Origin of the sequence: Corynebacterium pelargi (assembly GCF_014635485.1) — a bacterium.
In the GTDB taxonomy this organism is placed as follows: domain Bacteria; phylum Actinomycetota; class Actinomycetes; order Mycobacteriales; family Mycobacteriaceae; genus Corynebacterium; species Corynebacterium pelargi.
On sequence record NZ_BMCX01000003.1, the window covers coordinates 343,789 to 400,503 of the forward strand.

Annotated in this window: 54 protein-coding genes, 1 tRNA gene and 1 pseudogene (2 of these 56 cut by a window edge); 31 read left to right on the top strand and 25 right to left on the bottom strand. The window is 58.4% G+C overall.

Translation table 11 applies throughout. From position 1 onward, the window contains the following. The 3 genes from IEU99_RS08045 to IEU99_RS08055 all read right to left on the bottom strand — a co-directional run. A protein-coding gene (locus tag IEU99_RS08045; RefSeq protein WP_128890183.1) for a S1C family serine protease crosses the window boundary here: on the bottom strand, positions 1-1,393 show its 5' portion. Its footprint begins 50 nt before the window's first position; only the first 1,393 of its 1,443 coding nucleotides appear in the window; its start codon is at positions 1,391-1,393; the stop codon falls past the left edge of the window. Between the two features lie 188 nt (positions 1,394-1,581). After that, on the bottom strand, positions 1,582-1,755 hold the full coding sequence (gene rpmF, locus IEU99_RS08050) for a 50S ribosomal protein L32 (protein ID WP_013911085.1): 174 nt from the start codon (positions 1,753-1,755) through the stop codon (positions 1,582-1,584). A 15-nt stretch (positions 1,756-1,770) separates the two neighbouring features. Beyond that, on the bottom strand, positions 1,771-2,037 hold the full coding sequence (locus IEU99_RS08055) for a type B 50S ribosomal protein L31 (RefSeq protein WP_123960569.1): 267 nt from the start codon (positions 2,035-2,037) through the stop codon (positions 1,771-1,773). A 491-nt stretch (positions 2,038-2,528) separates the two neighbouring features. Here IEU99_RS08055 and rpmB point away from each other — a divergent pair, with 491 nt between their 5' ends. The 6 genes from rpmB to IEU99_RS08085 all read left to right on the top strand — a co-directional run bounded on the left by rpmB (position 2,529) and on the right by IEU99_RS08085 (position 5,448). Continuing rightward, complete coding sequence (rpmB, locus tag IEU99_RS08060; protein WP_123960570.1) at positions 2,529-2,765, top strand: 50S ribosomal protein L28; 237 nt, start codon at positions 2,529-2,531, stop codon at positions 2,763-2,765. A 3-nt stretch (positions 2,766-2,768) separates the two neighbouring features. Continuing rightward, a complete protein-coding gene (gene rpmG, locus IEU99_RS08065) occupies positions 2,769-2,933 on the top strand; it encodes a 50S ribosomal protein L33 (RefSeq protein ID WP_012359793.1) in 165 nt (54 codons plus the stop codon). 3 nt (positions 2,934-2,936) lie between these two features. After that, entirely contained in the window at positions 2,937-3,242 is a 306-nt protein-coding gene (gene rpsN, locus IEU99_RS08070) for a 30S ribosomal protein S14 (RefSeq protein ID WP_123933490.1), read from the top strand. A gap of 15 nt (positions 3,243-3,257) precedes the next feature. Then, a complete protein-coding gene (rpsR, locus tag IEU99_RS08075; protein WP_123933489.1) occupies positions 3,258-3,506 on the top strand; it encodes a 30S ribosomal protein S18 in 249 nt (82 codons plus the stop codon). A gap of 176 nt (positions 3,507-3,682) precedes the next feature. Continuing rightward, a complete protein-coding gene (locus IEU99_RS08080) occupies positions 3,683-4,645 on the top strand; it encodes a putative nucleotidyltransferase substrate binding domain-containing protein (protein WP_128890184.1) in 963 nt (320 codons plus the stop codon). A 122-nt stretch (positions 4,646-4,767) separates the two neighbouring features. Continuing rightward, positions 4,768-5,448, top strand: coding sequence for a TetR/AcrR family transcriptional regulator (locus IEU99_RS08085; protein ID WP_128890185.1), 681 nt, complete (start codon positions 4,768-4,770; stop codon positions 5,446-5,448). Here the strand turns inward: IEU99_RS08085 and IEU99_RS08090 are convergent. The 5 genes from IEU99_RS08090 to IEU99_RS08110 all read right to left on the bottom strand — a co-directional run bounded on the left by IEU99_RS08090 (position 5,445) and on the right by IEU99_RS08110 (position 10,749). Continuing rightward, positions 5,445-6,272 (bottom strand): HpcH/HpaI aldolase/citrate lyase family protein, encoded by an 828-nt coding sequence (locus tag IEU99_RS08090; RefSeq protein WP_128890186.1) that lies wholly within the window; start codon positions 6,270-6,272, stop codon positions 5,445-5,447. The genes IEU99_RS08085 and IEU99_RS08090 overlap by 4 nt on opposite strands. Positions 6,273-6,333: 61 nt before the next feature. Continuing rightward, a complete protein-coding gene (gene purH / locus IEU99_RS08095) occupies positions 6,334-7,905 on the bottom strand; it encodes a bifunctional phosphoribosylaminoimidazolecarboxamide formyltransferase/IMP cyclohydrolase (protein ID WP_128890187.1) in 1,572 nt (523 codons plus the stop codon). Beyond that, complete coding sequence (gene purN / locus IEU99_RS08100; RefSeq protein WP_128890188.1) at positions 7,902-8,501, bottom strand: phosphoribosylglycinamide formyltransferase; 600 nt, start codon at positions 8,499-8,501, stop codon at positions 7,902-7,904. The genes purH and purN overlap by 4 nt, the downstream gene beginning before the upstream one ends. 5 nt (positions 8,502-8,506) lie before the next feature. Next, on the bottom strand, positions 8,507-10,129 hold the full coding sequence (locus tag IEU99_RS08105; RefSeq protein WP_128890189.1) for a cell division protein PerM: 1,623 nt from the start codon (positions 10,127-10,129) through the stop codon (positions 8,507-8,509). Between the two features lie 137 nt (positions 10,130-10,266). Then, entirely contained in the window at positions 10,267-10,749 is a 483-nt protein-coding gene (locus tag IEU99_RS08110; RefSeq protein WP_128890190.1) for a DUF2798 domain-containing protein, read from the bottom strand. A gap of 722 nt (positions 10,750-11,471) precedes the next feature. Here IEU99_RS08110 and IEU99_RS08115 point away from each other — a divergent pair. The 4 genes from IEU99_RS08115 to IEU99_RS08130 all read left to right on the top strand — a co-directional run bounded on the left by IEU99_RS08115 (position 11,472) and on the right by IEU99_RS08130 (position 16,179). After that, positions 11,472-12,176, top strand: coding sequence for a M23 family metallopeptidase (locus IEU99_RS08115; RefSeq protein WP_128890191.1), 705 nt, complete (start codon positions 11,472-11,474; stop codon positions 12,174-12,176). 120 nt (positions 12,177-12,296) lie between these two features. Then, positions 12,297-12,830 (top strand): PadR family transcriptional regulator, encoded by a 534-nt coding sequence (locus IEU99_RS08120; protein ID WP_128890192.1) that lies wholly within the window; start codon positions 12,297-12,299, stop codon positions 12,828-12,830. After that, positions 12,827-13,510 carry an ABC transporter ATP-binding protein gene (locus tag IEU99_RS08125; protein WP_128890193.1) on the top strand — a complete coding sequence of 228 codons (684 nt, stop codon included), beginning with the start codon at positions 12,827-12,829 and terminating at the stop codon, positions 13,508-13,510. Before IEU99_RS08120 ends, IEU99_RS08125 begins: the two co-directional genes overlap by 4 nt. Then, positions 13,510-16,179, top strand: coding sequence for an ABC transporter permease (locus tag IEU99_RS08130; RefSeq protein WP_128890194.1), 2,670 nt, complete (start codon positions 13,510-13,512; stop codon positions 16,177-16,179). Before IEU99_RS08125 ends, IEU99_RS08130 begins: the two co-directional genes overlap by 1 nt. A gap of 45 nt (positions 16,180-16,224) precedes the next feature. On the opposite strand, the gene pcrA is transcribed toward IEU99_RS08130, so the two are convergent. Beyond that, positions 16,225-18,687, bottom strand: coding sequence for a DNA helicase PcrA (gene pcrA / locus IEU99_RS08135; protein ID WP_128890195.1), 2,463 nt, complete (start codon positions 18,685-18,687; stop codon positions 16,225-16,227). Between the two features lie 102 nt (positions 18,688-18,789). Here pcrA and IEU99_RS08140 point away from each other — a divergent pair, with 102 nt between their 5' ends. Next, positions 18,790-19,107 carry a chorismate mutase gene (locus IEU99_RS08140; RefSeq protein ID WP_128890196.1) on the top strand — a complete coding sequence of 106 codons (318 nt, stop codon included), beginning with the start codon at positions 18,790-18,792 and terminating at the stop codon, positions 19,105-19,107. A 148-nt stretch (positions 19,108-19,255) separates the two neighbouring features. Here IEU99_RS08140 and IEU99_RS08145 read toward each other — a convergent pair whose 3' ends face one another. After that, positions 19,256-20,728 (bottom strand): NAD-dependent succinate-semialdehyde dehydrogenase, encoded by a 1,473-nt coding sequence (locus IEU99_RS08145; RefSeq protein ID WP_128890197.1) that lies wholly within the window; start codon positions 20,726-20,728, stop codon positions 19,256-19,258. Positions 20,729-21,000: 272 nt separating this feature from the next. Here IEU99_RS08145 and pgi point away from each other — a divergent pair, with 272 nt between their 5' ends. Continuing rightward, positions 21,001-22,638, top strand: a complete 1,638-nt coding sequence (gene pgi / locus IEU99_RS08150) for a glucose-6-phosphate isomerase (RefSeq protein ID WP_128890198.1) — start codon at positions 21,001-21,003, stop codon at positions 22,636-22,638. A gap of 220 nt (positions 22,639-22,858) precedes the next feature. On the opposite strand, the gene IEU99_RS08155 is transcribed toward pgi, so the two are convergent. Then, a complete protein-coding gene (locus tag IEU99_RS08155; RefSeq protein WP_164931171.1) occupies positions 22,859-23,641 on the bottom strand; it encodes a DUF1648 domain-containing protein in 783 nt (260 codons plus the stop codon). Positions 23,642-23,737: 96 nt separating this feature from the next. Here IEU99_RS08155 and IEU99_RS08160 point away from each other — a divergent pair. Continuing rightward, positions 23,738-24,208 (top strand): annotated as a pseudogene (locus IEU99_RS08160) (GNAT family N-acetyltransferase); the annotation flags it as partial. Here IEU99_RS08160 and IEU99_RS08165 read toward each other — a convergent pair. Further along, the gene (locus tag IEU99_RS08165; protein WP_128890201.1) at positions 24,205-24,534 is read right to left on the bottom strand and encodes a hypothetical protein; all 330 of its coding nucleotides are present in this window, start codon (positions 24,532-24,534) and stop codon (positions 24,205-24,207) included. The pseudogene IEU99_RS08160 and the gene IEU99_RS08165 overlap by 4 nt on opposite strands. Before the next feature lie 217 nt (positions 24,535-24,751). Here IEU99_RS08165 and IEU99_RS08170 point away from each other — a divergent pair, with 217 nt between their 5' ends. The 3 genes from IEU99_RS08170 to IEU99_RS08180 all read left to right on the top strand — a co-directional run bounded on the left by IEU99_RS08170 (position 24,752) and on the right by IEU99_RS08180 (position 27,264). Beyond that, complete coding sequence (locus IEU99_RS08170) at positions 24,752-25,228, top strand: DUF4112 domain-containing protein (RefSeq protein WP_128890202.1); 477 nt, start codon at positions 24,752-24,754, stop codon at positions 25,226-25,228. A gap of 245 nt (positions 25,229-25,473) precedes the next feature. Next, positions 25,474-25,848 (top strand): hypothetical protein, encoded by a 375-nt coding sequence (locus IEU99_RS08175; RefSeq protein ID WP_128890203.1) that lies wholly within the window; start codon positions 25,474-25,476, stop codon positions 25,846-25,848. Between the two features lie 78 nt (positions 25,849-25,926). Next, positions 25,927-27,264 (top strand): cryptochrome/photolyase family protein, encoded by a 1,338-nt coding sequence (locus IEU99_RS08180; RefSeq protein WP_128890204.1) that lies wholly within the window; start codon positions 25,927-25,929, stop codon positions 27,262-27,264. Between the two features lie 18 nt (positions 27,265-27,282). On the opposite strand, the gene IEU99_RS08185 is transcribed toward IEU99_RS08180, so the two are convergent. Continuing rightward, on the bottom strand, positions 27,283-28,101 hold the full coding sequence (locus tag IEU99_RS08185) for a DNA-formamidopyrimidine glycosylase family protein (RefSeq protein WP_128890205.1): 819 nt from the start codon (positions 28,099-28,101) through the stop codon (positions 27,283-27,285). A 25-nt stretch (positions 28,102-28,126) separates the two neighbouring features. On the opposite strand from IEU99_RS08185, the gene IEU99_RS08190 reads away from it, so the two are divergent. Continuing rightward, a complete protein-coding gene (locus IEU99_RS08190) occupies positions 28,127-28,738 on the top strand; it encodes a mismatch-specific DNA-glycosylase (protein WP_128890206.1) in 612 nt (203 codons plus the stop codon). On the opposite strand, the gene IEU99_RS08195 is transcribed toward IEU99_RS08190, so the two are convergent. Further along, positions 28,735-33,672, bottom strand: a complete 4,938-nt coding sequence (locus IEU99_RS08195; protein ID WP_128890207.1) for an Lhr family helicase — start codon at positions 33,670-33,672, stop codon at positions 28,735-28,737. The two genes, IEU99_RS08190 and IEU99_RS08195, sit on opposite strands and share 4 nt — an antisense overlap. A 34-nt stretch (positions 33,673-33,706) precedes the next feature. Between IEU99_RS08195 and IEU99_RS08200 the strand changes: the two genes are divergently transcribed. The 4 genes from IEU99_RS08200 to IEU99_RS08215 are packed head-to-tail and all read left to right on the top strand — an operon-like array spanning position 33,707 to position 36,099. Beyond that, positions 33,707-34,465: a 3'(2'),5'-bisphosphate nucleotidase CysQ gene (locus tag IEU99_RS08200; protein WP_128890208.1), complete on the top strand. Its 759-nt coding sequence runs from the start codon at positions 33,707-33,709 to the stop codon at positions 34,463-34,465. A gap of 31 nt (positions 34,466-34,496) precedes the next feature. Continuing rightward, positions 34,497-35,300 (top strand): thymidylate synthase, encoded by an 804-nt coding sequence (locus tag IEU99_RS08205; protein ID WP_128890209.1) that lies wholly within the window; start codon positions 34,497-34,499, stop codon positions 35,298-35,300. Positions 35,301-35,312: 12 nt separating this feature from the next. Continuing rightward, a complete protein-coding gene (locus IEU99_RS08210) occupies positions 35,313-35,822 on the top strand; it encodes a dihydrofolate reductase (protein ID WP_128890210.1) in 510 nt (169 codons plus the stop codon). A 19-nt stretch (positions 35,823-35,841) separates the two neighbouring features. Beyond that, positions 35,842-36,099: a mycoredoxin gene (locus IEU99_RS08215; protein ID WP_123960596.1), complete on the top strand. Its 258-nt coding sequence runs from the start codon at positions 35,842-35,844 to the stop codon at positions 36,097-36,099. Between the two features lie 52 nt (positions 36,100-36,151). Here IEU99_RS08215 and cobF read toward each other — a convergent pair whose 3' ends face one another. Together cobF and IEU99_RS08225 are read right to left on the bottom strand one after the other, a co-directional pair. After that, positions 36,152-36,910, bottom strand: coding sequence for a precorrin-6A synthase (deacetylating) (cobF, locus tag IEU99_RS08220; RefSeq protein WP_128890858.1), 759 nt, complete (start codon positions 36,908-36,910; stop codon positions 36,152-36,154). Between the two features lie 4 nt (positions 36,911-36,914). Then, complete coding sequence (locus IEU99_RS08225) at positions 36,915-37,193, bottom strand: cg0963 family protein (RefSeq protein WP_123960597.1); 279 nt, start codon at positions 37,191-37,193, stop codon at positions 36,915-36,917. 182 nt (positions 37,194-37,375) lie between these two features. On the opposite strand from IEU99_RS08225, the gene IEU99_RS08230 reads away from it, so the two are divergent. From IEU99_RS08230 to IEU99_RS08255, 6 genes are all read left to right on the top strand, one after another. Next, positions 37,376-37,448 (top strand) — tRNA-Arg (locus IEU99_RS08230). Between the two features lie 363 nt (positions 37,449-37,811). After that, a complete protein-coding gene (locus IEU99_RS08235; protein ID WP_128890211.1) occupies positions 37,812-38,561 on the top strand; it encodes a hypothetical protein in 750 nt (249 codons plus the stop codon). A gap of 10 nt (positions 38,562-38,571) precedes the next feature. Continuing rightward, entirely contained in the window at positions 38,572-39,348 is a 777-nt protein-coding gene (locus IEU99_RS08240; protein WP_128890212.1) for a hypothetical protein, read from the top strand. After that, the gene (locus IEU99_RS08245; protein ID WP_128890213.1) at positions 39,348-40,586 is read left to right on the top strand and encodes an Ig-like domain-containing protein; all 1,239 of its coding nucleotides are present in this window, start codon (positions 39,348-39,350) and stop codon (positions 40,584-40,586) included. The genes IEU99_RS08240 and IEU99_RS08245 overlap by 1 nt, the downstream gene beginning before the upstream one ends. A 105-nt stretch (positions 40,587-40,691) precedes the next feature. After that, complete coding sequence (locus IEU99_RS08250) at positions 40,692-42,350, top strand: hypothetical protein (protein WP_229718435.1); 1,659 nt, start codon at positions 40,692-40,694, stop codon at positions 42,348-42,350. 24 nt (positions 42,351-42,374) lie between these two features. Then, positions 42,375-43,649 (top strand): cation:proton antiporter, encoded by a 1,275-nt coding sequence (locus IEU99_RS08255; protein WP_128890215.1) that lies wholly within the window; start codon positions 42,375-42,377, stop codon positions 43,647-43,649. Here IEU99_RS08255 and IEU99_RS08260 read toward each other — a convergent pair. The 5 genes from IEU99_RS08260 to IEU99_RS08280 all read right to left on the bottom strand — a co-directional run bounded on the left by IEU99_RS08260 (position 43,646) and on the right by IEU99_RS08280 (position 48,460). Further along, a complete protein-coding gene (locus IEU99_RS08260) occupies positions 43,646-44,455 on the bottom strand; it encodes a serine hydrolase family protein (protein ID WP_229718436.1) in 810 nt (269 codons plus the stop codon). The two genes, IEU99_RS08255 and IEU99_RS08260, sit on opposite strands and share 4 nt — an antisense overlap. 82 nt (positions 44,456-44,537) lie before the next feature. Beyond that, the gene (locus tag IEU99_RS08265; RefSeq protein ID WP_128890217.1) at positions 44,538-46,184 is read right to left on the bottom strand and encodes a monocarboxylic acid transporter; all 1,647 of its coding nucleotides are present in this window, start codon (positions 46,182-46,184) and stop codon (positions 44,538-44,540) included. A 9-nt stretch (positions 46,185-46,193) separates the two neighbouring features. Next, positions 46,194-46,532, bottom strand: coding sequence for a DUF485 domain-containing protein (locus IEU99_RS08270; RefSeq protein WP_128890218.1), 339 nt, complete (start codon positions 46,530-46,532; stop codon positions 46,194-46,196). Between the two features lie 303 nt (positions 46,533-46,835). After that, positions 46,836-47,597, bottom strand: coding sequence for an enoyl-CoA hydratase (locus IEU99_RS08275; RefSeq protein ID WP_128890219.1), 762 nt, complete (start codon positions 47,595-47,597; stop codon positions 46,836-46,838). Then, positions 47,594-48,460, bottom strand: coding sequence for an aldo/keto reductase (locus IEU99_RS08280; RefSeq protein ID WP_128890220.1), 867 nt, complete (start codon positions 48,458-48,460; stop codon positions 47,594-47,596). Before IEU99_RS08280 ends, IEU99_RS08275 begins: the two co-directional genes overlap by 4 nt. 194 nt (positions 48,461-48,654) lie before the next feature. On the opposite strand from IEU99_RS08280, the gene IEU99_RS08285 reads away from it, so the two are divergent. Further along, a complete protein-coding gene (locus IEU99_RS08285; RefSeq protein WP_128890221.1) occupies positions 48,655-50,139 on the top strand; it encodes a carboxyl transferase domain-containing protein in 1,485 nt (494 codons plus the stop codon). Between the two features lie 177 nt (positions 50,140-50,316). On the opposite strand, the gene fkpA is transcribed toward IEU99_RS08285, so the two are convergent. After that, positions 50,317-50,676: an FKBP-type peptidyl-prolyl cis-trans isomerase FkpA gene (gene fkpA / locus IEU99_RS08290; protein WP_128890859.1), complete on the bottom strand. Its 360-nt coding sequence runs from the start codon at positions 50,674-50,676 to the stop codon at positions 50,317-50,319. A gap of 279 nt (positions 50,677-50,955) precedes the next feature. Beyond that, a complete protein-coding gene (locus IEU99_RS08295) occupies positions 50,956-52,245 on the bottom strand; it encodes a citrate synthase (RefSeq protein ID WP_164470399.1) in 1,290 nt (429 codons plus the stop codon). A 468-nt stretch (positions 52,246-52,713) separates the two neighbouring features. Between IEU99_RS08295 and serC the strand changes: the two genes are divergently transcribed. The 3 genes from serC to IEU99_RS08310 all read left to right on the top strand — a co-directional run bounded on the left by serC (position 52,714) and on the right by IEU99_RS08310 (position 55,688). Next, positions 52,714-53,835 (top strand): phosphoserine transaminase, encoded by a 1,122-nt coding sequence (gene serC, locus IEU99_RS08300; RefSeq protein WP_128890222.1) that lies wholly within the window; start codon positions 52,714-52,716, stop codon positions 53,833-53,835. 125 nt (positions 53,836-53,960) lie between these two features. Further along, complete coding sequence (sepH, locus tag IEU99_RS08305; RefSeq protein ID WP_128890223.1) at positions 53,961-54,824, top strand: septation protein SepH; 864 nt, start codon at positions 53,961-53,963, stop codon at positions 54,822-54,824. A gap of 6 nt (positions 54,825-54,830) precedes the next feature. Further along, positions 54,831-55,688 carry a DUF6928 family protein gene (locus tag IEU99_RS08310; RefSeq protein WP_128890224.1) on the top strand — a complete coding sequence of 286 codons (858 nt, stop codon included), beginning with the start codon at positions 54,831-54,833 and terminating at the stop codon, positions 55,686-55,688. On the opposite strand, the gene IEU99_RS08315 is transcribed toward IEU99_RS08310, so the two are convergent. Together IEU99_RS08315 and IEU99_RS08320 are read right to left on the bottom strand one after the other, a co-directional pair. Further along, entirely contained in the window at positions 55,654-56,523 is an 870-nt protein-coding gene (locus IEU99_RS08315; RefSeq protein ID WP_128890225.1) for a TrmH family RNA methyltransferase, read from the bottom strand. The genes IEU99_RS08310 and IEU99_RS08315 overlap by 35 nt on opposite strands. Before the next feature lie 24 nt (positions 56,524-56,547). After that, positions 56,548-56,715, bottom strand: partial view of an NCS2 family permease gene (locus IEU99_RS08320; RefSeq protein ID WP_128890226.1) — the 3' end only. 1,287 nt of this gene lie beyond the right edge of the window; the window shows 168 of its 1,455 coding nt (coding positions 1,288-1,455); the start codon falls outside the window, past its right edge; its stop codon occupies positions 56,548-56,550.

A 56,715-nucleotide genomic window follows, 5' to 3' on the forward strand; every position in this document is an offset into this window, starting at 1 on the left:
CATCCACAATCTGCACCTTGACCGTCTCGCCAAAACCACTGGAACGCACCGCGGCAACCAAGGCATCGGCACTATCAATCGTGCGATCACCAACGCGAATGATGACGTCTCCACGCTTAATACCTGCGCGATCACCAGGACCACCCGGCTGCACCTGGGCAACTAAGGCGCCACGCAGATTCGCATTGGCAGCTACCTCCACACCAATCATGGGCTGGGAGGCTTCGCCATTATCAATGAGCTGCTGCGCCACACGGCGGGCAAAGTTGGATGGGATGGCAAAACCCAAACCGATCGAACCAGCGAGGTTTTCTTGAGTATTACTCAAGGAGGCAATCATGGAGTTCATACCGATTAAATTGCCCTGCATATCCACCAAAGGGCCACCGGAGTTACCAGGGTTAATGGCGGCATCGGTCTGGATCGCATCGATAAGCGAAGACTGACCCGTGGCCGCGCCCGAAGCACGCACCGGACGATTGACTGCAGAGATAATGCCGGTAGTCACCGTGGCAGACAAGCCCAGCGGCGAACCAACAGCCACAACCTCCTGCCCCACCGTCAAATTGGAAGAATCACCAAAGTTGATGGTGGGCAGGCCCTCGGCACCGCGCAACTTAATCACAGCCACGTCCGTATTGGGATCACCTGCTACAAAATCTGCCTCAAATTGACGGCCATCATTTAACACCACCGCCATACGAGCTGAGCCATCCGCAGCGGCAGCGACCACGTGGTTATTGGTCAAGATATAGCCATCAGAGGAAATAATTGAGCCCGAGCCCTCATCGCCACCACTGCGCCCAACCACCTGAATGGACACCACAGAAGGCAAAACCTTCGCAGCAACAGCCTCCACCGAACCCGCTGCCGGAGGATTAGCGGTGGTGTCTTTCACCGGCTGATTAAAGGACTCAATGGCCGAGGACGCAGTCTCTGGCTGCTGAGAACGATAGGCATAGACGCCAGTGACCGAACCAGCGGCAATCGCACCCACCAGCGTCATCGCGATCGCCGTACCAAGCGAGACGCGCCGACGTTGCCTTGGTTGAACTGCCACCGGCTGAGCAGCCCACTGCTGCGCATCATAAGGGCCGCCAGGCTCCTCTGATGTGGCGGTTGCCCTTTGCTGCCCGTGCTCGGCACCAACGGGCGCCTGCTGGGCTGCATTATTCTGCTGCGCAGTGCTGTTGGGCTGCGCCGTGTTGTTCGGCTGTGCAGTCTGCTCTGGCTGCCAGCCGCGATCCTGCTGGTGCTGCGGGGTCTGAGTGTGCTGGCCATAAGGGCTTTGCACGCGCTCTAATTTGGAAGTTTCCTCAGTGGGGCGCTGCCGAAAAGAATCGCCCGTAGAGGCGTTCATCGGATCGTTGGTGGGCTCATTGGGATCAGTCATGGTGGATACTATGCAACCACAGACTGCCTCACTACTGGAACCAGACTTAGCAATTCATTGCCAGATCCTGTGAGCTTGCTTAGAACCATCAGCCGGCAAGACTTGGAGCTCTGCACTGGATCATGCCTGGGCAGATATGACAAAAACCGCCACCTCAAAGGTAGGTGGCGGTGATTGCGTGAGGGAGCTTAGAACTGCTCAACCTCTACAAGACCAAGCTGAGCGGCCTTGACCAAACGGCGCGGAATGCGCACGGTCTGGCCGTCAATCTTGACTTCCTGGAGGGCGACGTTGTCGGCCTTCCACTGGGAACGACGGGAGCGCGTGTTAGCACGCGACATGCGACGCTTCGGTACTGCCATGGTATTTCCCTCCTCTTAAGCCTTCTTCTTGCGGCGGGCCATGCCACCGAAACGACGCTGGAACTTCTCAACACGGCCAGCGGTGTCCATAACACGCTGTGCACCGGTCCAGAAGGGGTGAGACTCGCTGGTCACGTCAACGACGATCAGCGGGTACTCATTGCCGTCTTCCCATTCAACGGTGCGCTGGCTGGTTGCGGTGGAGCGGGTGAGGAACTTCGTTCCGGTACCCGCATCCTGGAAGACTACCGGGTGGTAGTCCGGGTGGATGTCTTTCTTCATATGTCGATTCCCTCAGGATTGATACTTCAGGTCGCTTCTACGCCATCCGCGTAGATCGTGCCTGAGTTGGGTTCGCTTACTTGAAGCTCCGCGATCAGCACGGAGGCAACTTTGCGTATCTTACACCTTGACGCCACTTCTAGCTAATCGACGCCCCACGCCCGCCAACTTAAGCGTCAAGGTTGGATACCTCTATATATACAGCCCCAGTACTCAAGCCTTCCGTCAGCTACTCCAGCAAGAGCCGTTCAAGCCCCGTGAGCTTTCACCTCATCGAGGCTCAGAAACCACCATGGGTCACATTCGCAACATTTTGGCAGGCGATTAGGTCTTAGCACGCCTTTAGAGTATGGTTGTCTCTTGCTGTTGTCGAAATTGTTCGTATATCGCCCTCGTCAACTTCCTCTCCGCATCATCTACCTGCGTTAATGCAGTGAACTGTTGCGGAATTTTGCAGGTATTGAGCGTGGGCGGCTAGGAGAAAGAAACCCATGTCGGCTATTTGCCAGGTCACGGGACGCAAGCCGTCGTTCGGCAAGTCCGTCTCGCACTCGCACCGACGCACGTCTCGCCGTTGGAACCCCAACGTGCAGCGTCGTAAGTTCTACCTGCCCTCCGAGGGCCGTACCATCACCCTGAATGTTTCCACCAAGGGTCTGAAGATTATCGACCGCGACGGCATCGAGTCCGTTGTGGCAAAGCTTCGAGCACGTGGGGAGAAGATCTAAAAGATGGCACGTAATGACATTCGTCCGATCATCAAGCTGAAGTCTACGGCTGGCACCGGTTACACCTACGTCACCCGTAAGAACAAGCGCAATAACCCCGACCGCATCACGCTGAAGAAGTACGATCCGGTAGCCCGCAAGCACGTCGAATTCCGCGAGGAGCGATAATCTATGGCTAAGAAGTCCAAGATCGCCAAGAACGAGCAGCGCAAGGAAATCGTCGCCCGCTACGCGGAGCGCCGTAACGAGCTCAAGGCAATCATCAAGAACCCGAATTCCACCGACGAAGAGCGCCTGGACGCACAGTTCGAGCTGAACCGTCAGCCCCGCGACGCCTCTCCGGTACGCGTACGCAACCGCGACTCCCGCGATGGTCGCCCCCGTGGCTACCTGCGCAAGTTCGGTGTTTCCCGTGTCCGTATGCGCGAGATGGCTCACCGCGGTGAGCTGCCTGGTGTTCGTAAGTCCAGCTGGTAATCAGGGAGTTTTCAAATGAAGCGCAATAACATGAAGAAGGCGCGGATGGAGCAGTCCCGCCGCCCCAAGAAGAATCCGCTCAAGGCTAAAGGCGTTGAGAAGGTGGACTACAAGGACATCGAAACCTTGCGTCTGTTCATCTCCGATCGCCACAAGATCCGTTCCCGTCGCGTGACCGGCCTGACCCCTCAGCAGCAGCGTCAGGTTGCCACCGCCGTGAAGAACGCCCGCGAAATGGCTCTCCTGCCGTTCACCAGCCGCTAAATCCGGCTAGGGCAATTTACGCCCGCTGATAGCGGGCAACGACAGCACTAAGCGCCCCCAGAGTTTCGACTCTGGCGGGCGCGTTGTCGTATCTACAGCATGGCCACAAAGGCGAACTGCTACATTTTAGGGGCGCGGTGAATGCCAACCCAGGGCATTTCACCTAGACCCCAACCGTGCACAAAAGGAGTCTCACCGTGTTGCATGAGTCGCTCGAAGACCTCTCGGAGGTTGCCCAACATTGCGATCATTTGGCTACCGTCCGCGGCGTCATCGCCGAAAGCCAAGATCTCATGCGCAATGCCGTAGACCATGCAGCCAAGCCCCAGGAACTTGTGGCTTGGTACTCACGCCTGCTCAGCGATGCACTCCATAGCGAAGGCGTGCTCGATGCCACCGGAGGGGTACGGCTGGTGCTCTCGGGAGCCGTGGGGCGCGGCGATGCCCTGCCATCTTCGACGATTACCTGGCTTGCCCTGTCTCCTGCCCAGGCTGAAGAAGACGTCGCCGATGCCACCGATGTTGTAGCTGGCATGTTGCGCGATCTCGGCTTAACGGTTGCCCAGGCCTCGCTTCGTTCAGCTCCCGCAAGCAGGCAGCAGTGGCTTCAACGCATTGAGGCCGCCACGGGCCAAACCTTGGCCTTTTATGCCGACGCCGGTACGTGGTCGCTTCGTCGCGTCAATGAGCTCTCCCCCACCGATGAGTTATTGCGACAGGCTTTAGCCTTGCAGCCGCCTTTGGTGCATAGCCAGCAGGGCATGCCGAGCACCGCTTCCGTGGTCTCTGTTCGTGATCAACTGCTGGCACCCATTGTTGGGCTTGCACGCTGGGCGGGTGTGGCCGCCGAATGCCCCAGTGCCGCCACGCCTGATCGTTTGCGCTATGCCCAACATGCCCATCTGCTCAGCGAAACTGAAGTGACCTCCCTATTGCAGGCTTTCGACGCAGCCCAAGACCTTGAGCTCCAGCGTTGGCGCCAGCGAGTCCAGGCAGCTCACACCACCCCCACGAGCTTGACGGCCATTCAACGCAGTGTCTTTGGTGCAAGCGCACGGTTGGTTGCCGACGTCATGCGAGCGGTGCAGGCGCGCCACAGGATCAATGATGTATCCGGATCAGGCGCTAGCGTAGAATAGGCTGATATTTTCTAAGCCAAAGTGGTGAGCGCCCACAAGCTGCTTCACGCTGAGGTATCTGTTGTAGGTTTCATATGCTGGCTTGTTCCAGCTTGGTAGTTTTTTACGAAAGTGGTGACACCATGGCAGGAGCCGTTGGACGCCCGCGCAAGCATAGTCCGCGACGACGCGGTAATACTGCTCGCGAGGAGATCTTAGACGCCTCCGCAGAACTGTTCACTACCCGCGGCTTTGCCACCACCTCCACCCACCAGATCGCCGATTCCGTGGGCATCCGCCAGGCATCCTTGTACTATCACTTCCCGTCGAAGACGGAGATCTTCCTCACCCTGCTCAATTCCACGGTGGAGCCTTCCACCCGCTTAGCGGCAAGCCTGCACGATGTTGATGCCGAACCCACGTTGCGCCTCTGGGCGCTGACGGCCGCGGAATGCCGCCTTTTGCTTTCTACCAGGTGGAACATTGGCAGGTTGTATCAGTTGCCCGTCGCGGCCTCGGAAGAATTCGCCGCCTACCACGAGCAGCGCGCGGCCTTGGCGCGGGTCTTCCGTGACTTGGCGGCAGCGATTGTTGGCGAAGATGATCCTCGGGTGGATCTTCCCTTCCACATCGCATTGAGCGTCATTGAAATGCGCCCAAATGATGGCGTGATCCCCGAGGAGTTAAGCCAGGACCACCTTCCGGCCCTTGCCATCATGCTTGCCGACGCCGCGCTCGCCGTCCTTGGCGCTGCCCTGCCAGAACAGCGCGAGCAACGCACCTTGGCCCTGCTCGCCGAGGTTGCTCAGCAACCTCATGCTTAGCCGTTGAGGTTTGCCCGCTCAAGCACCCGCTTGGCTTGGGCAATCAGCGGTGCATCCACCATCTCACCATCGAGCTTGAACGCACCGGGGTACTGCGCGGCCGTTTCCACCACCCTCTGTGCCCAAGCAACCTGCTGCGGTTCGGGAGCATAGGCACGTCGCACGGTGGCTACCTGCTTCGGGTGGATGCATGCGGTGGCGGCGAAACCACTTCGGGCTGCGTCGACGGCTTCTTCAAATTGGCCGGCTTCATCTTCAAAGTCGGCGTGCACCGCGTCAATGCTGATCTTGCCGGCTGCTGCAGCATGGATATGCATCAGCGCACGGGTGGTGCGCATGGTGTCTCTGTAGGCAAGGCGGTGAGGTTCATCATCGAGGTATCGAGAGTGTGTGCCTCCGAGCATGGTGGTGAGGTCTTCGGCACCCCAGAAAAGGCCCACGACGTGGGGATGCTCGGCAATGCGTTGAAGATTCACCACGGCCAGCGGCGTTTCGATCATCGCGATAATGTCGAGACCCTCAAGACCATCGGGAATCTGCGCATAGACCTTCGGCAGCATCACCGTGCGATATTCGGTGCTGCGAACAAACGCAATATCTTCTTCGAAGTGTTCGTCGCTTGGCCCCACGGTGCGCACGATGGTGGTGGCGGGGTCGAGTCCCGCCTCACGGATATTGCGGTAGGCCTGCTCGCGTTCAAGCGTGCCTGCGCCATCTTCTAGATCCAGGATCACCATGTCTGCTTTGGCGGCAGCTTTGGGGATCACCTCCGCGCGATTAGCGGGGGCAAAAAGAAGGGCAGGTCCTGGAATGGCAAAGCTCATGCGCATAAGCCTAGTGCCCCAGGAGGAATCCTGGGGCACTAGGCACAAGTGTTAAAGGCTCTTAGTGAGCGAAGTGACGCGCACCGGTGAGGTACATGGTCACGCCGGCCTTGTTTGCGGCCTCAATGACTTCAGCGTCGCGGATGGAGCCACCTGGCTGCACCACTGCACGCACACCAGCATTGGCCAGCACTTCAAAGCCATCGGCAAAGGGGAAGAAGGCATCGGATGCGGCCACTGCCCCTTCGGCACGCTGAGCGCCTTGGCCTAAGGTATTGGCGCGTTCCACGGCCAACTTGGCAGCATCGACGCGATTGACCTGCCCCATGCCCACGCCGACGGTGGCGCCGTCTTTGGTGAGCAAGATGGCGTTGGACTTCACTGCGCGCACACTGCGCCAAGCAAAGACGAGTTCTGCCAACAACGCATCGTCGGCTGCTTCACCAGCGGCGAGGGTCCAGTTGGCTGGGTCATCGCCTTCTGCGTTTACCAGGTCACGCTGTTGCACGAGCAAACCGCCGGAGATTTGACGCTGCTCAAGCACATCGCGCTCGGGCTTCGGCGCCACCAGGATGCGGATGTTCTTCTTCTGCGAAAGTACCTCTACCGCGCCGTCTTCATAGCCGGGGGCGATGATGACTTCGGTGAAGATTTCGGCTACCTGCTTGGCCATCTCCACGCTGACTTCGCGGTTGCAGGCAATCACACCGCCGAAGGCAGACACGGGGTCGCATGCGTGAGCGTTGCGGTGTGCGGTTGCGATGGAGGATTCCGATACTGCAATACCGCAGGGGTTTGCATGCTTAATGATGGCCACGCAGGGTTGCTCGTGATCCCATGCAGCACGCCAAGCGGCGTCGGCATCGGTGTAGTTGTTAAAGCTCATTTCCTTGCCGTGCAGTTGCTCGGCTTGAGCTAAGCCACCGTGTTCAGCGGCATCAATGTACAGTGCTGCGCTTTGGTGGGGGTTTTCGCCGTAGCGAAGCACATTGGCTCGCTCATAGGTCTGGCCTTGCCATGCGGGGAAGGTTTCGTCGGAAAGCTGCTCGCCCATCCAACTTGCTACTGCTACGTCGTAGCTTGCGGTGTGGCGGAAGGCTTCACAAGCCAATTCGGTGCGCTCTGCGCGGGTGAAACCGCCGCGTCCGATGGCCTCAACGACTTCCTGGTAGTGGTCGGGGTTTACCACCACGGCAACCGAGGGGTGATTCTTGGCTGCTGCGCGCACCATGGAAGGTCCGCCGATGTCGATCTGCTCGACGCAGGCATCGAAATCTGCACCGGAAGCCACGGTTTGGGTGAAGGGGTACAGGTTGACCACCACAAGCTGGAAGGCATCAACGCCGAGCTCTTCAAGCTGGCTTAAGTGATCTTCCTTGCGGGTATCGGCCAAAATGCCGGCATGGACCTTGGGGTGGAGTGTTTTCACACGTCCTTCGAGGCACTCGGGAAAGCCGGTGAGTTCTTCAACTGGGGTTACCGCGATGCCGAGGTCGGCAATCTTGGCGGCGGTGGAGCCGGTGGAGACGATCTCCACACCGGCGTCGTTGAGGGCGCGAGCGAGGTGCTCCAACCCGGTTTTGTCGTAGACGCTGATCAGTGCGCGTTTGATGGCTTTGCGGTCTTCGCTCATAGGTCGAAGCTAACCTCTTTCGTTTCTTGATCCACCCGACAGGCGTTAAGCACGGACACAATGAGTGTACGCTCTGCCTGCTTGATCACCTCATGAACTTCAGCCTCGGTTGCCCCCGGGACTACCCGCACCGCCTCCTGGGCGATAATCGGGCCGGTGTCTACACCAGCATCGACAAAGTGCACGGTGGTGCCGGTTATTTTCACTCCATAGGCCAAGGCATCGCGCACGGCGTGAGCACCGGGGAAGGCGGGCAGTAACGCCGGGTGCGTATTGATGATCTTGCCCCCAAATTGAGCTAAGAAGGCTGCGCCGAGGATCTTCATAAACCCTGCAGAAACAACGAGCTGCGGCTGGTACTGCCCCACCGTTTTGGCCAGTTCCTCATTCCACGCCGCCCTGTCACTGCCGGGTTGCAGCGCTACGAGGTGGGTGGCGATATCCGCTGCTTCTGCCCGTTCAAGGGCTTGGCATGGCACATCTGCCACGACTGCTTTTACCCGGTAGCTGCCCTGGGCATCAATGATCGCTTGCAATAAGGTGCCTGAACCAGAGGCCAACACCACAATGTCGATTGGAGTATGCACAAAGGTCATCGTAACTAAGAGTCACGATGCTCAGGTTGATCGGGCGTGTTACTTTCGCCCTCACCCGTTTCATGTTCAGCCTCGCGCTCAAGTGCTTCTTCTGCTTCGGCACCGAAGTCTGGCTGATCCTTTTCGGCCACGACATCTTCTTCAACATCTTCCTGCGTTACAGGATCTTCGGCCACGTCATCCTCGGCTTCGGGTGCTTCCACCTCAGGATCTGCTGGCTCCTCGACCACAGCCTCGCCGTCTACGTCTTGATGCCCGGCTTCTTCGTGCTCGGGCTCTTCAATCACTTCGCCTTCGAGGATCTCCTCAGAGGCTTCTGTTTGCTCCGACTCTTCTTCTTGGCCGATTTCGTCCTTGCCTTCTACCACTTCTGGTTCCACCACTGCTTTGCGTGCAAGCAGGGCGGCAACGCCAAGGACTCCAGCACCAATGGCAAAGAACCACACCATGGCAAGCAGCGTGCTCAGCCAGATCGTCGGGCCAACGGTATCGAAATAGCCCAACACGCCACCGGCAAATTGGGTGGCAAGCAAGGTCATCAGCCCCAGGGCCGCCACGGAGGCAGCCAGATGTTTCCAACTTGCCAGGTGGTTGATAGCAAAGCGCAGCATCAAGGCAGCAGGAAGCAGCATGAGCAACGGTGCCCACGCGTGGTGTTCAACTGGGAGCGCCGCAAACCATGGAACCGGCGGCAGGACGGGCGGTTGGGCGTCGAAAAGCGAAATGGAAAGACCCTGGATCTGGATGTCCGCGCCGAACAACATGCTGGTTGCAGCGATGGCGACATTGGGCACGTAGAGCAGGCATACACCGACCAAAGCGACAATGCCCTGACTGTTATAGGGCTGCAAAGACTGCAATAGCGCTTGGTGGTGCCACAGCAGCGAGACGCAGGCCAGTACGGCGCCTAATGCCAAAAGCTGCAGGAAGAGTGTCCATGTGGCGCGGACGATGAGGACGAAGTCAGCGCTAATACCCCAGTGTTTCGCCAGCGAACGCCAAAGCTTTTGCCCCATGCCGATGGCAATCGCACTGGCGTGCACCAGGAGGGTGTTGAGGATGGCTAAGAAGACATTGGGGGCGCTGAGGTCAAAGACTTGGGAGGCATCGAGGAGCATCGCCCATGCCGTGATACTTAAAAGCACCGGCACGCCGAGGCAACTGAGGATCACTCCACCGAGATCGCGCAGGGTGATATGCCTGCCTACGGCCTTTCGAATCTTCAGCGATACTCCGGCACCCAATAAGATTGCGGGCAACATTGGCAAGACGCCGATGGTGATGCCGTCTGCATGTGCTGGCACCATGTTGGCCACCAACCAAATTTCAGCGATGGTGGCAGGTAGGGCTGCAAGTGTGGTGGAGCTGAGCACGAGGATGAGCAGTGCCAGCATGATGGCAATGGCCACGGCAATGCCATTGGGCACGATAGCCACGGTGAGGTAGTTGCGGAAGCGTTGCTTGAACGTTTTCTCGCCGCTATTCGGCACCACTTTGCCGGCGCGATCCGCTTTACGGGTAGTGCTGCTTGGCCTTGAACTTGTAGAAGACGGCTTTGTTCCAGCGCCCGCAGGACGCGAGCGGGGGCGGCGTGTTGGACCGTTGCTGGGGCTCGTCTTCTTTCTCATCACTGGTTACTGTGCCACGGATTGCGATCAATGGTTGTAAGCCACTCTGAAAAATACGCAACACAGTCAGCTACGCGGCCACCTACGCGGCGGTCTGAGCGGAGGTATGCACGGAGGCCTGCGCGGCGGCAGTCGGGCTACTGATTCAGGTGCACCACACGGGTGCGGCGCCAGGTGAGGACTCGTCCGAAAACGAAGCGAACGATAGGGCCTGCGATGATGAGCTGCAACGGTAGAGCTGCAATGAAATTGAAGGGAATATTAGCCGCCCACTGCGCCCACACCTCACGGGTGTAGCCAACGGCCATGACCGCGCCAAAACCGCTCATGAGCACGACCATGAACACAATCATGGTGGTAGATACGGTGACGATTTTGGCCCAATTAGGCCACGATGGGCGAATGATTTTTGCAGCCAGCGCCTTCGCCGGCTGAGCTACCACGAAGAAGTCCAAAGCAAAGGCCACGAGCAACGCTAGAGGGAAGCCATAGATGGCCATGCGCAGTGCTTCCCAGGTGAAGCCGTGGATGGCGATCATGTTGTAGAGGCTCATTCCGGCCACCATGATCGGGCACATGAGCAGGGTAAAAAGCAGGGCTTGCTTAGGTGAATTAGGCATGAAAGATCCTCACGTCAAGGGTGTGTATCGGGTGTGTCCTCACCGAAAACCCTCAAGGCTCGGATCGCGCGCCGGCGTAACTGGGGCGTGATGCGAGGGACCTCCCCCAAACGGATATTTCCGGCCGGGAGGTATCGGACTTGGGGCATCATATATAGAACTGCCCACTGCTTCAACTCGACACGGCGCTGGGTTGATGCGCTGACGCTGCGCTGTTGATCCGTTCCGCACCGCAAGGCTGTTAATGCAAGTCAGGCGTTGCGGGCTCGAAGCGTTTGGCGGCATGAGGCCCCGGTGGGCGAAGGACGATCTGCGGGATACTGCCTTCGCTTCCGCCGAACTCTGCCGGGGCACCTTCTTCTACACCGGCTATGCCCCCTTCCCTTACGGCAGTGTGTATTCGGCGAGGAGTCCGCCGGGGGCCACCGGGAGCTATTGGAGACTATTGGAGACTATTAGACGTGTCCACCACTGCAACCACAGCAATTGCTAAATGACACATTCGTAACTCCAGGCCTAAATAGGTGACATAACAGCCTAAAAAATTTGCCAAAACCTGCCAAAACAAGTTGCCTGATTGCCGAGGCTTCACTATCGTTACAGCGAGTTAGATAACAACTTGGTTACATTCCTTGCGCGAACCGTAACCATGGTTGGCGCAAGGAAGAAGGAAGAAGCCCCCGCACCCAGGGGCTTCATGCAGAAGATACGGAAGAAGGCTCATGGAGCAGACTCAGCGCGTGGCAGGTGGCAAGCATCGCAAGCAACCTACCCCAGCACGCAGCCGTATTGCCTTTGTAGCTTTAGCAACCGGCACCGTGTCCACCGCTGGTGCGACCGGTGTTGCACTGGCCAACAATGCCAATCCCGCTATTGAACTCACCGCCGATGCGGCACAGCCAGGCAATGGCAATGCACCGCAGATTCTGGCCATTCCGGAGTTCAAGCCGATGCCCAACCTGGGCGATCAGCTCAACAAGGCAGTGGAGTACTCGAATGTGCTCGCCGCTGCCGATGTAGCCGCTCGCACCCCCAAGCCAAAGGTTCACACCCCGGCCGAGGGCGCTTTCACCTCCGGTTTTGGTATGCGCTGGGGAGTGCTGCACGCCGGTATCGACATTGCCAACGCCACCAATACCCCCATTTACTCGGTGCTCGACGGTGTAGTTATCGACGCTGGTGCAGCTTCCGGCTTTGGCCAGTGGGTTCGCGTCCAGCACGAAGATGGCACGATCACCGTGTATGGACACGTAGAAACTATTAACGTGACCGTGGGCCAGAAGGTAGCCGCCGGTGAACAGATTGCCGGCATGGGCAATCGCGGTTTCTCCACCGGCACCCACCTCCACTTCGAAGTGCACCCCAATGGCGGCGGCCCGGTAGATCCGATTCCCTGGCTTGCAAACCTCGGGATCGTCATCTCCTAGCATTTCTACCCCCTTCTCGGGGGTTTTCTTTTATCTATTGCCCCTAAAACTATTGCAGCCCCGAAAGTTACTGGGTAAGTTTCAGGTTACCCAGTAACCTATTCGATGAGAGGCTTGCCCATGGCAATCAAATACGCGCTCATGGCTTTGCTGCATTCTCAAGAACTATCCGCAAACCAGCTTCGTCACAGTTATCAGGAAGAAACCGACGAGATGTGGCCTTTGAATATTGGCCAAGTCACCCAGACGCTGGATCGACTAGTTCGCGATGGTCTTGTAGCAGAAGCCGGTACGGCACCAAGCAGCAACGGAAGAACAGTCCAGGTCTATCGCCTAAGCGATGCCGGAAAAGAAGCACTCCAACTCTGGTGGCGCACACCAGCACTTCGCACCGAAGACGATCGCGATGAACTCGTGACCAAAATCGTGCTTGCCGCAAACAACGGAGTGGATCTATTAGCACTACTTGATCGACAACGCGCAGGGGTGCTGCAAAAACTGCGGGCACTTCACAAGCAGAACCAAGATCTCCCCGAAGACCGAAGCGCCGAGAAACTGCTCTACGAGCGCAGAATCTTCGACCTTGAAGCCGAAGCTCGTTGGCTTGATCGAGTAGAGGCACTCGCCCCTAAAACCAAAGGAGCCGCATCATGAATCTTCCAATCGAACTACGCAACGTAAACATGGTGTTTGGCTCGAAGGCCTACCCCGTGCAAGCTCTGTGCGACGCCAGCCTGAAGCTTCACCCCGGCGAGCTCATCGCGGTGATGGGACCTTCAGGCTCAGGCAAATCCACCCTGCTAAATGTCGCTGGCCTGCTACAACGCCCCAATTCCGGCGCAGTGCTGGTACACGGCGAAGACACCGCCGGCTTGAGCGATGCCAAGCTTGCAGCTTTTCGACGAACCAAGATCGGGGTCGTCTTCCAACGCTTTAATCTCGTTCCTGAGCTCACCGTGGCTGAAAATATCTCACTACCCCTCGAGCTCGATGGGCAAACTCCCTCCAAACTGCAAGAGGCTATTAGCGAGGCTCTTGACTCAGTTGGGCTTGAAGGGCTCGAAGATCGCTTCCCCGACGAGATCTCCGGTGGACAACAACAGCGCGTTGCCATCGCTCGCGCCCTCATCGGTTCACGCGATGTGTTGCTGGCAGACGAACCAACCGGCGCACTCGATACCGCCACCAGCGACGCCGTAATGAAAGTGCTGCGAGAGCGAGTAGATCACGGAGCAGCCGGCCTGCTTGTCACCCACGAGGCCCGCTTTGCCGGGTGGGCTGACCGAGTGGTGTACATGCGCGATGGCCGCCTCAGTGAGGATAGGGGTGTGTGATGTCTACGCTCCACACCGTCAAAGCTTCCCTTCGGCCCACACTGCGCGATGCCCGCAAGCATTGGTGGCGCTCACTGCTCGCCGTGCTCCTTGTGGCACTACCCGTTGGGGTATTCGCCTTTAGCACCAGCTCAAGTGCAATTTACACCAAGGCCTCCCAAGCAGTAGAACAGCGTAACGTCGCCACCTTCTTTGGCGGAAGCTGCAAGCAAAATGTCGAAGGATGGGGTTCCGATTGCGAGGGCAACTCCGCCAAGGGGGCCGGCCCTTCCGATGCCCTCAACCAAGCCCTACCCAGCGGCTTCGAGGCTACGATCAATGCCGATACCACCGCCAAGATTCAAGCCGTCTCAGGCAAGAAGATCTCGCACCAAACCGGCCTTGCTATCCGCGCACCAGAAAACCTGCGCATGGGTGCTGCCACCCCAGGTATAGGAGACATTGCGCTACCCGTGGATACCGCCCAACGCATCGGAGTCCACCCTGGCGACAAGGTGAAGGTGGAAGTAAGCACGCAGACCCCGAAGGATCAGCAGCTTAAGGCTACAAAAGAACTCACGGTAAACCAGCTCATTGGCAGCGCTAACGCAGTGATCATCCCCGGCACACTGTTTGAGCCCGAGCAGTTGAGCAATTCAGTGGAATCCTCCTGGGTGCTCAGTGGCCCACGCCCCCTTTCCTGGGACGATGTGAAAGCCTTGAACGCCAAAGGCTTCGTGGTGCGTTCCCAAGACGTCATGGATAATCCACCCCCAGCCGAGGAGCTCTACCCTGGCTTTGAAGATTCCTCGGTTGTGCGGGACTTTTACTTCAATGACACTGCTTTCCTCATCGTGAGCATCGCAGCCTATGCCATCATCGCGATCCTCATCTTGCTCGTGGTGGCACCTGTGTTTGCCATCAGCGCCTCCAAGCGCGGCGAAACCTTCGCGTTGATGCGAAGCCAAGGTGCCACCCGCCGCGATATCCGGATTGCTGTGCTCGGTTACGGCCTGGTCGCAGGTGTTGTAGGCGCGCTGCTCGGCACCGCTTTGGGCCTTATCGCGTGCTTTGTGTTCTGGCGCATCAAAGCCCCGAGCGTGCAATTTGCAACACACCTCGAGTTGCTGCCCATTGGCATGATCTTTGCCATTATCGGAGCACTCATCGCCTCCTATCTCCCCGCGTGGCTTGCCGCACGCAGCAACATCAGCCAAAGCGCTGAAGGCGGCAGAATCGACCGGGTGCGCCGTTGGCGCAATTGGATGGCAATCGGACCCGTGATGCTGCTGGTGTTTTTCATCTTCGCGGGGCTGTCACAGGCCTCAGCATTCGGAACGCTGCCGCTTTACGCACTGTGGTTTGATTCCGCATTAACCCTGCTCTATGTACTGATCGCCACCGTTTTATGCGTACCTGCCGTCATCCTGGGCTGCGGGGTACTGCGCAAACCACTGATGCTGAGGCTTGCTGCAACACTCATGCGGCGCCAAATGCTACGGTCTGGCTCTGCGCTTGCAGCCCTGGCTGGCATCACCCTCATCGCCTTTTCCATGGTGAGCACCGAAGATATGCGCACCCAGCGCATGGTTGATCTCACTGCTCGAAGCTATAACACCGCCGCTATTGGTATCGCCGCGATCGAGCAGGATCCTGAATCCTCGACGCATTCCCCTCAGTCGCTTACTGCTGCAGCCAGTACGGTAGAGGCCGAAGTTCCGGTGAAAAAGAAAGTAGATGTGTACCACACCGGAGGTGCCGTGATGCTGCCTGGGTTATCAACGCAGTGGTACACGCAGCACTGCCCTAATAACCAAGGCATCGAGGTAGCTAGCTCGGCGTGTGACGTCCCAGAAAGCGATAATCCGGCAACATTCCTCCTAGGCACCTACGCCGAGCCATTAGTAGCTAAACCTGAGATTCTGGAGTTTTTCAACCTCAAAGGTAATGATTTGGCTCAGGCTAAACGAGCACTCGAACAGGGCAAGGTGCTGGTATCAAAAGACGCTCAGCTCGATGGTGTCCAGGAGGTCGAAACCTCCTTCAATGACGCCCACCCAAAGCTTCAAAAGGTCGAGATGGCCTCGCTTTTGCCCGAAAACACCACAGAGATGGTGATGACGCCCCAGGTGGCAGAAGAGTTGGGATACACCCCAAGCTTTTGGGCCTCGATGTTATTGCTTGAGCACCCCCTCGATGGGCGCACCGTACAGACACTTGACACAACACTGCGCGAATCAGCACCCGATGTGTTCCTCTACACCTACCCAGCACCAAAATCCGTGCAGGATCGGCTGATGTTAAGCGGGCTCTTGCTTGTGCCTTTGGTTCTGGTGGTAGCTATTAGCGCGGTGCTCGGGCTTGGAGACTTACGCAGAATGCAGCGACAACTTGCCGATGTTGGCGCAACACCCGCGCAGCTTCGCGCTCTAGGTGCTACCTCCACATGCCTTCTCGCCGCCTTGGGCACGGTGGTGCCGATGCTGATCGCCATGATGAGCATTTGGATTAGCTCAGAGGGTCCAACATATGGCGAAGATGGAACACTGCTTCGCTTTGGTCAGCGCGATTGGGTGCATTTTGATCCAATTCTTGTGCTGAGTTTGGGCGTGGTGTTCCCGCTTGTGGCCTTATGCATCGGGGCGGCCATGAGCTGGCGCCAGCAAACAGTGCGCTATCGCATGGACTAGTTCCACACACCCCAGGCAACTTCTTGCCTGGGGTGTCGTGTTTGTTTAGAGCTTTTCCATCGGAAGCCCCGGCAGGAGCATCAAGCGCACCGTTCCTGATGAACCAAAATCGATCGTTGCCGTGGATGTTCCCCCCACTGCTGTCACCTCGGTGACAGTTCCGAGCCCGTACTTATCGTGGTTCACGCGGTCACCAACCACCAGTTTGAGTGCAGGTGTGCTCGAACGCGTGGGCATTTTTGGTGCAACCTTGCGTGCTCGACCGGCTTGGGGGTGCCCACCTGAGCCCCATCCCCCACCGTTGAAGCGTTTGGCACCATAGCCACCCCAGGGGTCTTGAGCCGTGGGTTCTTCCCGGCGCCAATCCATAAGCTCTTCTGGGATCTCTGAGAAGAATCGTGATGGCGGATTGGTTACTGCATTGCCCCAGCTCGAACGCAGCATGGCGCGCGAGAGGTAGAGATGCTTGCGCGCGCGGGTAATACCGACATAGGCCAGGCGTCGTTCTTCGGCGAGTTCTTTGGGATCTCCAAGCGCACGCATGTGGGGAAATTGTCCATCTTCCCAGCCGATAAGGAACACCACGGGAAATTCCAGGCCCTTGGCGGTGTGCAGCGTCATCAAGGTGACCACGCCTTGTTCGTGTTCTGGAATTTGGTCGGCATCGGCTACCAACGACACACGCTCAAGAAAGGCCTGAATGCTTCCGGGTGCAGCTTCGCCTTCTTCTGTGCTTATTTCGCTGCCGTCCATTTGCTCATAGGCGAGCTGATTGGCGGCTTCTGAGGAAAATTCACGAGCCACGGAGACCAATTCCTGGAGGTTATCCAGCCTTGCGCCATCTTGAGGATCATTGCTTTGTTCCAGTTGCGCCTTGTAGCCGGTGACATCGAGGATGCGGGCGATGATCTCTCCGATATCCGGCAGCCCGCTGAGCTCACTGATGAGTTGGTCTGCCTCTGAGCGCAGGCTATCCATCATGTCGACGAATTGCGATACGGCCTTGGCGCTGCGTGGATTCAAGGCGCTGACGTGGCCAGCGCGGGCGTCGATAAGCGCCTGGTGCAAGCTCACCTGATGGTGCTGGGCATGAAGCGCGAGGGTGGCAATGGCTTTCTCGCCGATCGCACGACGAGGGGTGTTGATGATGCGCCTTAAAGAGACAGTGTCTTCCGGATTATCAAGCAGCCTCAGATACGCGATCACGTCGCGGATTTCTTTGCGCTCATAAAATCGCGTGCCGCCCACAACCTTGTACGGAATGCCGGTGCGCATGAATACATCTTCAATCGCACGCGAGGAGTTATTGGTGCGATACATCACCGCGATATCTTCATAGGCCACGCCGCGGGCTTCAAGCGCATCAATCTCATTGGCAATAAAACGCGCCTCGTCGTGCTCATTATCGGCAACATAGGCGGCGATCTGCTCTCCCTGCCCAAGCGCGGTCCATAGCTTTTTATCGCGACGGTGTTCATTTTGGGAGATCACCGCATTCGCGGCACTCAAAATGGTTTGGGTGGAGCGATAGTTCTGCTCCAGCAAAATCGTGGTGGCCTGCGGGTAGTCCTGCTCGAATTCTTCAATGTTTCTGATGGTGGCGCCACGGAAGGCATAAATGGACTGATCCGAATCGCCCACAACACAAAGCTCACTGGCATCTGGCCCAGTGCCTACCAGCTCACGTACCAGCACGTACTGCGCATGGTTGGTGTCCTGGTACTCGTCGATGAGCACATGGCGGAAGCGGCGGCGGTAGTATTCCGTGACCTGTGGGTGCTCACGGAAGATGCGGACGACCTCGCCAATCAGATCATCAAAATCCACCGCATTGGATTCACGCAGACGTGCCTGATACTCCACGAATACTTCAGCAACCGTCTTTTCAAAGGGGTTGCGGGTATTCATCGCCTCTTCCAGCGCTGTCTTGGGATCCCGCAATTCGTTTTTCAGATTCGAAATAGCAGTGGCGAGCACCCGGGGAGTGAACTTTTTAATGTCCAGGCCCTGATCCTTAGCAATCATCTGCAGCAGGCGCTTGGAATCATCAGCATCATAGATAGTGAAATTGCTATTGAGCCCTCGAACCAATTGCGCTTGTTCACGCAAAATACGCACGCAGGTGGAGTGGAAGGTAGCAACCCACATCCTTGAGGCCACAGGGCCGACGAGCTCTGTGACGCGCTCGCGCATCTCCGCTGCGGCTTTGTTGGTAAAGGTGATGGCCAAGATCTGCCCAGGATGCACTCCCCTGGCTGCCATCAGATACGCGATCCTTCGCGTGAGCACCGCCGTTTTACCCGAACCAGCACCCGCCACGATCAGCAGCGGTGAGCCGGTGTGCTCAACGGCCTGACGCTGCTGCGGATTTAAGCCCTGGGTGAGTTCCTCGGCACTGGGGTTGCGCGATTGCACAGGAGCACCGTGGAAGGTTTGCTGCTGCGGGGTACGAGCTTGGAAAGGATTGGGCTCGTGTGGCTGGAATGGGGATTGCTGCGTGCTATTCATCGCCTACCAACCTACAACCCAACCCCCGATCAGCATTCGAACACCTGTAGCTAAGCCTGCCCCTGCGCGCTTTTTGTGCCAATCGTGGCACAATAGTTGCTCATGAGCGAGGAGCAGCTGTTTGAAATCCGTATGCCAAGTGGCACCGATGACCCTTTGTCTGATGCCGAGATCCAGCGCTATCGCAAAGAAATCGACCGGCTTGACCGAGAAATCCTCGATGCTGTCAAGCGCCGCGCCCTTATTTCTAAGGCGATCGGCCAAACCCGCATGGGCTCAGGCGGCACCCGTTTGGTGCACACCCGTGAAGTAGCCATTATCAATCAGTTCAGAAAAGAAATTGGCGAGGAAGGCCCAGTGCTTGCAGGTTTGCTCTTAAGGATGGGCCGCGGCAAGCTCGGCAACGCCTCTCAGCAGTAGCTCGCAACTACGCCGAGCAGTAGCTCGCAGCAGCGCCATGCATAAATGAGCGAAGGCCTCGATCCACATTGCTGTGTGTCGAGGCCTTGAGGCGTTTTAGAGCCTACCCGCCACCACGTTGCAGCGGCGGGAGCGCACGTAGCCGAGGTTATTTCGGCAAAGAGATGAATTGGGTGTCGAGGAACTCGTGGATGCCCTCGAAGCCGCCTTCGCGGCCAATACCGGATTGCTTGACGCCACCGAAGGGTGCTGCCGGATCGGAGAGTGCACCCTTGTTCACTGCCACCATGCCGGCTTCGATCTTTTCTGCCACATTCAGTGCTCGCTCCAAACCGGAGGAGAAGACGTAGGCAGCAAGACCAAATTGCGTGTCATTGGCCTTTCGCACGGCCTCTTCATCGCTGGTGAAGGTAGTCACGGCAATCACTGGGCCGAAGATCTCATTGTCCAGGATCTCGGAACCTTCGGGGATATTGCCAAGCACCGTCAGCGGGTAGTAATAACCATCTTCTGGCAAGCCCTCGGGCAGTGCATCGCCAAGGAAACGGGTGGCACCGCGCTCTAGGGCGTCGTCGACAAGCTTGGATACCGTCTCTACCTGATCGGTTCCCGAAAGCGCTGCATAGTCCACATCTTCCAAGGTGGCAGGCCCTTGGCGGAGCTGCTTCATGCGCTCAACCACGCGCTCGGTGAATTCCTCGGCGATGCTTTCTTGCACCAAGAAGCGGTTGGCTGCGATGCACACCTGGCCTGCACCACGCATCTTCGCAGTTGCTACGGCCTCTACAGCGGTGTCCATGTCGGCATCATCAAGCACCACGTAGGGCGCATTGCCACCAAGTTCGAGGGAAACACGAATGGACTTCTCTGCTGCTTTTTGTGCCAGCATCTGACCAATTTCGGTGGAGCCGGTGAAGGTGAATTTGCGCAGGCGTTCATCTTCAAGCAGCGAGGACACGTTCGATGCCTTATTCGACGGCAAGACGGCAACCACACCATCGGGCACGCCTGCCTCTTGCAGCAGCTTTGCCAGATAGAGCATGGTCAGCGGGGTCTTAGAAGCAGGCTTGACCACCATGGTGCAGCCGGCAGCCAGGGCTGGAGCCAATTTGCGCGCACCCATTGCCAGGGGGAAGTTCCACGGGGTAACCGCAAGGCAGGGGCCTACCGGGACGTGGCGCACCACAATGCGGGCGTTACCTGCTGGGCTTTCGCGGTAGTCACCGCGCACGCGCACGGCCTCTTCTGCAAACCAGCGGAAGAATTCCGCAGCATAGGCCACTTCGCCTTGGGAATCCTTCAGTGCGCGACCAAGTTCAAGGGATTGGATGAGGGCGAGTTCTTCGCCGTGTTCGTGGATGAGCTCGAAGGCCTTGCGCAGGATCTCAGAGCGTTCACGGGTCGAGGTTGCAGCCCATTGCTCTTGGACTTCTACGGCCTTATCGAGCGCTTCGCGCGCGTCGTCTTTGCTAGCAGAGGCCACGGTAGCCAACACGGTGCCATCGGAAGGGTTATATACCTCGAGGGTGCCGCCATCTGATCCATCGCGGAATTCTCCGCCGATGAACAAACCAGTGGGGACATCCTGAGGCAATTCAGTGGGGAACTTTTGAGCAGTCATGCCACTACTGTAACCGCGATATGCAGGCTGTGTGTGATCAGCGGTACAAGTTATTTTCAAGCTTTGGGAGGTCACAGGAACTGTGATCAATTCGCAGCACGCGATCAGAGCGATTCGGGCAAAACTGGACTAGCGTTAGAGGTGAACTCATGACCGATCGGAAATAAAGTCGGTATAAAGCAAAACTTGGAATTGCCAGGCTTAGTGAGAAGGCGTCGCCTTTTGCGGGGTTTGGTTCCTGCCAAGATCGTCTACAGAAACGGAGCTCGACTATGTCATTCGACGTCACTGCCACACCGGAATGGGAGGCGCTGGGCAAGCGCCACGAGGCGCTCCAGGCCACTGATCTGCGCACCCTATTTGGTGCAGACGTCAATCGCGCCGAGCGCTTCAGCTTCGATGCCGCTGGATTGCACGTCGATTTGTCGAAGAACTTCATCGATGCCGATACCCTCAATGCGCTGGTGGATCTGGCCAACGCCGCTGATCTAAAGAACAAGATCGAGGCCATGTACCAAGGCGAGCACATCAACAACACCGAGGATCGCGCAGTACTGCACACCGCGTTGCGCATGCCTGTAGAAGATGAGCTGGAAGTCGATGGCCAAGACGTCGCCGCCGATGTGCACGAGGTGCTCGCCCGCATGCGTGACTTTGCCACGGCACTGCGCTCTGGCGCTTGGTTGGGCTATACCGGCCACACCATTAAAACTGTGGTCAATATCGGCATCGGCGGCTCCGACTTAGGCCCCGCCATGGCAGTGAAGGCACTGCGCGCTTATGCCACCGCCGGTATTCACGCCAAGTTCGTCTCCAACGTTGATCCCGCCGACATGGTGGCAGTACTGGATGAGTGCGACCCCGAGTCTACCTTGTTTGTGGTGGCCTCTAAGACCTTCACCACCCAAGAAACCCTGGCCAATGCCCATGCCGCTAAGCGCTGGGTACTGGAGAAGTTCGGCGATGAAGCCGCGGTAGCAAAGCACTTCGTGGCCGTTTCCACCAACGCCGAGAAGGTGGCCGAATTCGGTATTGATACGAAGAACATGTTCGGCTTCTGGAACTGGGTTGGCGGGCGCTACTCCGTGGATTCCGCCATCGGTTTGTCGCTGATGACGGTGATTGGACCCATGGACTTCATGCGCTTCCTCGAAGGCTTCCACGCCATGGATGAGCACTTCCGCACCGCCGATTTCCGCGAGAACATCCCCGTGCTCATGGGCTTGTTGGGCGTGTTCTACAACGACTTCTTTGGTGCAGAAACCCACGCCGTGCTGCCTTACTCCGAGGATCTTGGCCGTTTCCCCGCCTACTTACAGCAGCTCACTATGGAGTCCAACGGCAAGTCTGTGCGCCGCGACGGCACCCCGGTGACCGCCGGTACCGGCGAGATTTTCTGGGGCGAGCCCGGCACCAATGGCCAGCACGCCTTTTTCCAGCTCATGCACCAGGGCACCAAGCTGATCCCCGCAGACTTCATTGGTTTTGCCCGCCCCAAGCAGGATCTGCCCACCGCTAGTGGCGAGGGCTCCATGCATGATCTTTTGATGAGCAACTTCTTTGCCCAAACCAAGGTGCTGGCCTTTGGCAAGACTGCCGAGGAGATTGAGGCCGAGGGCGTTGCCGCCGAGGTTGTGCCCCACAAGGTGATGCCGGGCAACCGCCCCACCACCACCATCCTTGCCGAGGAACTCACCCCCTTTGTGCTTGGTTCCTTGATCGCCCTGTATGAGCACATCGTGTTTACCCAGGGCATGATCTGGGACATCAACTCCTTCGATCAATGGGGCGTTGAGCTGGGCAAGCAGCAGGCCAATGACCTTGCCCCGGCCGTCAGTGGCGAACAGGACGTCGATTCCGGCGATTCCTCCACCGACGAGCTGATCCGCTGGTACCGCTCCAAGCGCTAAGGCCTCTTAGTTTTTCAAGCCCCCCCCCCTTCCCGCCTCACATGCCAGGTGTGGGAGGGGTGTTGGCGTTTTTGGGGGTGGCAAAAGGAAAACCAGCCCCTTGCTGCACATCTCGCAGCAAGGGGCTGGTGTCTTCTACCTGGCGATAGCACAGCAAGCCGGCACGTTTGCTCACTCAGCGCGCCAGCACGTTTGCCAACTCAGCACGCCAGCACGTTTGCTAACTCAGCAAGAACGGCAACGCAACGCACGCCACCACGGTGCCAAAGATGATGGCGGCAAATAGCTTGCCCTGCCAGCGGGCATAGTTGAAGTCGATGCCGATGCCATAGCGACGCTCAACTATTACGCGCTGATCCTCGGGGTTGTAGTAGAAAAGCCCGAACTTGTAGTGGTGATTCACGCCTTCCACCTCGGCCCCCTCTGGCATCCTCCCGGATTGCTGGGCCTTCTCGATTGCTCGTTGCAAACCTCGCGTTTGCGCACTGGCCCACCAAATCAACAGCACCAGCACCACCAGCACGAGAATCATGATGCCAATGAACAGTCCCATCCCATCCATCACGTGCTGGTACTGGGGCAGCACCGAGCACACTTGGACCACCGCGATTACGAGTGCCAGTGCCAGACTGATGTAGGCAATCATTTTGGCTGTCAGCACCCGGTTGAGTTCACTTTGCAGGCGCCGGTCAATGGGGTGATCTTCGGATTCATTTTGCTTCATCGCGTAGGTGGCAATCCCGGTCACGACCACCATCAGCACAATGGTGCCGATGAAGATAAAACTGCCCATAAAAACAGCGCTGATCGATTTCGGCGCAAAATCATCCGGCCCGTCTGCGCCCCAGTGGGTGGGCACCGGCGAGGGAATGTCTTCCCATCGCATCCCCACATACGCCATTGCCCCACCGATGATGAGTGCACACAGCAGGTAGAGCCACTTCACGCTGCGTGTAGAAGGCCTCGGGTGATCTATTCGTTGCCACAGTTGGGCGTTATCCATGATGCTTCCTCTCCGGCTTTCTTTGTTGAGCTTCAAAGCCTCTTCGCCGGCTGGTCGCTTAAGTTTGTAGCTTAGCTCACATACTATCGGAGGCAATACAATAGGGCAATGCCTGAAGCCAACCATCACCACGTAGTACAGATCCGGCCAAGCGAAGGCCCGCACGAATACCAGCAGCTCGTGCACATTTGGGAAGCCAGTGTCCGCGCCACCCACACATTTTTGAGCGAGCAGCACTTCGAAGAAATCCGCGGCAACCTCGCAGAGGGCTACTTCCCCCAAGTCGAACTCCACGTCGCCACCATCGCCGGGAAACCCGTGGGCTTTAGCGGCACCCACGGCGATAGCTTAGAGATGTTGTTTATCCACCCCGATTGGATGCGCCACGGCATCGGCACCCGCCTGCTCCACCACGCCCTCGAACGCGGCATCACCCGCCTGGACGTTAACGAAGAAAACCCGCAGGCCATCGCCTTCTACCAACACCACGGCTTCACCACCACATCACGCAGCGAAACCGACGAGGCCGGCCTGCCCTACCCCATCTTGCACATGGTGCGCTCTTAGCTTTTCGACGCCCCTGCTACCGACCTCAAACGCCACCCACTGGGCAGACCGCGATACAGAGACCAAGCAGTGGAAGTACATAGCACGAGCGTGATGAATATTTTGGCGGGAGTGGCGTCCAAACGCGCGCCTACAAAAGCGGCGAAGAAGATGGTGCCGATCAGCAGCGCGCGGCGAGTCTGCTGAGGTGCCCACGCAAAAGTCAATGCTGTGAGAACCAGTGCTGCACCCACGCTGATGGTGTAGGAAGCGCGGCCATCAAGCGAGTACACCGCGATCAATTGCGCTAGCAGCATCAGCAGCGCTGCGGGGATCCATTTCTGCATGACTTGAAGTATTCCTCAGCAGTGAGACATGAGCGATATGAAACAACAATCCAAGGCAGCACCCACCCGGAGATTAACGGCGCATTTTCTGTGCTGTGCAGGGCAGTTGTAGGCGGTGGTGCGTCGAAAAGCCTGCTGTTGAAATCTTCATAATCCCAGGCCGTGGGGTATCCTCCCCTGAGTAAAAATTTTCTCACCCCGTGAAAGGCGTCGATCCGTGACCCAGCCAGCTCAAAAGCCAAACACCATTAGCAGCAAGATCGCCCATGTGATGGACGATTCCATTAAGGTGCCCGGCACGCAACGGCGCTTCGGACTCGATCCGGTAATGGGTCTGGTGCCAGGTGTCGGCGCGGTCGCCGGTGCGTTGGTGGCGATGGGCATTGTGGCCGACGCGATCCGCTATCGCGTGCCAATCATCGTGCTGCTGCGCATGGGGTTAATGATCATGGTGGATATGATCATCGGCGCAATCCCGTTCATCGGCCAAGCCTTCGACTTCGGTTTTAAGGCCAATAAGCGCAACCTGCGCCTGCTGGAAGAGGCCATCGCCAGCCCAGAGGCAAAGCGCAAGGAAGCCAAGGCCTACATCATCGGCGCGATCCTCGTCTTCGTGCTCTTGCTCGTCCTCATCCTGGTGGGATCTGGTGTGGCCATCTACTTCATCGGCAAGGCGCTTGGGCTTTGGGGCTAAGGCGAATACTCACCGCCTGCCCCTGATGCGGGTGCCACGCTGCACTCATCGCGCCACCGAGGTTACAAGACGCCTCGGCGGCGTTTCTTTTTTGCTCGATACAGGCCACCGCCCACATCCGGATGTTTTGCAGCATCGCAGAAGCTACTGCAGGTTTACTACCCCTACTTCAGGGTCTAGGCATTGCTGTGGCGTTGAAGCCAGCGATAACGTGAGAGCAACCGCAAGCGAAGAAGGTGCATGCCATGAACTCCAAATTCACTCCCCTGATCGCATCCATCGCGCTGCTTGCCCTGCTGCTCGGTACGTTTTTATATGCGCTTATTTCCAAGCCATCTACTTCTATAGCCTCGCAGTGGTTTCCTGCCATCTTTTATGTCGCGGTGCTGCTCATTGCCGTTCTGAGCATCGCTGCAATGCGTAGACACCGCCAGCGCAGCCGCCCTGTGGCGATCATCCACACCATCTCGATGCTGTCAGTGATCCTTGGTGTTGCTTCCTTCTACGTGTTCAATGCCCCCACCACCATCAACATCTTCGGTTTCCTAGCTGTTGCTGGCGGTTCAATTATTGCCTGCCTCAGCGCCATCCCCCTCGCCGTAAGCCCCGAGCCTCAGTAGCTCGTTTTTTGCCAATAGCCCAGCAGCATCCCAGGTGCGGCTCGAAGTGTGATGGGCACCTGCCCTACACTTTCTGCCATGCGCGCATTGCTGTGGTTCAGAGATGATCTTCGAGTCCAAGACAATCTGGCGCTGCTCGCTGCCACCGAATCTGCCGAGGAAGTAGTAGCCGTCTATCTGCTCGATGAGCACTCCCCTGAGGTGCGCCCCCTCGGTGGAGCGTCCAAGTGGTGGCTCCACCACAGCCTCAACGCCTTGCACGCAGAGCTGAAAGCACTCGGCATTCAACTCATCTTCCGCACAGGTGCCGCACGCGAGGCGATCCCCGCGCTTGCGAAAGAAATCCAGGCCTCGGCGGTGTTCTGGAATCGTCGCTATGGCGCTTCGCGAGCCATCGACGCCGATATCAAACAGCACCTCCACCACGAAGGCATCGAAGCGAGTTCTTTTCCGGGCCACCTGCTTTTTGAGCCCTGGAACATCGCCAATAAGCAGGGCGATCCCTATAAGGTCTTTACCCCCTTCTGGCGGGCTTGCCGCGAACAACCTGCCCCCGCCTACCCCAAGGATGCCCCCGATCCCCTTGGTGGCACCCCGAGCGACTTCACCACGGCCTCATTGGATCAGATCCTGCCGCTGCCAACCTGGCCGCATGAATTTGCCCAGCACTGGCAACCCGGCGCGGCTGGGGCCTACGAGGCCTTGGAGGATTTCTTAGACCACACCATCGATGATTATGCCGATGGCCGTGACGTTCCTGCGCTGGGGCACACCTCAAAGCTTTCCCCGCACCTGCGTTTTGGTGAGATCAGCCCCCGCGAAGTCTGGCATGCCGTGGCCGAGCACCCCGCGCACGATTCTGAGGGCGCACGGGTATTCCTCTCCGAGCTGGGCTGGCGCGAATTCGCCTGGCACACGCTCTATCGCCACCCAGACCTTGCTACCCGCGGCCTTGATCGTCGCTTCGACGCGATGGTGTGGGAACACGACCCGGAGGGCTTGACACTGTGGCAACAGGGCAAGACAGGCTTTGGGCTTGTCGACGCAGGCCTGCGCGAACTTTGGCGCACCGGCACCATGCACAATCGCGTGCGCATGGCCGCAGCTTCCCTGCTGGTGAAGAACATGATGATCGACTGGCGCCTTGGCGAGCAATGGTTCTGGGATACCCTGCTGGATGCTGACGAGGCCAGCAACCCCTTCAACTGGCAATGGGTGGCCGGCTGTGGCGCGGACGCCTCTCCCTATTTCCGCATCTTTAACCCGGAAACGCAGCAAAAGAAGTTCGACGCCAACGGCAAGTACGTCAACCGCTGGGCACCCGACTGGATGGCTCATACCCCTGTGGTGGATCTACGCGAATCGCGCGCCCGGGCACTGACCGCCTTTGATGCGATCAAGGGGCTGCCGCGCTAGTGGCTTCACTAGCACGGCCTAGTTCCCACGCAGGGGCTGGCAGTGCGGGCACCACCAGATGATGCGCTCAAGTTCGGCACGTGGATCGTCGACAAGCGAAGATTTTTCAATCAGGTTGCCGCAACGCCTGCAGGGTTTGTGATTGCGCCCAAACACATAGGAGGTTTCGCCCGCACGCCGCACCCCGGTGGATACGCGAATGGGCGAAAGTCGGTTGTCCCACATCAGATTGCGCGTAACCTGAAGGATCCGATCCACGTCCACGTATCGCACTCGCTCGGCGGGATGCACCCCGCAAATAAAACAGATCTCCGCGCGGTACTCATTGCCCACACCGGCGAGAATTTTCTGATCCAACAAGGCCAACCCGATGGCTCGATCAGGCTGCGCGAGCATCCGCCGGCGCGCTTCTTCTTCGCCGCCTTCCAACCAAGCATCGCCCAACACATCAGGACCTAGGTGGCCGATCTGGTTGTGGTATTCGCTGGTGGGATACACCCGCACCATGCCTAAGTCGTGGCCTACCACCTCGATGGGGCGCGGCTGCGGGGCGCCTTCGAGCTCTAGTACCACGCGCGCACTAAAGCCTGGCTTGCGCCACTTATCACCCTTGAGGTGCACCGCCCAGGTGCCCTCCATTTTCAGGTGCGTGTGCAAGATCTCCGGCCCGAACTGCATAAAGAGGTGTTTGCCATAAGGCCACACGCGATCGACGATGCGCCCATCAAAATTGGCCAGGGCAAAATTGGGCACGCGGATGCTGGTGCCAAGCACCTCGCGGCCTTGCATGAACTGCATGCGCCTGGATAGTTGATAGACGGAATCACCCTCTGGCATGCACAACAGTGTATGACTTGTTGGCATGAGCACCACGCACCCATCCCCGCTCGGCGGCAGGCGCCCTACCCGCGATGAGCTTCCCGGATTCTATGGCCATCCTGTCAGCGACCGCCTGCCGGAACCCGGCGCGCCGCAACTAGAGCTACTGATCGTCGGTGTGAACCCCGGTTTGTGGACGGCCGCCGTCAACGCCCCCTTCGCTCACCCCGGTAACCGCTTTTGGCCCTCGCTTGATCGCGCGGGCATTATCAGCCCCGTGGTGGAATGCTCAGCCGGCATGAGCGATAGCGACGAGCAACGCCTGCGCGAGCTTCGCATCGGCATTACGAACCTGGTTGCCCGCGCCACGGCTCGCGCCGACGAACTAGAAAAGCAGGAGCTTATCCGCGGTGCCCGCCGCGTGGTTGATTTAGTGTGCGAGCTTGAACCCAAGCGCGTGGCCGTCGCCGGCATCACCGCGTTTCGCACGGCCTTTGGGCTGCGCAAGACAAAGCTGGGCAAGCAAGATACCTCGCTGATTCCCGGCTGGCCTGCCCACGTGCCGCTGTGGGTCGTGCCTCAGCCAAGTGGGCTGAACGCGCACGAAAATATCGACACCCTGGCCGCCAAGTGGCAGGCAGTGATGCACGACTAGCGCCGCCAACCCCCAGAGCCATACCCTCCGCGCTTCGGCCCGCGGTCGCGGAAGGGATTTAAGCCCTTCTCCCCCACGCTGCCATCGGGGTTCACACCGGTCTGGCCGTTAAAGGGCACATCTTCAAGCGCGCTGCTTAAATCACGGCCGCGTCGTGCACCCGAGCCCGTATCCACGGGTTGGCCGGCAATGCGGATACCGCGTGGAGTAATGGATGCCCCGGCACCGCGCATAAGCTCCACGTACCCGCCTGTCAGTGCTGCTTCGCCATTGACCTTCTCAATGACCAAGCGGCTGAGCATGTTCTGGCCTACCGCCTGGCTTAATGCTTGCACCACCAATTGTGCGAGTGTTTCTTGACTAATACCGGGCGGAGGATCTAAGAGCGTGAGCGTTTTTCCGCCACGGGTGAGGTGGGCTGCAAGGAGGCCGTCGATAAGCACCACAACCGCACCGGCGGACCTGCTGAGTGTTCCTTGCACCTCTGGCCACGCCAAGGCCGCGCCATAGGGGTTGGCGGGATCGCAGGCAGCAAGAACCACCACGGTTGGTTCCTTGGTGCCACTGGGCCAGCCTTCAACATCTGGAGTATCGCTCAGGCCACGCAACCAGTCGATCACCGCAGGGGTAGAAAACTGTGCGCCACCGAGACCTTCAATGATGTAGCCGCGCATGGCTTTACCGGACTCTTCAAAGCGCGTGAGCACGCGGTAGGCCAGCGCAAAGCCACCCAATACATCTTCTGCCACCACGCTGCCACGGGTGACTACACCATAGCGATCCAACCAGGCCTCGCCGTGGGCTACCGAACGGGCGGTGGCATCGGAATTGGCCAGCGGTGCCATAGCCCAACGGCCTTTCATATCCTCCGGTTGGCCAGCCCTTTGTGCCTGGGCAAAGCTGGTGCGGCCCATGCGCAGCCGGGAGCGATTCGGTGTACGCCGTGCGCGGTGCGATGCCTTGCCGCCACCTCCTGCTGCAGCAAGGCGCGCGCGGATCGGGGTGAAGCTATCGGGAGAGACTAAGCCTGCCTCGAACAAACCCCAGAGGGCCTCGCGGATTTCTAAGTCCGTGGCCGTGCCGTGAATCAAACCGAGGTCTTCGCCACTGACTTCCTCACGCAATGCAGCAAATAAGAAGCTGCCGCCGTGGCGCATGACCTCAAGCAACTGGGTTTGTAAGTGGCTTAGTTCCACCTCAGCAGGCTCAGGCATGAGCTCTGCTGCATAGTCACTCGGCAGCAACATCACCCAAGGATCCGCTGCTCCGGCACTGCCTGCGCCTACCACGAGTACCTCACCGGATGCGGTGAGCTCATCTAAATCCAGTGGCGAGTAGTTCCGCACACGCTGCGGTAACACCAGCGTTTCCCAAGCAGAAGCCGGAAGGCGCACGCCGGCGAGTTGTTCGACCACGGCAAACACACCATCGGCACCCATGGCCTCGGGGCGCTCGCCCACCGCCGCCACCTGCTGCCAGGCAGGCAGGAAGCGCCCATAGGCGCTGGGGCTTACCGGCTGGGTTTCTGCACGCGCTGCCGCCAAGGAACGCGAGCGGATGGTCTTGAGCACCTCAGGGGCAACGTATTCGGACTCATCAACGCCCTGGCGGAAATGCCCGCTGAGCAGGCGCCCATCTGCCTCAAACGCACTCAAGACGGTATGAGCCACACCCGCTGCCAAACCAAAAGCGCGCTGCAGATCGCCCAATACAAATGGCCCGCGGGTGCGCGACCACCTGGCCACCAATTGCTCTAAGGCATCGGGAATGGTTTCTACCTGCGCTGCCACCCCAGGTGGAACGGGAATGCCTAAACCATCACGCAACAACGGCGCATCGAGCACTTGAGCCAGGTGCGGCACACCCGCGATGCGCACCGTCATCACACGACCGGAGAGTGCAGCAATGGATTGGGCATGCAGCTCCTCGGCGGATGCTGCGAAATTGGCAATCTCGGGCAGTGCCTCAAGGGGTACTGGGCCAAGCACGCGCAGGGCGTCGGCAAGCTCCTCGGGGCTTCGGGCTTGGCGATCTTCTGCCACGCGGCGCAGGCGCTGATCAATCTCGGTGATGATCTCTGGATCCAGCAGATTGCGCAGCTCAACGGTGCCCAAAAGCTTGGCCAGCAGGGCCGGATCAAGTGCTAATGCCGCGGCGCGTTTTTCCGCCAGGGGCGAATCGCCCTCGTACATGAATGCGCCGGTGTAATTGAACAGGATCGAGGAGGCAAAGGGGCTTGGTTGCTGCGTGGTGACCTCCGCGATGCGCACTTTGCGCAAGGCAATAGCCCGCAACAGCGACTGCAAAGCCGGAAGGTCGTAAACATCCTTGAGGCATTCGCGCACCGTTTCCAAGATGATGGGAAAGCTTGGGTATTTGCGCGCAACGTCCAATAACTGTGCGGCGCGTTGGCGCTGCTGCCACAAGGGCGCGCGTTTTCCGGGATGCTTGCGCGGCAACAGCAGGGCGCGGGCGGCGCACTCACGAAAACGGGAGGCAAACAGTGCTGAATTACCCACCTGTTCAGCCACAATCTGTTCAATCTCGTCCGGGTCCACCACAAAGAGTGCCGCCGAGGGTTCTTCTTCCGCCTCCGGTAAACGCAGCACGATGCCATCATCTGAGCTCACGGCCTGTGCATCCATGCCAGTTTCTTGGGCGATGCGAGCACCCACCGCAAGCGCCCAGGCGGCATTCACGCCACGGCCATAGGGGGTGTGCAGCACCACGCGCCAATCGCCTAATTCATCGCGGAAACGCTCCAACACCAGGGTTTGCTCATCGGGCACGATGCCGGTGGCTTCGCGCTGCTCTTGGAGAAACGCAATGAGGTTTCTGCGGGCGCGCTCATCTAAGCCAATGCCGTCGAGTTCGCCTTCGTTGGCGAGCACGTGGCGTCGAAAAGCTCCAAGTGCGGCACCAAGTTCTGCCGGGCGGCCTGCCTGATCGCCCGACCAAAACGGCAAACGCCCCGTATGCCCTGGGGCCGGAGTAACAAGCACCTGGTCGCGGGTGATTTCTTCGATGCGCCAGCTTGAGGCACCGAGGGTGAAGATATCGCCCACGCGGGACTCATAGACCATCTCCTCGTCCAACTCGCCCACGCGACGCGGCACGCCCTCGCCGCCTACAAGAAAGACCCCGAACATGCCGCGATCCGGAATGGTGCCGCCGGAGGTGACGGCCACACGCTGGGCACCTGGGCGAGCAGACATGATGCCGTTGATGCGGTCGAAGGTGATCCGCGGGCGCAGCTCGGCAAAATCGGTGGAGGGATACACCCCGCTTGCCAGGTCAATCACGGCATTAAACACATCGCGCGCAAGGTTTCGGTATGGATATGAACGCAATACAGTTGCGTACCACTCTTCTACATCCAGATCCTCCATGGACACCGCGGCGATGGTTTGCTGCACCAGCACATCCAGGGGATTCATAGGCACGCTGAGCTCTTCAATCAAACCCTGGCGCATCCGCTGCACCGTCACCGCCGACTGCACCAAATCCGAGCGATGCTTGGGATAAAACGAGCCCTTCGACACCGCACCCACCACGTGCCCGGCACGGCCAACTCGCTGCAAACCACTGGCCACCGAAGGTGGCGACTCCACCTGAATCACCAGCTCAACCGCGCCCATATCGATGCCCAACTCCAGCGAACTGGTGGCCACCACTGCTTTGAGCGCACCTTCTTTGAGCATCGTTTCTGTCAGTGCGCGCTCATCCTTCGACACCGAGCCGTGGTGCGCACGCGCGATCACCGCAGGCGCCTTGCCGGCAACATCGCTGGCCTTCATAAGCTGCGCCGGGGTGCGCCGTAGTTCTGGCGATAGGGTCTCCGGCGCGTGTTGCATGGCGTGCAACTCATTTAAGCGACTGGTTAAACGCTCCGCAGTACGCCTGGAATTAACAAACACCAAGGTAGAGCGGTGCGCCATGACCTCATCAAAGAGCTCTTGCTCAATAAAAGGCCAAATCGATCCCTGTTGCGGCAGCGCAGATTCTTGGCTTTGTGGCACCACGCCTGCTTCTTCGGGCGCACCTTCCAGTGCATCTTCGGGCGCATCTTCCAGTGGAGTCATCAGCCCCAATGGATCATCGATGGTGGCCTCACCGATGGTGGAACCGGGCTCTGGGGTGGGAAGATCCGACATATCCTCAACCGGCACATGCACATCGAGCTGCCAGCGCTTTTCTAAGGGCGGATCGACAATCTGCACCGGCCTATCGCCGCCAAGAAATTTCGCCACCGTATCTAAGGGCCGCACCGTGGCAGATAGACCAATGCGCTGGATGGGGTGCTGGGCCAGGCGTTCAAGGCGCTCCAGGGTAAGGGCAAGGTGCACACCACGTTTGGTGCCAGCAAGGGCGTGGATTTCATCAATAATCACCGTCTCCACGCCGGATAAAATCCCACCGGCCTTCGAGGTGAGCATCAGGTAGGCGGATTCGGGCGTGGTGATCAAAATATCCGGAGGCCTGCGCACTTGGCGGGAGCGCTCAGCTTGAGGCGTATCACCGCTTCGCACCCCCACAGAAATCTCGGCCGGATCAAGCCCGAGGCGCGCAGCAACTTGGTTAATGCCGTATAAGGGAGCGCGCAGGTTATTTTCTACGTCCACACCCAGTGCTTTGAGCGGCGAGATATACAGCACTTTTACCCCGTCGCCCTGCTTGGCAGTCTTTGGCTGTGCAGCGCCGGTGGGCAGCGCCATTTGGCCAGGGGCCTCCACTAAGCCGTTGAGTGCCCATAAAAACGCCGCCAGCGTTTTACCCGAGCCGGTAGGTGCCACCACGAGGGCATGCTCACCAGCAGAGATGTGGCGCCAGGCTTGCTCTTGCACAGCCGTAGGCGCTGCGAAGACCTCTTGAAACCACGTGGCTACCTGAGGCCGAAAGCGCGTGAGAATGCTCTCGGAGGGAAGGTTGGACATGTGCCTATTCAACCAAAGATCTACACTGGCATACATGACTGCTCACTTTGATGATGAGACCTTGACCCGACGTCTCGCCCAAGGCACCGGCGAGGTGCTTAAAGGCGTGCGCAATGTCGGCGTGCTGCGGGGTCGCAGCCTGGGCGATGCCGGTGATGATCTCGCCCAAAACTGGATTGCACGAGTGTTGGAGCAACACCGCCCCGACGATGGGTTCCTTTCCGAGGAGGCCGCCGATAACCCCGAGCGCCTTGGCAAAGAGCGCGTGTGGATCGTCGACCCGCTCGATGGCACCAAGGAATTTGCTACCGGTAGGCAAGACTGGGCGGTGCATATCGCGCTGGTAGAAAATGGACACCCCACCCATGCCGCTGTGGGCTTGCCTGACCTTGGCGTGGTGTTTACCACCGCTGATTCCCGCGCCGTGAGTGGCCCTTATGCCAAGCGCATTGCGGTTTCGCACAACCGTCCTCCGGCGGTTGCCGAATACATTGCTGAGCAGCTCGGTTTTGAAACTGAACCGATGGGATCTGCGGGCGCGAAGGCGATGCACGTGCTCTTGGGCGATTATGACGCCTATATCCACGCAGGTGGCCAATACGAGTGGGACTCGGCAGCACCTGTGGGTGTGAGCCTTGCCGCGGGACTACACTGCTCGCGCTTAGATGGCAGCCCGCTGACCTATAACAACAAAGACACCTACCTTCCCGACGTGCTGATCTGCCGCAAGGAACTCGCCGAGGACATTTTGCGGATGTTGGCTGAATTCCGCGAAGAGCACGGCTCTTATTAGAGCTTGGGGTGCCTCGGTTAGGCTAGGAGGCATGACCGTCATCCCCACGCCCTATGAGGACTTGCTGCGCAAAATTCTTGCCGAAGGTACCCACAAAGACGATCGCACTGGCACCGGAACTCAAAGTTTGTTCGGTGCCCAGATGCGCTTTGATCTCCAGGAGCACTTTCCGCTGATCACCACCAAAAAGGTGCACATGAAATCGGTGATCGGCGAGCTGCTGTGGTTTTTGCGCGGAGATTCCAATGTGGAGTTCCTCCACGAACACGGCGTGAGCATCTGGGACGAATGGGCCGATGAGGAAGGCGATCTTGGCCCGATCTACGGAGTGCAGTGGCGCTCTTGGCCCACCCCCGATGGCCAGCACATCGATCAAATTCTCAACTCGATTGAGATGCTGAAGAACGACCCCGATTCCCGCCGCAATATCGTCAGCGCCTGGAACGTCTCGGAGCTGCACAATATGGCCTTGCCGCCGTGCCACATGATGTTCCAAATGTATGTTGCCGATGGCAAGCTCTCGGTGCAGCTTTATCAGCGCAGCGCCGATATGTTCCTTGGCGTGCCTTTTAATATCGCCAGCTATTCGCTGCTCACCCACATGCTGGCCCAGCAAACCGGCCTTGAGGTGGGTGAATTCATCTGGACTGGTGGCGATTGCCACATCTACGATAACCACCGCGAGCAGGTGCAACTCCAGCTCTCGCGCGAGCCGCGTCCCTATCCGCAACTGAAGTTGCACAAGGCTGCAAGCATCAACGACTACACCTTCGAGGATGTAGAAATCATCGGCTACGATCCGCACCCCGTGATTCGCGGCCAGGTGGCTGTGTAAAAGACGGTGACGATGAAAGCGATTTGGGCGCAATCCATCGATGGTGTGATCGGCGATGGCAAGGATATGCCCTGGCATATTCCTGAAGACCTCGCCCACTTCAAGCGCACCACCAACGGCGAAGCGGTGTTGATGGGGCGCAGCACGTGGGAGTCGATTCCCCCGCGTTTTCGCCCCCTCCCCGGCCGGGAAAACCTCGTGGTATCTTCCCGCCAACCCGGCGAATGGTCCAAGGGCGCCGAGGTAGTTGCGCAGATTCCCAAGCTTTTCGACGCCTGGGTGATCGGCGGTGGCAGCGTTTACACCCAAACACTGCCCTTGTGCTCCGAGGTCGTGATTACCGAGGTGGACGCACAGCTTGGCCCCGTTTTGGGTGATCGGGCCGTCTTTGCCCCGAAGGTAGAAGACTTCGAGCTCGTTTCTTGTGGGCAGTGGCAGCACTCCCGCGGTTGGGTGCTTGGGGAAGGCGACCAGCAGCTTCCGGTGCGCTTTCGCATCAAGCACTTGCGCCGCAAGCAATAAATCACCACGATGGTAAGGCATGAGCAATGAACAACATGTCACGATTTACGCCGCCGATTGGTGCCCATTTTGCCAGCGCCTGCGCAAGGCACTCGATCGCACCGAAACTCCTTATGCATTGGTAGACGTAGAAGCCGATGAGCAGGCCTCGGAATGGGTGAAGTCGGTCAATAACGGTGATCGCATCGTCCCCACCGTGAAGTACTCCGATGGCACCACTGCCACCAACCCTGCTGCTTCTGAGGTTCGCCGCAAGCTCGAAGAGCTCCAAGGCTAACAACAAAGCAAAAAAGCGCCCCGATGGGCGCTTTTCTTTTTAGCTCCTGGGCTTATGGGGTGTCTTCTTCAAGTTCTCGAAGCAGATAGATATCCATAATCCAACCGTGCTCGGCGCGTAATTGCTGTTTGAGTTCTGCTACTTGCTCGCCAATGTCGTTGATATAGCCTTCGCGCAACACCTGGTGTTCTGTACCAAGGTATGCACCCCACCACATGTAGGTGTTGTGGGTTGGCCCATCCAGCCAGCCGGCGCCGCCGTCGAGCATCACCACGCAATTGCGGCGATCCTTCGGCGAGGCCTTGGCAAGGTTGCGCGCCGTGGTGATGTGAATGTCTTCCCCGATGCGATTGAGCAGCATTTTGTGTTCTGCGGTAAGCAACTGAATTGCCGTCACACCGGGAATCACCTCCACCGTGGATTCGAGTCCCTCGTGGCGCTGCATCCGCTCAATGATCCTCAACGTGGAGTCGTAGAGCGAAGGGTCACCCCACACAAGGAATGCCACACTATCGGTGCTGTGCTTCCTGATCGCCTCTGCAAGAAGGCGCGCACGCTCAGCGTGCCAGCGACGCACCTCTGCGCCATAGTTTTCAGGATTGCGATCCCTCGGTGGATCGTCCACCGTGACAATTGGCAAGTTGGGTGCGTGAGCACGAACGATTTGCTCGCGCAGTGCGAGCAAATCGTTTTTGGCGTCACCTTTATCCAGTGCCACTACGACATCGACGCGCTGAAGAGCGCGGATAGCCTTCAGTGTTAAAAGCTCCGGATCCCCAGCGCCAATACCAATGACGTAGATGGTGCGCATCGGCTTATTCGTCGTCGTCATCACCGTAGAGTTCTGCGCGGTCTACCTCGGTGAGCAAGGTGTTGACGTTGGCGTAAGACAGGGAGTTCTGCTGGTGGAGGTAACGGTCACACACTGCCGAAAGCTGCTTGGCGTCAAACTTATTCAGGGTGAGCAGACGGGTGAGGCTGCCGTCTTCTCCAAGCTCATCGAGGGCAAGGATCAGGCTATCGCCTTCCATCTTGACGTTGGCCACCACAGGGCGACGCTGGACATCGTGGAAAATTGGGTGAACGTTGCTCATTGCAAAACACTCCTCGTATCACGGGTGGTAGGTAGTAGCTCTAGCTTATTCCCTCAAAAGCAGTTTGTAAGCAGGATGGTTAAATTTCACTAACTTCCCATGCAGCGAATTACAGCGATGCCCCTATATTGCGGTAGCATGTTCTCCGCCGATGAGATTCTCAAATTCTTCGCATTGGTACTGCCCCAGTAGCTCAGTGGATAGAGCACGGCTCTCCTAAAGCCGGTGTCGTAGGTTCGATTCCTACCTGGGGCGCTTTTTTATTTTCCACCTTGCTCGTGGCACTGTTCGCCTTGCTTGCGGCACCGTGCGTAGCCGAGCACATCGCACCATATATATAGCCCTGGCCCGGCTTCAGGTGTGCCCTTGCCTATTGCCTTTTTCGGATTTCTTATCCAGGGCATCTGCGCGCCGTGGATACTCGCCGGGGTCTAGGTTGTGGGCCTTGGCGCTCAGCGCGTATGCGCTTCCCCGCTCGCACCGCGCATGCGCTGCGCATTTGCACCACCGCAAGGGTTACACCCGGTTTGTTGATCAAGCATCTTTCCAATTGCCCTTTCCTTTTCCAACATGAAATACTGTGACAGAAGTGAACTCCTGTGACTTGAGAGGTAAAAGATGAGCTTCAAGCGCGCAATCATCGCATTGAGCACCCTCGGCCTTGCGGCCACCATGATCCATAATCCAGCCCAGGCAGAAGAAAACCTCGTCTCCCAACTCCCCGGCGCCTCCACCGAAGGCACCGTGGTCATCAGCGATAGCCCGCATGTGCGCGTCGAAGTAGAAGAATTCGGTACCGAAGACTCAGCAAAAGTCACGGTGAAAAACAACTACGATCACGCCTTTGAGTGTTTTGCACCGGGCGTGTCCACTGACCCAGCAGCACCGGAGAAGCTGCCGAATGTGCTGAGTGAAGCCCGCATCATCAACGATTCTCTGAACTACTACCGGGCTCAGCCTTTCCTGCCCAAGGACGGCAAGAACGTTCCAGTCGTCGGCGTGATCCCCACCGATATCTTCCTGCAATACGTACCAGAGGGCAGCTCCGGTCGAATCTTCGGTGCCGAAACTGCGGCGCGTGCAGAACTTTCCCGCCAATGGGATCGCGCGCGCATCGCCGGACACACCGGTGAGATCGCTCCTTTTACCTTGGACCCAAGCAGCACCAAAGAAATCACCGTCAAGCTCAATACCCCAGGCCATGGCCCTCGCACGGACTTTGATGCAGGCGCCTTGCTGTACTGCACCGATGTGGAAGATCAGCAGGCCTATGTATTTGCAGGCTTTGAGCCAGGCGTGAACCCCATGTGGTCAGGCCTGAGCCCAGCAGACACCTTCCCTGGCAACAGCTCATCAAAGCGAAAGTAGGACAGCAAAGATGAAACGTATTACCCGATGCACCGCCATTGCCGTCGCCTTGAGCTTTGGAGCTCTTGCACTTCCTGCCCACGCAGCTAATGTAGTGCCAGGCGCAGAGACCACCGCAGACGTGGTCGTCACCGATAGCACTGCGCTTGAGGTGAAAGTTCACCCCGCCGATGCAGCGGCCACCGCCATTCGCGGGGAAGTGCGAAACACCTCCGAGCAAACCTTCGTATGCGCCGGCCCGAAGGGCAACGACGGCACCGCAGGCGATGTTGCCCCGGCTGAGCTTGTGGCGAAATCCGCTGCCTACTACCAAGCACACCTCTACCGCGTTGCTCCTGAGCTGCCGGTGAAAAGCCCGAAGCTTCCCATCTTCGGCCAGCTCAACCTGGGCACCCTTGACCTTGGCTCCTCTCAGGGCGCGCTCCAAGGCTCTGGTCCGCTGCTTGGCCAAGCCAATGGCATCCGCAACACCATCGCCAAAGAATATTCAGCAGCGCGCATGGCCGGACATGTGGGGCTGATCAAGAAGTTCACTATTCCTGCTGGTGAAACCGTGGAATTCGAGGCGGCGTTGCCCGCTCCCGCCAAAGGTGCTCGCACCGATTTCCAGGCCGCTGCCTTTTTGATGTGCACCCCAAGCGAGAGCAAGCAGCCGCACGTCTTCACCGGCTATGAAGAAGGCAGCCCCGCGAAGTTCCTGGGATCATCTTCGCTTCCCAAGCTGCCTGCCAAGCCTGAAAACGAGCCACCTGCTGCAGCAAGCACCAACGGAGAGGATGAAGCCTAATGTCAAAACGTGCTTTCTTCGCAACTGCCGCGGCAATGAGCATCGCCGCGAGCGCCTTGATCACCCCCGTAGCCCACGCCGCTGGCGTTGAGGCAAGCCATAGGGATGGCGACTCCATCTTCAACCGCAGCGTGAGCTCCAACGAGGTCGTGGTCGGTCAAACCCTCACCTACACCCAAAGCTTTGAGCGCAAGGCTCGCACCGATGCGATTTACTCCTGGACCAATAAGGTGAACTCCTGCCTTGAGTACGTCCCCGGTAGTGCCAAGCTGAACATTGCAGATCAAGCACAAAACATCGAAGCCGCACAGGTGAAGGCCACCAAGGGTAGTACCACCATCAGTGCCCCCGAGGGCAAGTGGACCTACTCTACTGATCAGCCTCATACATTCCAGTTGAGCTACCGAGTTACCCAAGACTGCGCCAACGAGCAGACCTTGGAATCTGGTTTTAGCTATGAGTACGACGGTTTTTGGGGTAGCAAGACCAGCAAAGACTACCGAGCTAGCAAATTCAACGGCGGCCCCGCAGCCCAGGTGGTTGCCAAGATTAAAACTGCCAGCACCACGACCCTGAGCCCCCTGCCTGAGTACGTTGCCGTTGGTGTGGAAACCCCACTGATTGCCACGGTGCAAGCAGCAGATGGTGCCGCAGTTGCCGGGCAGAGCATTACCTTCCAAGACGGTTCCGAGACGCTGTGTAGCGCCAAGATCAATGCCGAAGGCTTCGCCACCTGCAAATGGAAGCCTGCAAGCCTGGGCGACAAGAGCGTGAAGGCACGCTTTGGCGGCACCGACGCTATTGCTGCCTCGGAGTCTGAGACCTATAAGGTCAAGGTCTTAAGTGCAGTGCCGAAGCAGCCTCAAGATCTCACCTTCACCGAGGAGAAATTGAACGATCAGGTGCACACCATCGTCAGTGGGAAGGCAACCCCCGGCGCGGTGGTTGAGGCCTTGGCTCCCGGTGGTAATCGCTGTGTTGCCACCGCGGATGAAGACGGCAACTTTAGCTGCAACCTCGGCTACCTTCCCGCAGGTAAAGAACGCGGCGTTGCGGTCACCGAGAAGATCGATGGCGTCCAAGGTGAGGTAGCCACGCTCGTTGGCGACGTTGCAGAGGGCAACCCCCACGCTTTGGAAAGCTTCTTGCAGGTGCTTCGCAAGATCGGTTTTGGCATCCAGGACTTTTTCAAGCGCCTCTTTGATCCAAATACGTGGGTTGCCGTGGGCAGCGCTTAAGCGCATATCCCTTGCTTTACACCCCCTCTTTTCAGCCCCCAGGTAGCCACCTGGGGGCTTAGACTTTGTGACAACCCCTCGATGTGTCCGAAAAGGAGTGCGCTTTTGTCCCGCTACCGCTATCTTGCCTTGCCGATTGCAGCGCTATTGAGCACTGCAATGATCAGCCCAGTTGCCCTGGCAGCACCTGATTCCGCGCAGCCGGTGATTGCTGATTCTCCAGGACCTGCCGCCTGCGTTCCCTACTCCGGGGATATAACAAAGGGCAATGGGCAGTTCCCACTTGGGCTTCAAGCGCCGGATTTCGGCAACGAGGGCTATGAGGCTCTCAAGGTAGCCGAGCGCCAAGATCTGCCCCAGCGCATTGATTTCCGCGATAACGCCCAGGGGTTTAATCGCAAAATTGAAGCGGTCTTGCGCGATGGGCATATCTACGTTCGCAATATCGGCGATGCCACGTGGCGAGTAATGCCCACACCAGAGTGCATTGATGGCCAGATCATCGGCATCTCCATCAACGAGGACGCCCTCGTTGCCCTGGACCAGGCGGGCTGGATTTATACGGCCTCCAATTTACTTTCAAGCCCCAATCGTTGGGGTTGGATCCGCGCCTGGGGTGGCCCATTTTGGTTTGGGCCTGGTTTACAGTCGCCAAGCACCACGCCGTATCAGTGGTCGCTGAGCATCATTGGCAATCGCACCGACCGCGTCTATGACACCCCAGATGGCAAGCAGCAGCCAATTTCGCTTGCCAAGGTCACCCAGGTGCTCGCCGTGGATGGTTCGCGCATCTATAGCCTCGATCCTTGGCTCGCGCGCGATTATTCCTATGAGGTTGGCAGCCCCATCAATGGTCGCTTTATCCCCGAATCCATCTCGGCTTCTGGCTCCCAGATCTTCGTGATCAACCGCTATGGCGATATGTTTACCCGCCTCGATGATTTCGACGTCAAAGGCGCCGACCCAGCTCAATTCCGCTACACCTGGGGTGAAGATCCACGCCCTGCAGCTTCCGATGCGCTCACCCACCGTTTGGATCCAAGAACAGCTCCCATTGGCCTGCCTGGCGATGACTGGCACCCACAGCCGAAAATCCCTGGAGAAATCACTCAGCGCATCTCCATTCACTCCACCGGAGAAGGCTCTGATCAGCGAGAACTGAGGGTCGAGGGCAGGGATCAGGGCCGAAGTGGCTATTGGCACAAGCAGCTTTTCGACGCCCAATGGTCTTTCACCCCCACCGATGAGCCCCTTGCAGGAGCGTTGTTAGAAAACTCCCCCAGCGACCGTTCCTCAGACACCTTGGCGCCGCCAAGCCCGTATTCCTACTCAGGAGAGCTCACCTCGGGAGTCGAGCTCGATATTGATGCCTTCTCCTATGCTTCGCCCAAGCGCGAGGTGAAGCTTCGCATTGGCCAGCGCGAATACCCGCTGATCTTGCACACCGTAGATGGTCGCCTCGGCACGGCCTTGAGCATGAGGATGCTACCCGGTGAAGGAGAATTTGGTGCAAGGCCGGCAGGCTTAGTGGAGGCAGTACCACGCAATTACGCCGCGGCCTTTGAAGTCCCCTCGGCCACCGAAGCGGCTGCCCAACACGACCCAGAACTTCGCGCCTTCCTCAGCGAATACCTCGGTGGCGAGCAGTTCCACCAGGTCTATCTCAAAGTGGTGCCATCGCAGATGGAAGTGATCAACTCCCCCATCGCAGACATCGCCTTGAGCACACCTGGCGGTGTTGCCCGGTTGGCGTCGAAAAGCTAGGAGCTGCCACGGTACGCTAACCGCATGACGCAAGACCTATCAGTCACCCTGCTTGCCGAGGCGGGGCCAGAATCCGAACCGCTGGTGTCATTTGCCTGGATCATGGCGGTGGCGTTGCTGGGGCCAATTCTTTCCTATGCCACAGGCAAACGCATTCCAGCGGTGGTGGTACTGATTGCCTTCGGCGTGCTCATCGGCCCTCATGGCCTTGAACTTGCCTCAGAAGCAGGCGGCGTGCACCTGGTCAAGGAGATGGGTCTTGGTCTGCTGTTTTTGCTCGCAGGCTTTGAAATCAACCCCAATATTCTGCGAGGGCGCGAGGGAAAACAAGGCCTGGTTACGTGGCTGATCTGCATGGTGTCGAGTTTTATCGGCGCCTACGCAGTGCTTGGTTTTACTCGCCCCACCACCGCGGTAGTGCTTGCCATCGCTTTTACCTCTACCGCCGTTGGCACCCTGCTGCCGATTATGAAAGAACAGCGCATGCTGGATAAGCCCGTGGGCAATTCGCTCATGGTGCACGGAGCTATCGGAGAAATCGCGCCGATTATCGCGATGGCCACCCTGCTTTCTACCCGAGCCACCTGGCTCACGGCAGCAGTGCTCCTCGCCTTCTTTGCCGTGGCGTTCCTGGTGGCAGCGGTGCCAAAAACGGTGCACTTTTTCGCCCCTTGGATGCGAAGGGCCATGATCCACGGCGCAGGCTCGACTAATCAAACCATCGTGCGCATGGTCATGTTGCTGCTTGGTGTTTTGATGGCCGTCGCGGCAGTCTTTGAACTCGACGTGGTGCTCGGCGCATTCGCCGCCGGTGTGATTCTGCGTCAGATGGTTCCGGAGAAATTCCGCACGCCGCTAGAGCAACGCCTCGACGTTGTGGGCTATGGGCTGCTTATCCCCGTGTTCTTTGTGTGCTCCGGCATGGCCATTGATCCGGAGGCTGTGAAGAATAACCCCTGGTTCTTGGTGCTGCTGATCCCGCTGATCTATATCACCCGAGGCGTGCCTATTCTCTTGCGCGAACGCTTTGCCAATACCGGCTCGCAAATTCGTGGTTGGCGCGAATCCTTCCAATTGAGCTTCTATGCAGCAACCGCGCTGCCCATTATCGTGGCCGTGACCGATGTGGCAGTTACCTCCAAGTTGCTGACCGCAGAAAACGCCTCCATCTTGGTAGCCGCCGGCTCGGTCACCGTGCTGCTCTTCCCCTTGATCGGCAGCCTGGTAAAGCCAGCAGAAGATTATGACGAGGAAGACCCCAAGGAACGCCAAGAGGCGCTGGAAAAAGAACAGGCCTAATTCGTAGGTCGGGCGCTTGTACTCGGCGCGTTTTGATCGAGGTGGCGTTGCACAAATTCACTGAGGTCTTCTTCGCTGCCAAAGACCGCAGCGGCAACAATATAGTCTTTGCCGATTGAGACAGAAGAGTGCAAGCTACCATCGCTGGCCCAACCAAATTTATTGGCCGTAGCCCCCGGCAAGGTGGCAGTGCCAAAGTTCTGTTCGGTGCCATCGGCTGCCTTTGGAGCGTACTCCGCCATCGCCTGGATCACCGGCGATTCTGGATCCTCACGCAGCAGTTGTAAGAGGAAATACACCACGTCATAGGTAGAAGTCACCGAATAGCCCCAGCGTTGCCCATTTTGAGCGGTAGATTCCAAGTCATATTGCTCTGCGATGGCGTCGATGGAGTCGGGGAAGGCGTCGAAAAGCTCATCGGCGATGGCATCATCGGAGGTTTCTACCATCTGCTTGGCTAACTCCTGCTGCTCATCATCGCCGTGCTCGAAGACGTATTGAGCGATATACAGCTTGCTCAGGCTCAAACTCGGGCGCGAGAAACGCTCATTAGCTGTGCCTTTGTGCTCGCCACTGCGCAGATTCAGGTACGTCAGTTGGCTTGTCTGAGGGTCATAGCGCTGGGTGATGGTGGGAGCATCATCAAAAGCGGGGGCTTTGTTGGCCATGATGGGGTGGAACTCGCCGCTGTGTGATTCCGGAGCCTCTCCCGTGCGCATGGCAGCAAAGGGCATGGCAACCACGGCAGCACCAGCAACGAGCAGTGGCGCGGCCTGCCACCAACGAAGACCCTCGAATTTTGACATAGCAGACATACTAAAACCCCGGTCCCAGATTGGAAATTCTGCGACCGGGGTTGCGCTCCCCGCCTGGGGGAACAGGTGGTGTTTAGTGATCGACGGCTGCTTCGACACCCACGCCGGTGAGTGAACGAACTTCCATCTCAGCCTGAAGGTCATCGAAGTTATCAGGCTTGCCCACATAGGTACCGACCACACCGGCGATGAAGGCCAGCGGGATGGAGACGATGCCGGGGCTGCTCAGCGGGAACCAGTGGAAGTCGACGTTGGTGAACATCGAAGTCTCGGTTCCGGAGACTGCCGGGGAGAAGACGATCAGCACGAGCGCGGCGATCAGGCCGGTGTACATCGAGGCCACGGCACCGGTGGTGTTGAAGCGCTTCCAGTACAGCGAGTACAAGATGGTGGGCAGGTTGGCCGAGGCTGCGATAGCGAAGGCCAGCGACACCAGGAAGGCCACGTTCTGCGACATTGCCAGGATACCCAGGATGATGGAGGCGACACCGATGACGACCACCGTGATGCGGGAGACGCGCACCTGCTCCTCTTCAGAGGACTGACCATCGCGGAGCACGGCATCGTAGATATCGTGTGCCACGGAGGCGGAGGCGGTAATGGCCAGGCCTGCCACCACAGCCAGCACGGTAGCGAATGCCACTGCGGAGATCGCGGCCATAAACAGCGGGCCCCAAAGTTCGAGGGCGAGCAGCGGTGCTGCGGCGTTCGCGCCACCAGGGGCTGCGAGGATGGTGTCGGGGCCAACCAGTGCGGCGGCACCGAAGCCGAGAGCCAAGGTCATCAGGTAGAAGGCACCGATGAGCACGATGGCCCAGGTAACGGAGCGACGAGCCTCGGTTGCGGTGGGCACGGTGTAGAAGCGCATCAGCACGTGTGGCAGACCTGCGGTACCCAGCACCAGCGAGAGCGCCAAGGAGATGAAGTCGAGCTTGGTGGTCGCGCTCTTGCCGTACTTCAGGCCGGGCTCGAGCAGTGCCTGAGCCTCATAACCCTTTTGGGCAATGTATTCAGAGGATGCGTGCGTTTCCACAGCGCTATCGAAGAGTGCAGACATGCCGCCCTTGATGCTGACGAATACCAGCACCGTCATGATGCCAACGCACAGGATCAGCAGCACGGCCTTGATCATCTGCACGTACGTGGTGCCCTTCATGCCACCGACGAGGACGTAGATGATCATGATGACGCCCACGACGGCAACCACGATGGATTGTGCGGTCTTGTCGTGCAGGTCGAGCAGCACGGAGACGAGCGAGCCGGCGCCGGCCATCTGGGCAATGAGGTAGAACAGCGACACGAACAGCGTGCCGAAGGCTGCTGCCACACGGACGGGCTTTTGCTTCAGGCGGAAGGAGAGCACGTCGGCCATGGTGAAGCGGCCGACGTTACGCAGTGGCTCGGCCACAAGCAGCAAGGCGACGAGCCAGGCGACGAAGAAGCCGATGGAGTAAAGGAATCCGTCATAGCCGTTCAGGGCGATCGCACCGACGATACCCAGGAAGGATGCGGCGGAGAGGTAGTCACCTGCGATAGCCAGGCCATTTTGACGACCGGAGAAGCTACCGCCACCGGTGTAGAAGTCGGAGGCTTCCTTGGTGGACTTACCTGCACGCAGCACCACGGCCATGGTGACGACGATGAAGGCGACGAAGACGGCAATGTTCAGAAGTGGGTTGCCGGTTTGCGGCGCGTCGGCCGCTAGATATGCAGTATTCATTGGGCTTTCCTAGCCTTCCATCTGCTCGCGGATGGCGGCCGCTTTGGGCTCGATGTTCTTATTCGCGTACTTCACATACACCCAGGTGATGATGAAGGTGGTGAGGAATTGCAGGAGGCCAAAGACCACGCCTACGTTCACCTGACCAAATACCTCGTGTCCCATAAAGCCTGGGGCGTACGTGGCCGCGAGGACGTAGACCAAGTACCAGATGAAAAAGGCAATGGACATGGGGAAGGTGAAAGACCGGTAGGTCTTTTTCAGGTCAGCAAATTGCGGGCTGGCCTGCATTTCGCGAAACTCTTGCGCGCTTGGCTGCCGCCGCTGGCGCTGGGGTGCTGCACTCATGAGGAAGGAGCTCGCTTTCTGTTCGGATCTGCTTGCTTCGCAGCTTGGCGCACGCCACATCACTGTGTGGAGAGCATCACAGCATACGTTCCTGTTGAAAGTTACATGGCTCACGTTTAGATCGAAAGTAAATCTTTGGCAAATGGTGGTTTGCAAGCTTCACATCACCCCCGCAAGGCGCTGACCTGCACGCTTAACAATTCATTTCCACCCCTGCACAGAGCAAAACCCCACCTTTGCTAACTTTGCAAAGCAACAATTAACAAGGTGGGGTCTGTGTGATGCACCTCAAAAAGGCGGCGTCTACCTCCCCCGGAACTCCGGCGGGCGCTTTTCGGCTCGCGCGCGGCGAGCCTCTTGGGCGTCCTCACTGCTCCAACATTGCTGGAAAAGGTCCTGGGCGCGAGGGCTTAATCCATAGCTCGCATCATCGGCGTTGAGCACCACCTTGAGCTGTTCTACCGCCAAGGGCGCTCGTGTCGTCATCTCCTGGGCGTAGCTGCGCGCGGCCTCGTCATCACCGCGATGGGCGAAACCAAGTGCGTCTGCCCGCGCAGCTTCAATACGCGCTGCCCCGAGCAACATCTGGCGTGCCACCGAACCCCCGAGGAGGTCTTGAGCACGGTGGATCGTCCAGGCATCAAGGGCGAAACCAAGCGCTGCCGCCGGGACACTAAACCACCCGCGATCCCCCACCACACGCAGATCGCAGGCCAACGCCAATTGCGTGCCCGCACCAACGGCTGGGCCTTGCACATTGGCAATCACCGGCATGGGCAGATTCACAATGGTCTGCAACATGGTGTGTAGGTGCGTTAAAAAGCCATCGCCGTAGACGCCCTCACCTTGGCCACCAAGATCAGCACCGGCACAAAATGCGCGCTCATCTCCACTGATCAGCACTGCTCGCACACTTCGATCCTGCTCATAGGCTTCGGCTGCCGTGTGCAATGCAGCGGTGATCTCTTGGCAAAGCTGAGCATTGAGCGCATTGCGCTTTTCAGGGCGGTGAAGCTGAATTTCAAGCAGCGTCCCTGCATTGTGTTGTTTCAGTTGATCGCTCATGCATCCACCTCACCTGGGAATTCGAAGGGGCTTTGAAAGAGCCTGCCACCGCTATCATCCATGCTGGTGATGGCCTGCATGTGGGCGTCGGAAAGCTCAAAGGTGAAAATATCGGCGTTTTCATATTGTCGTTGCTTCTGAGCAGACTTAGGCACTGCCGAGCAACCAAGCTGAACAATCCAGCGCAATACCACCTGGGCGGGGGTCTTTTCGAGCTCCTCAGCGATACCCACAATGGTTGGATCCTTCAGGAGATCGCCACGGCCAAGCGGCGACCACGCCTCCGTGACAATGCCAAGCTCTTTATGCACAGCACGCAATTCCGCCTGAGAAAAGCCGGGGTGCAGCTCCACCTGATTTAGCACCGGGGCAATACCGGTGGCCTGGATAATCTCCTTGAGCACCTCCGGGTAAAAATTGGCCACCGCGATGGAACGAACCTGGCCGAGGCCTTGGATCTTTGCCAGCGCCTCATAGGATTCCACATACAATCCACGCTGAGGCCACGGCCAGTGCACCATCATGCAGTCGATGAACTCCATATCCAAGCGCTGAAGCGAAGCCTGGAATGCCTGCTGCACTTCCTGATCGCCCTGCTGGTTATTCCACACCTTCGAGGTAATAAACAGCTCTTCTCGGGTGACATCGCCTGCAGCGATGGCCTCGCGCACCGCCTGGCCTACGGCTTCTTCATTCTTATAAATCGCCGCAGTATCGATGTGACGGTAGCCCACCTCGATGGCTTCGCGCACAGCGCGAATGCACTCAGCGCCTTCTAGATTCCAAGTGCCGAATCCAAGCACCGGCATCTCGGAACCGTCATTGAGGCTCACGGTTGGAATATTCACTTCTGCTTGACTCATGCTTTCATTGAACACCTTTGACCCCACCCCCGCTAGGGATTGGCCGATTTTCAGCACACGCCCGATTCGGGGGCACCTGCCACACCCAGGCCATAAGGAGAAAAGAAGGTGGTCAAACACGCCCGGGGGTAGTTGGCCGAGCGGATACCACCAAAGGGGCTCCAACTGCCCTATCCCCTGGATAGCATGAGCATATGACCCGCACCTCAGCTCAAGAACTCATCAATGATGTCCTCGACCCAGGCTCCTACCAGTCCTGGGATACCCCTCCCGAGTACCACGATATCTCCGAAGATTATCGCGCCAGCCTCGCGCGAGCACGGGAAAAAACGGGGGTGGATGAATCGGTCATTACCGGCGAAGGCACCATCAATGGCCAGGCAGTGGCGGTGGTGTTAAGCGAGTTTGGATTCCTTGGCGGCTCCATTGGTGCGGCGACAGCCCGAAGGATCATCGACGCCATCCACAAAGCCACCGATCAGCGCCTACCTCTTTTAATCTCGCCTTCTTCAGGTGGCACTCGCATGCAAGAGGGCACGCCCGCTTTTGCTCTGATGGTCTCGATTACCACCGCGGTATATCGCCACAAGGATGCGCACCTGCCCTTCATGGTGTATCTGCGCAATCCCACCACTGGTGGAGTGATGGCTTCTTGGGGTTCTGCGGGGCATATCACCTACGCCGAGCCTGACGCATTGCTCGGCTTCTTAGGCCCGCGAGTAGTCGAACTGACCACCGGCAGGAAGATCGAAAGCCACATCCAATCCGGCGAGCATCTGGCAGCCCACGGCGTGATCGATGGTGTGATCCCACCCGAGCAATTGGCGGCGTCGGTATCCAAACTCATGCGAGTGCTCCAAACAGCAAGCCCAAGCGCCGAGACCCCTCCCCTTGCCCCAGCACCGAAAGCCCAAGCACCGAGCGCGTGGGAAGCCATCACCGCGACCAGGCAAACTGATCGCCCAGGGCTCAATGATCTGCTCAGCGCCCTCGGTGAAGATAACGTCATCGAATTGTCTGGCTCCGGAGATGGAAGAACCTCGCATGCCATCCGCATCGTCTTAGCCCGCATGTTTGATCAGCCGGTTGTCATTGTTGGCCAAGATCGCCATCAGCAGCCGCCAATCGCCGAAGAAGAAATGGGCAATGCCGCGTTGCGTGTTGCGCGCAGGGGTATTCAACTGGCCCATGAACTACAAATTCCACTGATCTCCGTGGTGGATACTCCCGGTGCGGAATTAAGCGCCGAGGCAGAAACAGGTGGAATGGCAGGATCCATTGCGCGCACATTGAGCGAATTGGTGTCCGTGGATGTGCCGACGGTGTCGGTGATTCTAGGCCAGGGTTGCGGCGGTGGCGCCTTGGCCATGTTGCCAGCAGATATCGTGCTTGCGGCAGAAAATGGTTGGCTCAGCCCCCTGCCCCCAGAAGGTGCCAGCGCCATTATCTACCGCGATACCGAGCACGCACCCCAGATGATGGAAGAGCAAGGCGTGCAAGCTGCCCAATTGCTCGCAGCCGGCGTGATCGACCGCATCGTGCCCGAAGACGGTGGGCTTATCGACGCCACACTGGTGCATATCCAACGCGCTTTGTGGGATTTGCGTACCGCTCCGCAGCGCGTGGGTCGCGAACAGCGCATGCGCCACTATGAACAGCTCGCAGATCGGCTGAGTTAGCAAGCTTCAGTAGGCGGGCACATAACGCAGCTTGGCCTGCTGAAGCCTGCTCCAGCCCGCTCCAGCAATGTTTGGTGCAGAAATAGCGAACGCCGACGCAATGTGCGTCGGCGTTGCGGGTATTGATCGCCTTTGACGAGGCGGTCGAAATACTCGGTGCGAATTACTTGGTACGAATTACTTGGTGTCGAGCAAGTCGATTACAAAGACCAAGGTGCGACCGGACAGCGGGTGTCCGCCGCCTTCGGGGCCGTAGGCTGCCTCCGGCGGGATGGTGAGCTGACGGCGGCCGCCAACTTTCATGCCGGGGATGCCCTCTTGCCAACCAGCGATGAGGCCGGACAGTGGGAATTCGATGCTTTGACCGCGATCCCAGGAAGAGTCAAACTCTTGGCCAGTTTCGAAGTCCACACCAACATAGTGCACCTCGACGAAACCGCCGGCTTGGGCCTCGGCGCCATCGCCTTCCACGAGGTCGACGATCACGATGTCTTCAGGTGCAGGACCTTCAGGTACCTCGATCTGGGGCTTTTCCATGGACATTTTTCAGTCTCCTAGGTAGGGGTCTGTCGTTCGTCTGATTGAGGCTTTTATGAGGCTTCAGTCAGACATTTGGCACTATCTTACCCAGCCACCTGGCACTTCGCTGCAATGTGCAGGTCAGAGCGGGCAGACTATGCACAGGTTCTTATCAAAATTCTGCAATCCCACCGCGCTTGAACGTCTGACACTTGACGCTTCTTTCGAAGCAAAAATGCCCACGGCCGAAAGGGCTCGTGGGCATGATTGAGGTCTTTTGCTACACGCTAGTGTTTCTTAGCGCTCTTCGCGCGGGGTGACCTTGCGCAGTGCCTCGCCGGTGTACACCTGGCGCGGGCGGTTGATCTTGGTGGTGGTGGAAAGCTGCTCGCGGTACTGAGCGATCCAGCCGGGCAGACGACCAATGGCAAAGAGCACGGTGAAGAAGTCCGTGGGGAAGCCCATGGCGCGGTAGATCAGGCCGGTGTAGAAGTCGACGTTCGGGTAGAGCTTGCGGGAGACGAAGTAGTCGTCGTTCAGTGCAATCTCTTCGAGCTTCATGGCCAGATCCAGCAGGTCATCGCCGCCGAGGTGCTCAAGAATCTCGTGGGCGGTTTCCTTCACGATGGCCGCGCGCGGGTCGTAGTTCTTGTACACGCGGTGGCCGAAGCCCATCAGGCGTACGCCCTTTTCCTTGTTCTTCACGCGGTTCATGAAGTCGGTAGCGTCGCCGCCGTTTTGCTTGATCTCTTCAAGCATCTCCAGCACAGCCTGGTTAGCGCCACCGTGCAGCGGGCCGGACAGGGCGTTGATGCCACCAGCGATAGCCACGAACATGTTGGCCTGTGCAGAGCCGATCATGCGCACGGTGGAGGTGGAGCAGTTCTGCTCGTGGTCTGCGTGCAGGATGAGCAGCTTGTCCAGGGCCTTGGCCACGACCGGATCAACCTCATAAGGCTCGGTCGGGTAGCCGAACATCATGCGCAGGAAGTTCTCGCGAGCGTTCAGCGAGTTGTCCGGGTACATGTAGGGCTGACCCTTGGATGCGCGGTATGCATAGGCCGCCAGCATCGGCACCTTAGCCAGCAGGCGAACGGTGGCCTTGTCCAACTGCTCCTCGTCGAGGGGGTTGAGCTGATCCTGGTAGTAGGTGGACAGAATGTTCAGCGAGGAGGCCAGCACTGCCATCGGGTGGGAGTTGCGCGGGAAGATGTTGAACTGCGCCTTGAAGTCCTCATCCAGCAGGGTGTGGTGGCGGATCTCGTCGTTGAAGTTACGCAGCTCTTCAACGGTGGGCAGGTGGCCCTTGATCAGGAGGTAGGACACCTCGTTGAAGGTGGCGTTTTCAGCCAGGTCGGCAATGTCGTATCCGCGGTGGCGCAGGATGCCCGCATCGCCATCGATGTAGGTGATCTTGGACTCGCAGGAGCCGGTGGAGACATAACCGGGGTCGAAGGTGACCAGGCCAGTTTCGCTCAAAAGCTTGTCGAGGACAATGCCGTTATTACCCTCGGAAGCTTCGATGAGGTTCATCTCATATTCGCCGCCGGGGTAGTGGAGAACGGCCTTGTTGTTGTCAGTAGCCACAACTTCCCTTTCCTTGTGGCCCCCGGCGATCAAGTGTGCATCGCATTTGCGCCTGGGCCAACGTTTCTTCGGGTCCGCGCGCAATCTTGGGGTTGCTCAAGATCGCACTTTCGAACGATGGTGTTCATGTTGTTTTTCTTCCAATGGGCAGCTCGTACTGCCATGGATCACAGCCTAGTCTAGCAAAGTTTGTGATACACCCTACATTGCAAGAAAATTCGGAATGAACTCGCAGTGTTTCACCCCCTACCTGCCCGCCACGCCAGGCTCAGCCGGGGGCTATGCAAACTTTTTTGCCGCCTCCTTTCGCTTGTCGACGCCCCCTGTGGTGCTTCAGCTCACGCACGCATCACCACTCCCCCTCCTCCATTTCCACCCCTGTTTGAGGTAGTGCGCGGTACGATCAGCAGGTCTGGATTGCTTGAGCAATCACCGACACCGCCCACTGCTTGCTAACCAGGAAAGAACATGAGCGAATTTCCATCGTTGCCCAAAGATCTCATCCCTTCCGATGCACGTTTCGGCTGCGGCCCCTCCAAGGTTCGCCCGGAGCAGCTCCAGGCCGTTGTCGATCATGGCATCGACATCATTGGCACCTCACACCGCCAACCTGCCGTCAAGGACGTCGTTGGTTCGGTTCGCGAAGGCTTGGCCTCTTTGTTCTCCCTACCCGAGGGCTATGAAATTGTGCTCTCCCTCGGTGGCGCTACCGCCTTCTGGGATGCCGCAACCTTTGGTTTGATCGAGCAGCAGTCCGGCCACCTGGCATTTGGCGAGTTCTCCTCGAAGTTTGCCCAAGCCTCCAAGAAGGCTCCCTGGCTCAATGAGCCAACCGTGATCAACGCGGAACCCGGCGATGCTCCTGCACCGCAGGCCATGGAAGGCTGCGACGTATTGGCTTGGGCTCATAATGAAACCTCCACCGGCGCGATGGTGGATGTTGTGCGCCCCGAAGGCAGCGAGGGCTCACTGATCGCCATCGACGCCACCTCCGGTGCCGGCGGCTTGCCTGTAGATATGGCGCAGGCCGATGTCTACTACTTCTCTCCCCAGAAGTGCTTCGCCTCCGATGGTGGCCTGTGGTTGGCTGCCATGAGCCCTGCAGCCATTGAGCGCATTGCCAAGATCAATGCCTCGGATCGCTTCATCCCGGCCTTCTTAAACCTGCAAACTGCAGTGGAGAATTCCCGGAAGAACCAGACCTACAACACTCCTGCCGTAGGCACCCTGCTCATGCTGGATAATCAGGTGCAGTGGATGAATGAGGCCGGTGGCCTCGATGCGATGGTCGCTCGCACGTCCGCTAACGCCAAGGCCCTGTACGACTGGGCTGAGGCTCACGAGCACGCATCTTGCTTTGTTAGCGATCCCGCCAAGCGTTCGCTCGTGGTGGGCACCATCGACTTTGATGAGTCCATCGATGCTGCAGCCCTTGCCAAGGCACTGCGCTCCAATGGCATCTTGGATGTTGAGCCTTATCGCAAGCTTGGCCGCAACCAGCTTCGTATTGGCATGTTCCCGGCGATTGAGACTGAGGACATTGTCACCCTGACCAAGGCCATCGATTACACCATCGAGCACATGGCCTAAGCCTGCTAGCTCTGCACCCGCGCGATTGAGGAGTTTTATTCTCCTTTCGCGCGGGTTGCATGCGTTATGGTGGAAGACATCAATTGCGCGCGGCGTTGATGCAATGGAAGAAACGGAGTGCGAATATGCGCGAACTTCGCCTGATCCCTGAAGAGTCGACACATTCTTCGTTGGTTTTTGAAGCAAGCGACAATCAAGAACAGTTCTTCTTGGCTGTCGATGATTCACTGCGCGAAGCACTTCAAGTTTCTGAACCTGCAGCCACTGAGCAAGACGCAAGCGAAGAAGAGCAGCCCAAAGAGCCCGAGGTGCAAGAAGCACCGAAGCCTGCGCGCAACCAAAAAGAGGTTGATCCGCGTTTAACCAACCCGCTGAAGATGCGTCCACGGGAGATTCAAGAGCGTCTTCGCCGTGGCGGCACCATCGCTGAGTTGGCAGAAGAAAACGGAGTGACAGAGTCGCGCATCGAGCCTTTTGCTCACCCCGTGCTGCTGGAGCGATCCCGCATCGCGAATATGGCCAAGCAATCCAATCCGGTGCGCGATGATGGACCGGCGCAACTGACGTTGTGGGAAATCCTGGCTACCGCCTTCGCCGCACGAGGCATGGAGCTCCAAGATGCCACCTGGGATGCCTACCGGGATAGCGCTAACCAGTGGGTTATCAAAGTGACATGGCAATCAGGCTTGAGTGAGCAAAGTGCCGAGTGGAATTTCGTGCTCCACGGCGCGGGTGCAAAAACCACCGTGGCGCGCAATGCCGTGGCGGCCGATTTGATTGACCCCAATTTTGCTCAGCCGGTGCGGAACTTAAGCGCGGTCCAGGAACAGACCCCGGTTGAAGAAGATGAGGCGGAAGAAACCACCGTCGAAGGCGAACTCCTCCAACACCCTGAACCTCAGCCGCGCAAGCGTCGAAAAGCTGTGACTCCAAGCTGGGAAGACGTGCTGCTTGGGGTGCGCACCAACACCAAACGCCCGAGGTCCTAGGCAACCATGACCGAGACTTCGCAGCACCAAACGGTAGTCACGCTGTGGTATCTGACCACCGCCGATCCAGCCGCTGTGATCCAATCGCAGCCCAAAGCAGACCGCGGATTCGGGCGGAAATTGCTCGCGCAACTCAACCCCCTGTGGCCCATTACGCCCATCGGGCAATTCGCACTCAACCGTTCGGCTCAAGCCTCAAAAGACGAGTTTTATATCGCCGGTTTCCCGGGCTTGAGCATCATCCAAACGTGTTTGGACACCACCCAGCCTTCGGCGATTCCGGATTACCTGCGCCAGGCGATTCCGGCGGCTGAGGTGTATGCATTTTTAAGCGAGCAGCACACGGGCCTGGGCGGCTTTGCGCATTGGAAAGGCGGGACGCTGAAGCGTTCTTTCGCAGCGATGCGTGAGCGGGTCTTTGAAGATATCGGACTCCCGGAACCTTTTGAGCAACCATATTGGGCAGGAGAGACAGCGGAGCCGGTCGGCGGTATTGCATTGCCCTTCGTGCCCCTCGAACTTGTCCAAGAAGCACAGCGCGCATGGCTTTGCTTTGATCCTGCCGACGCCAATGACATCAACGTGGTGGCCTATGCCATCGATGGGCGCCCCGAACCCAAAGTGGCCAAGCCTCAAGCCACCATCGGACAGGTGGCACAAGCAGCTTCAGCCAAGCTTGGTTTGGGAGAGCAGCGCCGCGATTACGACGATTATGAAGAACACGAAAGCCCCGAGCGAGAACTCGATGAATATCTCGCTCAGGGCACCTCAAAGGCGCGCGGGTGGCTGCACACCATCGGCAGCACCGTGTTAAAGGCGCTGCAGAATATTAAAGAGCGCTTGCGCCACGTTGATCGCTCTTAAGGCTGCGATCTCGTTCATAGAAGGCAATGGCTGCCGCGGTGGCGAGGTTGAGTGAATCAGTGCCTTCGGCCATGGGGATCCGAGCACGGATATCCGTGGCGCGCATCGTCTTCTCACTTAAACCTGGGCCTTCTGCCCCAACCAGCAGGGCCACTTTTTCAAAGGGTTTGCCCGATGCGTCCACCAGGGCATCTGCCAGGTGCTCGGCCTGAGCATCCGGGGTTAAAGAAACAAGCCTGTAGCCTGCCTCGCGTAACTGATCTAACTCCCGGTGCCAGGTCGCCCTTTTGCCACCGAAGCTTGCAAAGGGAGTGCGCAGCACATGCCCCATGGAAACGCGCACGACCCTGCGGTACAGCGGATCGGCGCAGCCATTGCCAAACAGCACCGCATCGACGCCCATGCCGGCGGCATTGCGAAACATCGAGCCGATATTTTCATGATCGCCCACCCCTTCGAGCACGACGATCGTTGAGGCGCCTTCGATGGCAGCCTCGATGCTCATGTCTTCCACACGGTCTGCCGCGGCTAACAGGCCGCGGTGCATATCAAAGCCTGCGACTTCAGCCAGCGTGGGCCGATCGAGGCTGTAAATCTCAATGTCTTTCACCAGCTCGGGAATGCCCGGTTGGGCCAGGAAGGACTCAAGCTTCGAGGGAAAACCGATGAGCTTGCGCACCGGGAAACGCGATGCGAGCAATCGGCCTACCACCAACGGGCCTTCGGCAATAACTAACCCCTTGCCCCCTGGAAGATCGGGACGCTGATCTGAATGGTTGAGATCGCGAAAATCATCGAGGCGGGGGTCAAGGGGGTCGCTAATGTGCTCTGGCATGAGCTTCATGCTACTGCCTGAGGGTTAGCCCACTGCAGCAAGGATGGGATCCATGGCGAAGTACACCACGAAGAGTGCCGAAATCAGCCACATGATCCAGTGAATTTCTTTGACCTTTCCGGCAAACAGCGCCATCAAGGTAAAGGCGATAAAGCCAACACCGATGCCGTTGGCAATGGAGTAGGTAAAGGG

Coding starts and splice junctions, on each gene's coding strand:
- rpsN (WP_123933490.1), top strand. CDS start 2,937: ATGGCTAAGAAGTCCAAGATCGCCAAGAACGAGCAGCGCAAGGAAATC.
- rpmG (WP_012359793.1), top strand. CDS start 2,769: ATGGCACGTAATGACATTCGTCCGATCATCAAGCTGAAGTCTACGGCT.
- IEU99_RS08110 (WP_128890190.1), bottom strand. CDS start 10,749: ATGCCTAATTCACCTAAGCAAGCCCTGCTTTTTACCCTGCTCATGTGC.
- IEU99_RS08215 (WP_123960596.1), top strand. CDS start 35,842: ATGAGCAATGAACAACATGTCACGATTTACGCCGCCGATTGGTGCCCA.
- IEU99_RS08235 (WP_128890211.1), top strand. CDS start 37,812: ATGAGCTTCAAGCGCGCAATCATCGCATTGAGCACCCTCGGCCTTGCG.
- IEU99_RS08310 (WP_128890224.1), top strand. CDS start 54,831: ATGACCGAGACTTCGCAGCACCAAACGGTAGTCACGCTGTGGTATCTG.
- cobF (WP_128890858.1), bottom strand. CDS start 36,910: ATGCGCACCATCTACGTCATTGGTATTGGCGCTGGGGATCCGGAGCTT.
- pgi (WP_128890198.1), top strand. CDS start 21,001: ATGTCATTCGACGTCACTGCCACACCGGAATGGGAGGCGCTGGGCAAG.
- IEU99_RS08200 (WP_128890208.1), top strand. CDS start 33,707: ATGACTGCTCACTTTGATGATGAGACCTTGACCCGACGTCTCGCCCAA.
- IEU99_RS08240 (WP_128890212.1), top strand. CDS start 38,572: ATGAAACGTATTACCCGATGCACCGCCATTGCCGTCGCCTTGAGCTTT.
- IEU99_RS08115 (WP_128890191.1), top strand. CDS start 11,472: ATGGAGCAGACTCAGCGCGTGGCAGGTGGCAAGCATCGCAAGCAACCT.
- IEU99_RS08155 (WP_164931171.1), bottom strand. CDS start 23,641: ATGGATAACGCCCAACTGTGGCAACGAATAGATCACCCGAGGCCTTCT.
- purH (WP_128890187.1), bottom strand. CDS start 7,905: ATGAGCGAAGACCGCAAAGCCATCAAACGCGCACTGATCAGCGTCTAC.
- rpmF (WP_013911085.1), bottom strand. CDS start 1,755: ATGGCAGTACCGAAGCGTCGCATGTCGCGTGCTAACACGCGCTCCCGT.
- IEU99_RS08225 (WP_123960597.1), bottom strand. CDS start 37,193: ATGAGCAACGTTCACCCAATTTTCCACGATGTCCAGCGTCGCCCTGTG.
- IEU99_RS08055 (WP_123960569.1), bottom strand. CDS start 2,037: ATGAAGAAAGACATCCACCCGGACTACCACCCGGTAGTCTTCCAGGAT.
- IEU99_RS08130 (WP_128890194.1), top strand. CDS start 13,510: ATGTCTACGCTCCACACCGTCAAAGCTTCCCTTCGGCCCACACTGCGC.
- IEU99_RS08105 (WP_128890189.1), bottom strand. CDS start 10,129: ATGAGAAAGAAGACGAGCCCCAGCAACGGTCCAACACGCCGCCCCCGC.
- rpmB (WP_123960570.1), top strand. CDS start 2,529: ATGTCGGCTATTTGCCAGGTCACGGGACGCAAGCCGTCGTTCGGCAAG.
- IEU99_RS08120 (WP_128890192.1), top strand. CDS start 12,297: ATGGCAATCAAATACGCGCTCATGGCTTTGCTGCATTCTCAAGAACTA.
- IEU99_RS08280 (WP_128890220.1), bottom strand. CDS start 48,460: ATGAGTCAAGCAGAAGTGAATATTCCAACCGTGAGCCTCAATGACGGT.
- IEU99_RS08140 (WP_128890196.1), top strand. CDS start 18,790: ATGAGCGAGGAGCAGCTGTTTGAAATCCGTATGCCAAGTGGCACCGAT.
- sepH (WP_128890223.1), top strand. CDS start 53,961: ATGCGCGAACTTCGCCTGATCCCTGAAGAGTCGACACATTCTTCGTTG.
- fkpA (WP_128890859.1), bottom strand. CDS start 50,676: ATGGAAAAGCCCCAGATCGAGGTACCTGAAGGTCCTGCACCTGAAGAC.
- IEU99_RS08275 (WP_128890219.1), bottom strand. CDS start 47,597: ATGAGCGATCAACTGAAACAACACAATGCAGGGACGCTGCTTGAAATT.
- serC (WP_128890222.1), top strand. CDS start 52,714: ATGAGCGAATTTCCATCGTTGCCCAAAGATCTCATCCCTTCCGATGCA.
- IEU99_RS08145 (WP_128890197.1), bottom strand. CDS start 20,728: ATGACTGCTCAAAAGTTCCCCACTGAATTGCCTCAGGATGTCCCCACT.
- IEU99_RS08245 (WP_128890213.1), top strand. CDS start 39,348: ATGTCAAAACGTGCTTTCTTCGCAACTGCCGCGGCAATGAGCATCGCC.
- rpsR (WP_123933489.1), top strand. CDS start 3,258: ATGAAGCGCAATAACATGAAGAAGGCGCGGATGGAGCAGTCCCGCCGC.
- IEU99_RS08190 (WP_128890206.1), top strand. CDS start 28,127: ATGAGCACCACGCACCCATCCCCGCTCGGCGGCAGGCGCCCTACCCGC.
- IEU99_RS08180 (WP_128890204.1), top strand. CDS start 25,927: ATGCGCGCATTGCTGTGGTTCAGAGATGATCTTCGAGTCCAAGACAAT.
- IEU99_RS08085 (WP_128890185.1), top strand. CDS start 4,768: ATGGCAGGAGCCGTTGGACGCCCGCGCAAGCATAGTCCGCGACGACGC.
- IEU99_RS08125 (WP_128890193.1), top strand. CDS start 12,827: ATGAATCTTCCAATCGAACTACGCAACGTAAACATGGTGTTTGGCTCG.
- IEU99_RS08090 (WP_128890186.1), bottom strand. CDS start 6,272: ATGAGCTTTGCCATTCCAGGACCTGCCCTTCTTTTTGCCCCCGCTAAT.
- IEU99_RS08260 (WP_229718436.1), bottom strand. CDS start 44,455: ATGTCAAAATTCGAGGGTCTTCGTTGGTGGCAGGCCGCGCCACTGCTC.
- IEU99_RS08165 (WP_128890201.1), bottom strand. CDS start 24,534: ATGCAGAAATGGATCCCCGCAGCGCTGCTGATGCTGCTAGCGCAATTG.
- IEU99_RS08265 (WP_128890217.1), bottom strand. CDS start 46,184: ATGAATACTGCATATCTAGCGGCCGACGCGCCGCAAACCGGCAACCCA.
- IEU99_RS08255 (WP_128890215.1), top strand. CDS start 42,375: ATGACGCAAGACCTATCAGTCACCCTGCTTGCCGAGGCGGGGCCAGAA.
- IEU99_RS08205 (WP_128890209.1), top strand. CDS start 34,497: ATGACCGTCATCCCCACGCCCTATGAGGACTTGCTGCGCAAAATTCTT.
- IEU99_RS08270 (WP_128890218.1), bottom strand. CDS start 46,532: ATGAGTGCAGCACCCCAGCGCCAGCGGCGGCAGCCAAGCGCGCAAGAG.
- IEU99_RS08185 (WP_128890205.1), bottom strand. CDS start 28,101: ATGCCAGAGGGTGATTCCGTCTATCAACTATCCAGGCGCATGCAGTTC.
- IEU99_RS08210 (WP_128890210.1), top strand. CDS start 35,313: ATGAAAGCGATTTGGGCGCAATCCATCGATGGTGTGATCGGCGATGGC.
- purN (WP_128890188.1), bottom strand. CDS start 8,501: ATGACCTTTGTGCATACTCCAATCGACATTGTGGTGTTGGCCTCTGGT.
- IEU99_RS08285 (WP_128890221.1), top strand. CDS start 48,655: ATGACCCGCACCTCAGCTCAAGAACTCATCAATGATGTCCTCGACCCA.
- IEU99_RS08315 (WP_128890225.1), bottom strand. CDS start 56,523: ATGCCAGAGCACATTAGCGACCCCCTTGACCCCCGCCTCGATGATTTT.
- IEU99_RS08195 (WP_128890207.1), bottom strand. CDS start 33,672: ATGTCCAACCTTCCCTCCGAGAGCATTCTCACGCGCTTTCGGCCTCAG.
- pcrA (WP_128890195.1), bottom strand. CDS start 18,687: ATGAATAGCACGCAGCAATCCCCATTCCAGCCACACGAGCCCAATCCT.
- IEU99_RS08175 (WP_128890203.1), top strand. CDS start 25,474: ATGAACTCCAAATTCACTCCCCTGATCGCATCCATCGCGCTGCTTGCC.